Origin of the sequence: Ferrovibrio sp., assembly GCF_964218355.1 — a bacterium.
GTDB lineage: Bacteria > Pseudomonadota > Alphaproteobacteria > Ferrovibrionales > Ferrovibrionaceae > Ferrovibrio.
In genome coordinates, this window is sequence record NZ_CAXPMC010000005.1 from 168,749 (window position 1) to 217,553 (window position 48,805).

55 protein-coding genes (1 of these 55 only partly in view) are annotated in these 48,805 nt (G+C 65.8%); 22 read left to right on the top strand and 33 right to left on the bottom strand.

The genetic code is table 11. From position 1 onward, the window contains the following. A protein-coding gene (locus tag ACEQZY_RS02285; RefSeq protein ID WP_341702738.1) for an N-acetyltransferase crosses the window boundary here: on the top strand, positions 1-192 show its final stretch. It extends 330 nt beyond the left edge of the window; 192 of the gene's 522 nt are visible here — the last part of the coding sequence; its start codon lies off the left edge, out of view; it ends in the stop codon at positions 190-192. A 2-nt stretch (positions 193-194) separates the two neighbouring features. Next, positions 195-584: a hypothetical protein gene (locus ACEQZY_RS02290; protein WP_341702737.1), complete on the top strand. Its 390-nt coding sequence runs from the start codon at positions 195-197 to the stop codon at positions 582-584. On the opposite strand, the gene ACEQZY_RS02295 is transcribed toward ACEQZY_RS02290, so the two are convergent. From ACEQZY_RS02295 to ACEQZY_RS02310, 4 genes are read right to left on the bottom strand one after another with little or no spacing between them, the layout of a single operon-like run. After that, on the bottom strand, positions 581-2,680 hold the full coding sequence (locus ACEQZY_RS02295; RefSeq protein WP_370151968.1) for a hypothetical protein: 2,100 nt from the start codon (positions 2,678-2,680) through the stop codon (positions 581-583). The genes ACEQZY_RS02290 and ACEQZY_RS02295 overlap by 4 nt on opposite strands. A gap of 8 nt (positions 2,681-2,688) precedes the next feature. Beyond that, on the bottom strand, positions 2,689-5,466 hold the full coding sequence (locus tag ACEQZY_RS02300; RefSeq protein ID WP_370151970.1) for a DUF4159 domain-containing protein: 2,778 nt from the start codon (positions 5,464-5,466) through the stop codon (positions 2,689-2,691). A gap of 4 nt (positions 5,467-5,470) precedes the next feature. Continuing rightward, complete coding sequence (locus tag ACEQZY_RS02305; RefSeq protein WP_341702734.1) at positions 5,471-6,388, bottom strand: DUF58 domain-containing protein; 918 nt, start codon at positions 6,386-6,388, stop codon at positions 5,471-5,473. Between the two features lie 51 nt (positions 6,389-6,439). After that, a complete protein-coding gene (locus ACEQZY_RS02310) occupies positions 6,440-7,438 on the bottom strand; it encodes an AAA family ATPase (protein WP_370152027.1) in 999 nt (332 codons plus the stop codon). 38 nt (positions 7,439-7,476) lie between these two features. Between ACEQZY_RS02310 and ACEQZY_RS02315 the strand changes: the two genes are divergently transcribed. From ACEQZY_RS02315 to ACEQZY_RS02330, 4 genes are read left to right on the top strand one after another with little or no spacing between them, the layout of a single operon-like run. Further along, positions 7,477-8,070 (top strand): DUF1285 domain-containing protein, encoded by a 594-nt coding sequence (locus ACEQZY_RS02315; RefSeq protein ID WP_341702732.1) that lies wholly within the window; start codon positions 7,477-7,479, stop codon positions 8,068-8,070. Next, complete coding sequence (locus ACEQZY_RS02320; RefSeq protein ID WP_370151972.1) at positions 8,067-8,774, top strand: CoA pyrophosphatase; 708 nt, start codon at positions 8,067-8,069, stop codon at positions 8,772-8,774. Before ACEQZY_RS02315 ends, ACEQZY_RS02320 begins: the two co-directional genes overlap by 4 nt. Beyond that, complete coding sequence (locus ACEQZY_RS02325; RefSeq protein ID WP_370151974.1) at positions 8,771-9,022, top strand: DUF6111 family protein; 252 nt, start codon at positions 8,771-8,773, stop codon at positions 9,020-9,022. The genes ACEQZY_RS02320 and ACEQZY_RS02325 overlap by 4 nt, the downstream gene beginning before the upstream one ends. Next, positions 9,019-10,344, top strand: a complete 1,326-nt coding sequence (locus ACEQZY_RS02330) for a CCA tRNA nucleotidyltransferase (RefSeq protein WP_370151976.1) — start codon at positions 9,019-9,021, stop codon at positions 10,342-10,344. The genes ACEQZY_RS02325 and ACEQZY_RS02330 overlap by 4 nt, the downstream gene beginning before the upstream one ends. Positions 10,345-10,566: 222 nt before the next feature. Here ACEQZY_RS02330 and ACEQZY_RS02335 read toward each other — a convergent pair whose 3' ends face one another. The 3 genes from ACEQZY_RS02335 to ACEQZY_RS02345 form a co-directional block, all read right to left on the bottom strand. Then, the gene (locus ACEQZY_RS02335; protein WP_341702728.1) at positions 10,567-10,734 is read right to left on the bottom strand and encodes a hypothetical protein; all 168 of its coding nucleotides are present in this window, start codon (positions 10,732-10,734) and stop codon (positions 10,567-10,569) included. Positions 10,735-11,006: 272 nt separating this feature from the next. Further along, a complete protein-coding gene (gene hemF, locus ACEQZY_RS02340) occupies positions 11,007-11,861 on the bottom strand; it encodes an oxygen-dependent coproporphyrinogen oxidase (RefSeq protein ID WP_341702727.1) in 855 nt (284 codons plus the stop codon). 2 nt (positions 11,862-11,863) lie between these two features. Continuing rightward, positions 11,864-12,343: a tRNA (cytidine(34)-2'-O)-methyltransferase gene (locus ACEQZY_RS02345; RefSeq protein WP_370151979.1), complete on the bottom strand. Its 480-nt coding sequence runs from the start codon at positions 12,341-12,343 to the stop codon at positions 11,864-11,866. A gap of 175 nt (positions 12,344-12,518) precedes the next feature. On the opposite strand from ACEQZY_RS02345, the gene petA reads away from it, so the two are divergent. From petA to ACEQZY_RS02375, 6 genes are all read left to right on the top strand, one after another. Continuing rightward, on the top strand, positions 12,519-13,052 hold the full coding sequence (gene petA, locus ACEQZY_RS02350) for a ubiquinol-cytochrome c reductase iron-sulfur subunit (protein WP_341702725.1): 534 nt from the start codon (positions 12,519-12,521) through the stop codon (positions 13,050-13,052). A gap of 12 nt (positions 13,053-13,064) precedes the next feature. Further along, positions 13,065-14,303: a cytochrome b N-terminal domain-containing protein gene (locus tag ACEQZY_RS02355; RefSeq protein ID WP_341702724.1), complete on the top strand. Its 1,239-nt coding sequence runs from the start codon at positions 13,065-13,067 to the stop codon at positions 14,301-14,303. A 15-nt stretch (positions 14,304-14,318) separates the two neighbouring features. Then, positions 14,319-15,098: a cytochrome c1 gene (locus tag ACEQZY_RS02360; protein ID WP_370151981.1), complete on the top strand. Its 780-nt coding sequence runs from the start codon at positions 14,319-14,321 to the stop codon at positions 15,096-15,098. 278 nt (positions 15,099-15,376) lie between these two features. Next, the gene (locus ACEQZY_RS02365) at positions 15,377-16,288 is read left to right on the top strand and encodes an S-methyl-5'-thioadenosine phosphorylase (RefSeq protein WP_341702722.1); all 912 of its coding nucleotides are present in this window, start codon (positions 15,377-15,379) and stop codon (positions 16,286-16,288) included. 34 nt (positions 16,289-16,322) lie between these two features. Further along, complete coding sequence (locus tag ACEQZY_RS02370; protein ID WP_341702721.1) at positions 16,323-16,853, top strand: adenine phosphoribosyltransferase; 531 nt, start codon at positions 16,323-16,325, stop codon at positions 16,851-16,853. A gap of 25 nt (positions 16,854-16,878) precedes the next feature. Then, positions 16,879-17,733, top strand: a complete 855-nt coding sequence (locus ACEQZY_RS02375; protein ID WP_341702720.1) for a VOC family protein — start codon at positions 16,879-16,881, stop codon at positions 17,731-17,733. Positions 17,734-17,752: 19 nt separating this feature from the next. Here ACEQZY_RS02375 and ACEQZY_RS02380 read toward each other — a convergent pair whose 3' ends face one another. The 12 genes from ACEQZY_RS02380 to lysS form a co-directional block, all read right to left on the bottom strand. Beyond that, positions 17,753-18,418, bottom strand: coding sequence for a dienelactone hydrolase family protein (locus tag ACEQZY_RS02380; protein WP_341702719.1), 666 nt, complete (start codon positions 18,416-18,418; stop codon positions 17,753-17,755). A 7-nt stretch (positions 18,419-18,425) separates the two neighbouring features. After that, positions 18,426-18,884: a MaoC family dehydratase gene (locus tag ACEQZY_RS02385; protein ID WP_370151985.1), complete on the bottom strand. Its 459-nt coding sequence runs from the start codon at positions 18,882-18,884 to the stop codon at positions 18,426-18,428. Between the two features lie 2 nt (positions 18,885-18,886). Then, entirely contained in the window at positions 18,887-19,351 is a 465-nt protein-coding gene (locus ACEQZY_RS02390) for a MaoC family dehydratase (RefSeq protein ID WP_341702717.1), read from the bottom strand. An 8-nt stretch (positions 19,352-19,359) separates the two neighbouring features. Continuing rightward, positions 19,360-20,460, bottom strand: a complete 1,101-nt coding sequence (gene ychF / locus ACEQZY_RS02395; RefSeq protein ID WP_341702716.1) for a redox-regulated ATPase YchF — start codon at positions 20,458-20,460, stop codon at positions 19,360-19,362. Between the two features lies 1 nt (position 20,461). Further along, the gene (gene pth, locus ACEQZY_RS02400) at positions 20,462-21,055 is read right to left on the bottom strand and encodes an aminoacyl-tRNA hydrolase (RefSeq protein WP_341702715.1); all 594 of its coding nucleotides are present in this window, start codon (positions 21,053-21,055) and stop codon (positions 20,462-20,464) included. Positions 21,056-21,120: 65 nt separating this feature from the next. Continuing rightward, positions 21,121-21,792, bottom strand: coding sequence for a 50S ribosomal protein L25/general stress protein Ctc (locus tag ACEQZY_RS02405; protein ID WP_341702714.1), 672 nt, complete (start codon positions 21,790-21,792; stop codon positions 21,121-21,123). A gap of 97 nt (positions 21,793-21,889) precedes the next feature. Then, positions 21,890-22,822 carry a ribose-phosphate pyrophosphokinase gene (locus tag ACEQZY_RS02410; protein ID WP_341702713.1) on the bottom strand — a complete coding sequence of 311 codons (933 nt, stop codon included), beginning with the start codon at positions 22,820-22,822 and terminating at the stop codon, positions 21,890-21,892. A gap of 95 nt (positions 22,823-22,917) precedes the next feature. Further along, a complete protein-coding gene (locus tag ACEQZY_RS02415) occupies positions 22,918-23,832 on the bottom strand; it encodes a hypothetical protein (protein WP_370151989.1) in 915 nt (304 codons plus the stop codon). An 82-nt stretch (positions 23,833-23,914) separates the two neighbouring features. After that, on the bottom strand, positions 23,915-24,709 hold the full coding sequence (pgeF, locus tag ACEQZY_RS02420) for a peptidoglycan editing factor PgeF (RefSeq protein ID WP_341702711.1): 795 nt from the start codon (positions 24,707-24,709) through the stop codon (positions 23,915-23,917). Beyond that, complete coding sequence (locus ACEQZY_RS02425) at positions 24,706-25,821, bottom strand: class I SAM-dependent methyltransferase (protein WP_370151992.1); 1,116 nt, start codon at positions 25,819-25,821, stop codon at positions 24,706-24,708. Before ACEQZY_RS02425 ends, pgeF begins: the two co-directional genes overlap by 4 nt. Then, positions 25,794-26,618, bottom strand: a complete 825-nt coding sequence (lgt, locus tag ACEQZY_RS02430) for a prolipoprotein diacylglyceryl transferase (protein ID WP_341702748.1) — start codon at positions 26,616-26,618, stop codon at positions 25,794-25,796. The genes ACEQZY_RS02425 and lgt overlap by 28 nt, the downstream gene beginning before the upstream one ends. Then, entirely contained in the window at positions 26,618-28,144 is a 1,527-nt protein-coding gene (lysS, locus tag ACEQZY_RS02435; protein WP_370151994.1) for a lysine--tRNA ligase, read from the bottom strand. The genes lgt and lysS overlap by 1 nt, the downstream gene beginning before the upstream one ends. Before the next feature lie 139 nt (positions 28,145-28,283). Between lysS and ACEQZY_RS02440 the strand changes: the two genes are divergently transcribed. The 3 genes from ACEQZY_RS02440 to ACEQZY_RS02450 all read left to right on the top strand — a co-directional run bounded on the left by ACEQZY_RS02440 (position 28,284) and on the right by ACEQZY_RS02450 (position 29,443). Beyond that, positions 28,284-28,607: an accessory factor UbiK family protein gene (locus tag ACEQZY_RS02440; protein ID WP_341702708.1), complete on the top strand. Its 324-nt coding sequence runs from the start codon at positions 28,284-28,286 to the stop codon at positions 28,605-28,607. A 190-nt stretch (positions 28,608-28,797) separates the two neighbouring features. After that, positions 28,798-28,935: a hypothetical protein gene (locus ACEQZY_RS02445; RefSeq protein WP_341702707.1), complete on the top strand. Its 138-nt coding sequence runs from the start codon at positions 28,798-28,800 to the stop codon at positions 28,933-28,935. Positions 28,936-28,939: 4 nt separating this feature from the next. Then, positions 28,940-29,443 (top strand): YbjN domain-containing protein, encoded by a 504-nt coding sequence (locus ACEQZY_RS02450; protein WP_341702706.1) that lies wholly within the window; start codon positions 28,940-28,942, stop codon positions 29,441-29,443. Positions 29,444-29,450: 7 nt separating this feature from the next. Here ACEQZY_RS02450 and ACEQZY_RS02455 read toward each other — a convergent pair whose 3' ends face one another. After that, entirely contained in the window at positions 29,451-31,004 is a 1,554-nt protein-coding gene (locus ACEQZY_RS02455) for a glycosyltransferase family 39 protein (protein WP_370151998.1), read from the bottom strand. Between the two features lie 127 nt (positions 31,005-31,131). Between ACEQZY_RS02455 and proC the strand changes: the two genes are divergently transcribed. The 5 genes from proC to ACEQZY_RS02480 all read left to right on the top strand — a co-directional run bounded on the left by proC (position 31,132) and on the right by ACEQZY_RS02480 (position 34,110). After that, complete coding sequence (gene proC, locus ACEQZY_RS02460) at positions 31,132-31,932, top strand: pyrroline-5-carboxylate reductase (protein WP_341702704.1); 801 nt, start codon at positions 31,132-31,134, stop codon at positions 31,930-31,932. 60 nt (positions 31,933-31,992) lie between these two features. Next, positions 31,993-32,649: a TetR family transcriptional regulator gene (locus ACEQZY_RS02465; protein WP_370152001.1), complete on the top strand. Its 657-nt coding sequence runs from the start codon at positions 31,993-31,995 to the stop codon at positions 32,647-32,649. Between the two features lie 129 nt (positions 32,650-32,778). Next, positions 32,779-33,186: a phasin family protein gene (locus tag ACEQZY_RS02470; protein WP_341702702.1), complete on the top strand. Its 408-nt coding sequence runs from the start codon at positions 32,779-32,781 to the stop codon at positions 33,184-33,186. A gap of 112 nt (positions 33,187-33,298) precedes the next feature. After that, a complete protein-coding gene (locus tag ACEQZY_RS02475; RefSeq protein WP_341702701.1) occupies positions 33,299-33,637 on the top strand; it encodes a tRNA-binding protein in 339 nt (112 codons plus the stop codon). A gap of 44 nt (positions 33,638-33,681) precedes the next feature. Then, positions 33,682-34,110, top strand: coding sequence for a DUF2914 domain-containing protein (locus ACEQZY_RS02480; protein ID WP_341702700.1), 429 nt, complete (start codon positions 33,682-33,684; stop codon positions 34,108-34,110). A gap of 6 nt (positions 34,111-34,116) precedes the next feature. On the opposite strand, the gene ACEQZY_RS02485 is transcribed toward ACEQZY_RS02480, so the two are convergent. The 3 genes from ACEQZY_RS02485 to ACEQZY_RS02495 are packed head-to-tail and all read right to left on the bottom strand — an operon-like array spanning position 34,117 to position 36,635. Then, complete coding sequence (locus ACEQZY_RS02485; RefSeq protein ID WP_341702699.1) at positions 34,117-35,430, bottom strand: ATP-binding protein; 1,314 nt, start codon at positions 35,428-35,430, stop codon at positions 34,117-34,119. Positions 35,431-35,436: 6 nt separating this feature from the next. Then, positions 35,437-36,126, bottom strand: coding sequence for a response regulator (locus tag ACEQZY_RS02490; RefSeq protein WP_341702698.1), 690 nt, complete (start codon positions 36,124-36,126; stop codon positions 35,437-35,439). 14 nt (positions 36,127-36,140) lie between these two features. Continuing rightward, positions 36,141-36,635: a MarR family transcriptional regulator gene (locus ACEQZY_RS02495; RefSeq protein WP_341702697.1), complete on the bottom strand. Its 495-nt coding sequence runs from the start codon at positions 36,633-36,635 to the stop codon at positions 36,141-36,143. A 192-nt stretch (positions 36,636-36,827) separates the two neighbouring features. Between ACEQZY_RS02495 and ACEQZY_RS02500 the strand changes: the two genes are divergently transcribed. Beyond that, complete coding sequence (locus ACEQZY_RS02500) at positions 36,828-37,712, top strand: branched-chain amino acid aminotransferase (protein ID WP_341702696.1); 885 nt, start codon at positions 36,828-36,830, stop codon at positions 37,710-37,712. Positions 37,713-37,749: 37 nt separating this feature from the next. On the opposite strand, the gene ACEQZY_RS02505 is transcribed toward ACEQZY_RS02500, so the two are convergent. From ACEQZY_RS02505 to uvrB, 8 genes are all read right to left on the bottom strand, one after another. Further along, positions 37,750-38,268 (bottom strand): PAS domain-containing protein, encoded by a 519-nt coding sequence (locus ACEQZY_RS02505; RefSeq protein WP_341702695.1) that lies wholly within the window; start codon positions 38,266-38,268, stop codon positions 37,750-37,752. Between the two features lie 222 nt (positions 38,269-38,490). Further along, positions 38,491-38,958 carry a molybdenum cofactor biosynthesis protein MoaE gene (locus ACEQZY_RS02510; protein WP_370152008.1) on the bottom strand — a complete coding sequence of 156 codons (468 nt, stop codon included), beginning with the start codon at positions 38,956-38,958 and terminating at the stop codon, positions 38,491-38,493. Positions 38,959-38,960: 2 nt separating this feature from the next. After that, positions 38,961-39,212 carry a molybdopterin converting factor subunit 1 gene (gene moaD, locus ACEQZY_RS02515; RefSeq protein ID WP_341702693.1) on the bottom strand — a complete coding sequence of 84 codons (252 nt, stop codon included), beginning with the start codon at positions 39,210-39,212 and terminating at the stop codon, positions 38,961-38,963. A 1-nt stretch (position 39,213) separates the two neighbouring features. Further along, the gene (pgsA, locus tag ACEQZY_RS02520) at positions 39,214-39,852 is read right to left on the bottom strand and encodes a CDP-diacylglycerol--glycerol-3-phosphate 3-phosphatidyltransferase (RefSeq protein ID WP_341702747.1); all 639 of its coding nucleotides are present in this window, start codon (positions 39,850-39,852) and stop codon (positions 39,214-39,216) included. A 59-nt stretch (positions 39,853-39,911) separates the two neighbouring features. Continuing rightward, entirely contained in the window at positions 39,912-41,804 is a 1,893-nt protein-coding gene (gene uvrC / locus ACEQZY_RS02525; protein WP_370152011.1) for an excinuclease ABC subunit UvrC, read from the bottom strand. Between the two features lie 313 nt (positions 41,805-42,117). Then, the gene (gene folB, locus ACEQZY_RS02530) at positions 42,118-42,561 is read right to left on the bottom strand and encodes a dihydroneopterin aldolase (RefSeq protein ID WP_341702691.1); all 444 of its coding nucleotides are present in this window, start codon (positions 42,559-42,561) and stop codon (positions 42,118-42,120) included. Position 42,562: 1 nt separating this feature from the next. Further along, positions 42,563-43,333 (bottom strand): SDR family oxidoreductase, encoded by a 771-nt coding sequence (locus tag ACEQZY_RS02535; protein ID WP_370152014.1) that lies wholly within the window; start codon positions 43,331-43,333, stop codon positions 42,563-42,565. Then, positions 43,330-45,570: an excinuclease ABC subunit UvrB gene (uvrB, locus tag ACEQZY_RS02540; RefSeq protein WP_370152017.1), complete on the bottom strand. Its 2,241-nt coding sequence runs from the start codon at positions 45,568-45,570 to the stop codon at positions 43,330-43,332. The genes ACEQZY_RS02535 and uvrB overlap by 4 nt, the downstream gene beginning before the upstream one ends. A gap of 195 nt (positions 45,571-45,765) precedes the next feature. On the opposite strand from uvrB, the gene rfbB reads away from it, so the two are divergent. Then, positions 45,766-46,812: a dTDP-glucose 4,6-dehydratase gene (rfbB, locus tag ACEQZY_RS02545; protein WP_370152020.1), complete on the top strand. Its 1,047-nt coding sequence runs from the start codon at positions 45,766-45,768 to the stop codon at positions 46,810-46,812. Between the two features lie 40 nt (positions 46,813-46,852). Here the strand turns inward: rfbB and ACEQZY_RS02550 are convergent, their stop codons facing one another. After that, entirely contained in the window at positions 46,853-47,788 is a 936-nt protein-coding gene (locus ACEQZY_RS02550; RefSeq protein ID WP_341704828.1) for a branched-chain amino acid ABC transporter permease, read from the bottom strand. 10 nt (positions 47,789-47,798) lie between these two features. Then, positions 47,799-48,680 (bottom strand): branched-chain amino acid ABC transporter permease, encoded by an 882-nt coding sequence (locus ACEQZY_RS02555; RefSeq protein ID WP_341704829.1) that lies wholly within the window; start codon positions 48,678-48,680, stop codon positions 47,799-47,801. Positions 48,681-48,805 lie beyond the last annotated feature (125 nt).

The window sequence follows — 48,805 nt, forward strand, 5'->3', positions numbered from 1 at the left end:
ATCTGTGTGCTGGTTGGTGACAAGCCCTATTACGAGCCTTTTGGGTTTACCAGTGCCGCCGATCGCGGCCTCGAGATGCCTGGCTGGGTCGAGCGCGAGCGGTTCCAGGTGATGGAGTTGCTGCCTGGTGCGCTGACCGGTGTGGCCGGTATGGTCGCCCGTCCGCCCCGGGGCCGGCGCAAGGCCGCCTGATCGTGGCGCGCCGGATTCTGGAAACGGATTTCGGTGTCGCGCTGCTGCTGGTCGACAGCATCACGGAGATCAGCGCCGCCGACGCCGGCTGGATCGTGCTTTCCGGCAGTCATGGCGGCCGCAGTGCGGCCAGCTATGCCGCAGCCGTGCCGCTGGCCCTTTGCATCTTCAACGATGCCGGCATCGGCAAGGAAGAGGCGGGGATAGCCGGGCTCCGGCTGCTGGATTACCCGGCCGCGGCCTGCAGCCATCTGACGGCACGAATCGGCGATCCGCAGGATGCCTGGGAGAATGGCGTCATCAGCACCGTGAATGCGGCGGCCAAACGCTGCGGCCTGTCATCCGGAGTTCCGTTGCCGGTCCTGGTGCGGCGGCTTGCCGGCACTGTCTAGCGGCTCTCGCGCCGCCACATCAGCATCAGGGCGGCCAGAACGGTGGCCAGCACAGCCAGCGGCAGGGCCAGCGGCGTCAGATGCAGTCCGGTGACGACGAAATCATGCTGGCGGTACAGTCCGATCCAGTTGCGGCCGGCCGCGTCGCGGGGTGTCGCGCGGGTCGGTTTTTCGATCATGCGGATATCGGGCAGGCCGTCGCGCAGCCAGCGGCTGCTGCCCTGGCTGGCATCGGTCAGTGGTTTCAGCACGGAGGCTGTGGCCCTTGGATCGGCGAATTCCTGCGGATTGACGGCACCGACCGTGGTCACGGTCTCCAGTTCGCCGTCGCGGATCCGGTATATGCCGGGCCGTTCGACCGGCAGGGCATTGCTGGCAATGCCATTGCCGCGTTCGATCAGGGGCAGCTTCTCCTCACGGCCATCGGGTCCCGTCACGCTGACTGGCGCATCGCGCGGCTTCAGGCTGCGGCGTTCGATCTCGATGCGGCCGCCCTGTGCGCTGGCCCGCAGGGATTCCTCCTCGAGATCCGGTTCCTTCATCGACCAGTGGGCCATCCGCCGGAGCAGCTCGGCCTGCGGGCCGCCGCCTTCGAAGCCGCGCGACCACAGCCAGATCTGGTCGGAATAGATCTGCGCGATGCGGCCCTTGTCGACACGGTCGAGAATCATCAGGGGTTCGCCCTGCGGCGTCTGCAGCAGGGTCTCGCCGCGCAAAGCCTCGACGCTGATGGCACGGAACCATTGCCCCCAGTTGGGTGTGCCGTCCGCCGGTCCGGCACCGGGCAGGCCGGCCGTGACCGGGTGGCGCCGGCCGGTTTCGGTCAGGCGTGGCCGGAACGGCTCGGTGCGGACCTGTCCGGTCGGCCGACCGGGAAATATCTCAGCCAGTGGTGTGCGATACAGGCTGAGCGGGGTGGCATAGGCCGGCCCCGAAACCTCAAGAAGCGCGCCGCCGCGCGCGACATAATTGGCGATATTCTCGAAATACGAAGACGGCAGAATGCCGCGCCGCCGGTAGCGGTCAAAGATGATGAGGTCGAATTCGTTCAGCTTCAGCTCGAACAGTTCGCGGATCGGAAAAGCGATCAGCGACAATTCGCGGATCGGCGTACCATCCTGCTTGTCCGGCGGCCTGAGGATCGTGAAATGCACGAGATCGACATTCGGATCGGCCTTCAGCAGATTGCGCCAGACCCGCTCGCCGGTATGGGCCTCGCCGGTGACCAGCAGGACCCGCAGGCGATCGCGGACGCCATTCACCGACAGCGCCACACGGTTGTTCAGTGGCGTCAGCTCGGTACCGATCGGGGCCACTTCGAATTCCAGCAGGCTGCGGCCGGCCCGGCGCAGCTTGAACGGGATCGTCAATTCACGGCCGACCGAAGCGACGATCGTCTGCTCCCCGACATCCTGCTGGCGAAACCGAAGCTCGGCGGTTTCGCCGGGCACGGCACCGGTATCATCGACCCGCAGGGTGACGGTGAGGTCCTGGTTCACCATGCCGAAGGTCGGGGCATTCTGCACCACCAGCCGGCGGTCGCGCTCGCCCGGCTGTCCGGTCAGCAGGACGTGCACCGGCGCCAGGGCAACATCGGCCATCGCTTCGGGTTCAGGCAGATCGTGGACCTGCCCGTCGGTCACCAGGATGCTGCCGGCCAGCCGGTGGCGTGGCAGGTCGCTCAGCGCCAGCGACAGGGCTGAATAGAGCCGGGTGCCTTCGTCGCGTTCGGCCTGACCGGCCTCCGGTTTGCCGGCGCGGATCACGCGGATATCGAGATTGTCGATGGCGGCGAGTTTCTCGCGCAGGGCCGTCTCGGCGGCCTCGGCCTGCTGGCGCCGCTGACCGATTCCCTGGCTGAGGCTGTCATCGACGACCATCACGGCGATATCCGGCAGTTCCGCGCGTTCTTCCCGGCGGGCCACCGGATTGGCCAGTGCCGCCAGCAGCAGCACGGCAACCAGCAGGCGCAGCAGGCTGCCCCGTGCGCGTCGCCACAGGCCCAGTACCATCAGGCCCAGCGCCAGCGCCGCGCAGGCCGCCAGCAGAGGCCATGGCACCAGCGGCGAAAAGGCGAAGCTCAGGCTGTCGGTCATGCGCTTCCTTACTGCCCCAGCCGTTCCAGCAGCGCCGGCACATGCACCTGGTCGGCCTTGTAATTGCCGGTCAGCGTGTACATCAGCAGGTTGATGCCGAAGCGATAGGCATATTCGCGCTGGCGGGGGTTGTTCGGGATCGTTGCGGCCAGCGGCCGCCCGGCCTGGTCCATGGCCCAGGCCGCCGCCCAGTCATGGCTGCCGATCACCATCGAGGTCACACCATCCTTGTCGCCGCCGGGATTGCGCTCGACCCAGAGCGAGCCGCCGGTATAGCGGCCGGGGAAGTCCTGCAGCAGGTAGAAGGCCTTGGTCAGCACATGGTCGGCAGGCACCGGCATCAGCGGCGGAATATCGAGGCGCGACAGCAACTGGCGCAGCTTGCCGGTATTCGGGCTGGCCGCCGTGCCGCTGAGGCCGAAAGCCTGGTCACGGGTATCGAACAGGATCATCCCGCCGGTCTTCATGAACTGGTCGATACGGCGCAGCGCAGCATCCGAGAGATCGCGCTGCTGCGGAGTGATCGGCCAGTACAGGAAAGGCAGTACCGAGATGTCATCGGCTTCCAGGTTCACCCCGATCGGCTCGACCGCCTCGATCGAGGTGCGCCGGTACAGAATCTCGGTCAGGCCATAGAGGCCGCTCCGGCTCATCTGGTCCAGATCGGCCTGGCCGGTCACCACATAAGCCAGCCGCAGGTCAAGCGAGGCGCGCATGGCGAAGTCTTCCGCTGCCGTCGGCCGCGATCCGGCTGGCTGGGCCAGGACGGGGCCGGCCGCCAGCAGCAATATGGCCGCCGCCAGCATGGCGACCGCGGGCCGGCGCAGGCGCGGCAGCAGGCCGCGCAGGGCGAGGCCGATCAGCCAGTCGGCAAGGAAGAGCAGCAGGGCAGCGGTCAGCAGCGGGGGCAGCAGGCGAGTTTCCTCTGCGGTTTCACCGAGATCGAGCAGCCGGGCATCCGCCGGCCAGCGGGATACCGGCTGCAGCACGGTGTCCGCCGTGGCGGCATTGAGGGCGCGGCGGCTGTCGAGCCGGCCGTACCAGCCGGGCGGATGACGCGGGCCGGCCGTCAGCCCGGCGGTATCGCGGGGCGGCAGCGGCTGCACCCCGGGGCCGGGCTGCACTGAGCGGCCGAAGCCATCCAGAACGGTCAGCGGTGGCAGTGGCGCATCGGCATCCTGCCCGCCCGCTGCCACGCCCTGCGACAGGTCGATCACCTTGCGCAGCATCTCGACGTAGAAGCCGCTGAGGGCAAGATCGGACCACAGGCTGTTGGCGGTGGTATGCACCAGGATCAGCCAGCCCTTGCCGCGGCGCTCGGCAGTGACCAGCGGCGTGCCATCCGTCAGTCGCAGCCAGGTCTTCTCGCCGATCCGGGCATCCGGCTCGGCAAGCACCTGGCGGCTGACCGTGATGTCATCTCCACCGCCGAGGCCGAAGAAGGGGCTGGTTTCCGGAATCGGCCCGAGATGCTGCGGCTGTTCCCATGACAGGGCACCACCCAGCTGCCTTGCCCCGCGCCGCAGGCGAACCGGCAGCAGGTCGTCGCCGGCCTCCGCCATCCGCGGGCCTCCGAAGCGCAGCAGCACACCGCCTTTCTCCAGCCAGTCGTTCAGCGGCTGGCGTTCGCTGCCCACGACCTGGGCCACATCGGCCAGCACGATCACGGCGATTTCGCGCTGCAGCAGTTCGGCAATGCTGCCATTGCGCAACTCGGCATAGGGGGTCAGCGCCCGCTGCAGGTAGAACAGGTCGTCCAGCAGCGGCTGCCGGGTCTCGATGGCACCGCCCGCGACCATGCCGACCGGCCTCCGCCGCCAGCGGTCGTCCAGCAGCTGCACGCCGCCGGCGCTGGGCATTTCCTCGATCTCCAGCCGTGACAGCTGGTTGCGCAATTCGCTCGGCAGACTGAGACGGACCGTTACCGTTTCGCTGCCGGCAGTGAAGGAGACCGGCTCGCGCTGCAGGATGCGGCCCTGTTCGGTGGCGGCCCGCAGGGTCAGGCTGCGGGGCGGCAGATCCGCACCGCCCGGCCTGCGCAGCATGACACTGTCGCCCTGGGCATCGGTGACCGGTGGCAGCAGGGTCAGGGCGCGGTCGCTGTCGGCCGGCAGGATGACGCTGACCGGCCCGCGCCGCAGCAGCCATTCCGCCAGCGTGTATGCTGCTTCGCCGCTGTCCCGGCCGGATGCATCCTGCAGGGCATCGCTGATCCAGACGGTTTCAGCCGGATCGGGCAGGCGGGCCTGCTGCAGGGCCTGCAGGACACCAGCCCGGCTGCCACGCCATGCCCTGGGTTCGAGGGCGGCGACGATGGGGCGCAGTTCGTCGGCAGGCATCAGCCGGCCGGGCTGGATGGCGCCGCCATCGGCCGGTGCGGAGGTGGTGAGGAGCAGGGCGGAGCGGCCATCGCGGGCGGCCTGGTCCAGAATTGCATCGGCACGGGCCAGCCTGTCGCGCCAGCGCGGTGCCGCGGTCCAGCCATCATCGATGACGAGGATCAGCGGCGCATTACTGCGACTGTCGGCCTGCGGGTTCAGCACCGGGCCGGCGAGGGCGATGATCGCCAGTGCAGCGATCAGCAGCCGCAGCAGCAGCAGCCAGAGCGGCGTATGGGCGGGGGTTTCCTCATGCGGCCGCAGCAGCAGCAGAAGGCGCAGCGGCGGGAAGGTGACCTCTTTCGGCTGCGGCGGCGTGATGCGCAGCAGCCACCAGATCACCGGCAGCAGCAGCAGCCCGGCCAGCGCCCATGGCGTCACGAAAGCCAGGCTGCCGAGGCTCAGCATGCCATCACCTCGCGGCCCGCGGCCCGCGGTCGCCCTGCAGGCCCATGAACAGTGTCAGCAGGGCTGCCTGCGGCGGGGTATCGGTGCGATGCTTCAGGTGCCGCCAGCCGAGGCGGCGGCAGATATCGGAGAGATCATGCTGGTGGGCGGCAAATATGCTGCGCCATTCGGCCGACAGGCTTTCGGCTCGCGGCGCCAGCAGCGGGCTTTCGCCCTCAAGGCCAAGGAAGCGCGTGCGGCCCGTATAGGGGAAATCTTCCTCGGCCGGGTCGACCAGCCGCAGCACGGTGCCTTTCACGCCCATATCCGCCAAAGCCCGCAGGCGGGTCGCGATGTCGGGCAGGGCATACAGGAAATCGCCGATCAGGACGACCTGGGCATGGCGCGGCAGCAATTGTGCCGGCGGCAGGCTCGCTTCGGCATTATCCTCGCGGGCGCGCAGCAGCCGCTCGGCCATGCGTTCCAGTACCAGCCGCCCATGCGCGGGCCGTTCCGGCGAGCCGAGCAGAGCGATCCGCTCGCCGCCGCGCAGCAGCAGGCTGCCCAGGGCCAGCAGCAGCAGGTCAGCCCGCTCATCCTTGCGCTCCTGGCCCAGCGGCGATTTCCAGCGCATCGATGGCGAGGGATCGCGCCACAGCCAGACGCTTTCGGCGGCTTCCCATTCGTTCTCGCGAATGAAGGTATGCGGACGCTTGGCGGTCTGGCGCCAGTCGATCCGGCTGATCGCATCACCCGGACTGTAGCGGCGGAACTGCCAGAAGGCATCGCCGGGTCCGACGCGGCGGCGGCCATGGACACCCTGTTCGACCGTGGCGGCGACCCGTTCGGCGGCAACCAGCAAAGGCGGCAGGAAAGCGGCAAGGTGTTCGGCGCGCTGGCGTCGGGCATGCAGCGTCGCCCCGGCCGCGGCCGCGCCGTTCATCGCATCCTGCCTGCGCGTCTGGTGTCTGTCCGTCGCGTCGCCGGCATACGGTCACTCCAGCGGTTTCGTCAGGCGGCCGATGACATCGGTGACGGTGATGCCGTCGGCCCGGGCGGCGAAGGTCAGGGCCATGCGGTGGCGCAGCACCGGAGCGGCCAGGGCCAGCACATCCTCCATCGACGGCGCCAGGCGGCCCTGCAGCAGGGCACGGGCCCGTACCGCCAGCATCAGCGCCTGGCTGGCGCGCGGGCCGGGGCCCCAGGCCACCAGGTCGGCCAGCCCCTCGACCGGGCTTTCCTCCGGCCGGCCAGCGCGGACCAGGGTCAGGATCGCTTCGACCACGTTGTCGCCGACCGGCAGGCGCCGGGCCAGCCGCTGGGCAGCCATCAGGTCGGCGGCGCTGAGCACGGCCGGTACCGCATCCTCGGTGGCGCCGGTGGTGGCGAACAGCATGCGGCGTTCGGCCTCGCGGTCCGGATAGCCGACATCGACCTGCAGCAGGAAGCGGTCGAGCTGTGCCTCCGGCAGCGGATAGGTGCCTTCCTGCTCCAGCGGATTCTGCGTGGCCAGAACATGGAACGGAGCCGGCAGTTCGTGGCGCTGGCCGGCCACCGAAACCTGCCGTTCCTGCATCGCCTGCAGCAGGGCAGACTGGGTGCGCGGGCTGGCGCGGTTGATTTCATCGGCCATCAGCAGCTGGCAGAAGATCGGGCCCGGTATGAACCGGAAAGAGCGACGGCCGGCGTCGTTTTCCTCAAGAACTTCGGAGCCGGTGATGTCGGCCGGCATCAGGTCGGGCGTGAACTGCACGCGGCGGGCATCGAGGCCCAGCACCCGGGCCAGGGTTTCCACCAGTTTGGTCTTGGCGAGGCCGGGCACGCCGACCAGCAGGGCGTGGCCGCCGGCCAGCAGGGTGATCAGGGTTTCCTCGACCACGGCTCCCTGGCCGAAGATCACCCGGCCGACAGCCTCGCGTGCGGCGCCGAGTCGACCGCCGATCCGTTCGATTTCGGGGAGGATTTGCTCGGCGGTATCGCTGAAATTGTGCATGCCATCGAGTATATAGTAGAAGCGAAATGAAAGCCCAGATGTCACGTATGACGGTTTCCAAGGCAGGAGCGCCCAGTCTCCAGGATGTGATCGCCCGCTTCGGCGGTGGCGCCGAACCGCGCAAGGCGCCCCCCGTACATCTGTGGAATCCGCCGTTTTGCGGCGAAATCGACATGCGGATCACCCGGGATGGCCGCTGGCATTACATGGGATCGCCGATCCCCCGGCCGGCGATGGTCCGCCTGTTTTCCGGAATCCTGCGGCGGGAGCCGGATGGCCGTTTCGTGCTGGTGACGCCGGTCGAGAAATGCGGCATCCGAGTCGACGACGCCCCCTTTGTGGCTGTCGAGATGACGGTTGCTGGCGATGGCGACAGGCAGTTGATCGCCTTCCGCACCAATGTCGACGACATCGTGCCGCTCGATGCACAGCATCCGCTGCGGGTGGCGGTCGATCCGGAAACCGGCGAGCCGTCGCCGTATGTCCTGGTGCGCGGCGAACTTGAGGCGCTGATCGCCCGATCCGTCTTCTATGACCTGGTGGCGCTGGCGGAAGAATACCGGGAGGGTGGCCGTCGGCGTCTCGGTGTACGCAGCGGCGGACAGTTGTTTCCGCTGGGAGATGCGGAATGAGCGCCCCGGTCATGACGGCGGACACCGCGACCGGTGCGGCGCCCAGCACGCCGCTGATCGAACGGTTGCGCCACCGCCTGCAGCCGGTGCCGGCGCTGGACAGCGTGCCGCGCGATTACACGGCGGCACGCAAAGGTGATTTCCAGCTCAACCCCGGCTTCGCGCCATTGCGCAAGGGGCCGCTGATGCCGGCCGCCGTGCTGGTGCCGGTGGTCGGTTATGGCGAGGGTGAGCGGGTGATCCTGACCAAGCGCACGGCGCATCTGTCCAACCATGCCGGCCAGGTCAGCTTTCCTGGCGGACGGGTCGACCGGGGCGACACCGATGTTGCCGCGACCGCCCTGCGCGAAACCGAGGAAGAGATCGGACTGGACCGCGCCCATGTGGCGGTGCTGGGCACCCTCGACCCCTATGTCACCGGCACCGGATTCGTGGTCGTGCCAGTGGTCGGGCTGGTGCGGCCGGGTTTTGCCCTCCGCCTGCAGCAGCATGAGGTGGCAGAGGTATTCGAGGTGCCGTTCGGCTTCCTGATGGATGGCCGCAATCACCAGCGGCACAAAGGCGTATTCAATGGCATCGAGCGGCAATGGTGGGCGATGCCATACAACGATTATTACATCTGGGGTGCCACTGCCGGCATGCTGCGCAATCTGCATGACCTGCTGGACGATGCCGCGGGCGCCCGGCCAGGGGGCGTGCCATGAGCCGGATCATTTTTCATCTGCTGCCGCTGGTGCTGCCGTTCTTGCTGTATGGTCTCTATGTCTGGCATGTGCGGCGCAGTGGCGGCGAGGGGCCGGCGGTGACGCCCTGGTTCTGGCTGTCCGCCATCGGCCTGACCCTGGTGGTGGCGGGCATGATCATTGGCGGGCTGATCACCGGGCAGGAGCCCGGTCAGTATGTGCCGGCGCGATTCGAGAACGGCAAGATCCTGCCTGGGCGGGTCGAATGACGGCAGGCGGATTGCCGCAGCCGCTGCCGGACTGGATGACTGCGGCGCCGGTCGGCCGGCTGTTTGCGGCGCTGGCAGCCGGCGGAGCCGAGGTGCGGTTTGTCGGCGGCTGCGTGCGGGACGCCCTGCTCGGTCTGGAACCTGCCGATATCGATCTGGCCACGCCGGAGCCGCCGGAAACGGTAATGCGCCGCCTGGCGGCAGCAAAGCTGAAAGCAATCCCCACCGGTATCGAGCATGGCACGGTAACCGCGGTGGTGCCGCCGCTGGTGGCGCAGATCACCACCCTGCGCCGTGATGTCGCCACCGATGGCAGGCATGCGGAGGTGGCTTTTGCCGCCGACGGATCGGAAGCCAGCTGGGCGGCCGATGCCGTGCGGCGCGACTTTACGGTCAACGCCCTGTCCGCAGGACCGGATGGCCGTCTGCATGACTACACGGAGGGGCGGGCCGATCTGGCGGCCGGCCGCATCCGTTTCATCGGCGTCCCGGAACAGCGGGTGGCAGAAGACTACCTGCGGGTGCTGCGGTTTTTCCGGTTTCATGGCCGGTTTGCCCGCGGCACACCGGATCCCGCTTCGCTGGCGGCCTGTCGTGCCGCCACCGGCGAATTGCACCGGCTGTCGGGCGAGCGGATACGTGACGAGCTGCTGAAGATACTCGCCTTGCCGAATGCCTCAGAGGTGCTGGCGCTGATGCAGGACAGCGGTGTCCTGCCTGTGCTGCTGCCTGGTGCCGGTTTCGATGCGGCGCGATTTATGCGGCTGCTGACCCTGCAGGCGCAGATCGCGGCCGCAGGCGGGATCGAGCCCGAGGTCTGGCCGCGCCTGGCGCTGCTGCTGCCGGCCGGACAGGCCGATGCGGTAGCCGACCGGCTGAAGCTGTCGAATGCCCAGCGGCTGCGGCTGCAGGGCCTGCTCGAACCGCTGCCGCTGGACTGGGCTGCGGTCGGGGATGACGAGGCGTTCGGGCTGGCGCTTTACCGCCACGGGGCTGAGCGCTGCCGGGACCATGTGCTGCTGGCGGCGCTGGCCGATCCGGCACGGGATGCCCTTGCCGCACAACGGCTCGCCATGGCCGCCAGCTGGCGCCGGCCGGTCTTTCCGCTGCGGGGGGCCGATGTGCTGGCGCTGGGCCTGTCGCCGAGCCCGACGATCAGTCTGCTGCTGCGGGATATCGAAACCTGGTGGGCAGCGGCAGGCTTCCGGCCCGATCGCGAAGCCTGTCTGCTGCATCTGCGCGGCCTTGTGCGGGACGGCAATGAGGCGGAAGCCGGGGCTCTGGCGGATCCGGCCGCGGAGGGGCGGCAAAAGCGCTCTTAGCAACTGATTCTGTTTGATTTTTTGGGTGTTCTGTCGCCTGGCGACAAGATGGGACCGCAATCGGCTTCGGTCCCCATCGGTGCCTGCGCAACTTGCGAAATCAGTGCAGGCGGGAAGTAATCAGGGCGAATACTGGGGCTGACCCCGGAAAGAACTCGAGCTCCACGTCGGCGCCGTAAATCCGGTCGTCGATGTGGAGCTCGAGGCCAAACTCAAACTGACTTACTTCTTCTTGGCGGCCTTCTTCTTGGCAGCCTTCTTCTTCGCCTTCGGCGCCTTCTTGGCCTTCACGGCCTTCTTGGCAACCTTCTTGACGACCTTCTTCGCGGCCTTCTTGACGGCCTTCTTGGCTACCTTCTTCTTAGCAGCCTTTTTCTTCGCAGCAGCCATGTTCTCCTCCATGGATAAATGCGGTTCACACCGCAACGAAGTTTCGAGAAATGTTTCTCGAACAAGCGTATCTGTAGCACAACGTTGCGGCATTAACCACAAAATCTTGCGCGCACTTAAAATTTTGTTAAAAGCGCGTCCATTTTGCCTCAGTGCGTGGGGGATTCGCACGAACGAAAATGCACCGGCCAAGTAAAACGCTGATGGGGACTTTGCGCAGCGCACGAATTACGTGAGCGCGCGCGAGGCCGCATAAATACTGGCGATTCCGACTATGGCCATTTCACGCTTGGCGGCATCGACATCAGGATCGCGTCGGTGTTGCCGCCGGTCTTCAGGCCGAAAGTCGTGCCGCGATCGTAGAGCAGATTGAACTCGACATACCGACCGCGGCGGACCAGCTGATGCTCCCTTTCTGCCGCCGACCACGACTCATTTTGGTGCCGGCGGACGATTTTTGGGTAGGTCGCGAGGAACGATTCGCCGACGGCCCGGGTGAAGGCGAAATCGTCTGCCCAGTCGCCGCTGGCGAGACGGTCGTAGAAGATTCCGCCGGCCCCGCGCGGCTCGTTCCGGTGTGGCAGGAAGAAGTACTCGTCGCACCATGCCTTGAAGCGGGGGTAATAGGTCGGATCGAAGCGGTCGCAGGCATCCCGCAGGCCGGCATGGAACTGTGCGGCATCCTCGGCATCGGGCAACATCGGCGTGAGATCGGCGCCGCCGCCGAACCAACTCTCGCGGGTGACCAGGAAGCGGGTATTCATGTGCACGGCCGGCACCTTCGGCGACTGCATATGCGCCACCAGCGAAATCCCGGACGCCCAGAACCGGCCGTCTTCGGCGGCTCCGGGGATCTGCTGGCGGAATTCGGGACTGAACTCGCCATGCACGGTGGAGACGTTGACCCCCACCTTCTCGAAGACCCGGCCATGCATGATGCTCATGACGCCACCGCCGCCGCCGGGCCGGTCCCAGCTGCGGCGTTCGAAGCGGCCCGGCGGCCGGTCGGCCAGTGGCCCCGCCTGTTCATCTTCGAGCTGCTCGAAAGCGGCGCAGATGCGATCGCGCAGGGTTTCGAACCAGGCGCGGGCCTGTTGCTGGCGGTCGGAAAGTACGGTGTCGGTCATGATCACGAGAGGTCCTCGGGGCTGGCTTCGCGGCGCGGGAAAGCCTGCAGCTGGCGCAGGGCCTCGCCCAGCACCATGGCGGCAGCAGTGGCGACATTGATGGACCGTAACCCGGCCCGGATCGGGATGACCAGACGCGCATCGGCCGCGGCATGGACATGGGCCGGCGCGCCACGACTTTCGCTGCCCAGCAACAGGATGTCGTCAGGCGCGAAGCGGAAGGCGGTATAGGGCACGGCGGCACGGGTGGTCAGCAGCAGCAGGCGGCCGGCCGGCCGTTCGGCCAGGAAGTGCTCCCAGCTGAGATGCCGGACGATCTCGGCATGTTCGAGGTAATCCATGGCGCTGCGGCGGACCGCCTGGACGGAAAACGGAAAGCCGCAGGGCTCGATCACATGGACGGGGCTCGCCAGGCAGGCCCCCAGCCGCAGGATGGTACCGAGATTGGGGGGGATATCGGGTTCAAAAAGGGCGAGCCGCATGGGGGTCCGGAGGGTTTGGCCGACAGGTTGTTTTTTTCGCGGTTTACCGACGGGATTCCAACCGCAAGACCCCTGCGGCAACCTGTCGCATGCCGCGACCGAAATACTGGACTTCGCCAACATATAGTGAGAAATATCCCCTCTCGTTTCCAGGACCTTATTCTTCGAGGGAGCTATGGCAGGGACAGCGACCCAAAAGGCCGGCACGGCCGAGCCGACCCGCCGCGACTTTATTGTCGTTGCGGCGAGTGCGTTTGGCGCGGTTGGCGCGGCGGCGGCGGTATGGCCGTTTATCGACCAGATGAATCCGTCGGCGGACGTCTTGGCGCTGTCCAGCACAGAGGTCGATCTCAGCCAGATCGCGGCAGGCCAGAGCGTCACCATCCTGTGGCGCGGCAAGCCGGTCTTCGTGCGGCACCGCACCGAGGCCGAGATTGCCACCGCCCGCAAGGACGACACGGCCGACCTGAAGGACCCCGAAAAGGACGAGGCCCGCGTGAAGAAGCCGGAATGGCTGGTCATGATGGGCGTCTGCACCCATCTCGGCTGCGTGCCGCTGGGCCAGCAGGGCGAATACGGCGGGTGGTTCTGCCCCTGCCACGGGTCGCACTACGACACGTCGGGCCGCATCCGCAAAGGCCCTGCGCCCCTGAACCTGCCGGTGCCGGAATACACATTCCTCACCGATACCCGCATCCGCATCGGCTAAGGACCCCGACCGATGGCTGACAACACCGCAAACTCCGGTTTCATGAACAACCCGGTCGTCAAGTGGATCGAGTACCGCCTGCCGGTCTTCTCCACCCTCGATCACATGGTCGGCTCGCAGTATCCGACGCCGAAGAATCTCAGTTACTGGTGGAACTTCGGTTCGCTCGCCGGCCTCTGCCTGGTGATCCAGATCCTCACCGGTATCGTGCTGGTGATGCATTACACCCCGCATACCACGCTGGCTTTCGACTCCGTCGAGCACATCATGCGCGACGTGAATTACGGCTGGCTGCTGCGTTACATGCATGCCAATGGCGCCTCGATGTTCTTCATCGTGGTCTACATCCATATCTTCCGCGGCCTCTACTACGGATCCTACAAGTCGCCGCGCGAGATCCTGTGGTTCCTGGGCCTGATCATCTTCCTGCTGATGATGGCAACCGCCTTCATGGGCTATGTGCTGCCGTGGGGCCAGATGAGCTTCTGGGGCGCCACCGTCATCACCAACCTGTTCTCGGCCTTCCCGATCGTCGGCGAACCGATCGTGACCTGGCTGTGGGGGGGCTTTGCGGTCGACAACCCGACCCTGAACCGCTTCTTCTCGCTGCATTACCTGCTGCCGTTCGTGATCGTCGGCATCGTGATCCTGCATGTCCTGGCGCTGCACCAGCATGGCTCGAACAATCCGATGGGTATCGACACCAAGGGGCCGCAGGACCGCATCCCGTTCCATCCCTACTACACGATCAAGGATGCGTTCGGCGTTGGCGTCTTCCTGATCTTCTTCGCGCTGGTGCTGTTCTACTTCCCGAACGTGCTGGGGCACCCGGACAACTACGTGCCGGCCAACCCGCTGGTCACGCCGGCCCATATCGTGCCGGAATGGTACTTCCTGCCGTTCTACGCGATCCTGCGTTCGGTTCCCGACAAACTGGGCGGCGTGCTGCTGATGTTCGGTGCGATCCTGATCCTGTTCCTGCTGCCATGGCTGGATACCAGCAAGGTGCGCTCGGCCAAGTTCCGGCCGATCTACAAGCAGCTGTTCTGGGTCTTCGTGCTCGTCTGTGCCCTCCTGACCTGGGCGGGCGGCAAGCCGGCCGAGGGCTATTACCTGATCGTCGCCCGGTTCTGCACGGCTTACTACTTCCTGCATCTTCTGGTGCTGATGCCGCTGGTCGGCTGGTTCGAGAAGCCGCTGAAGCTGCCGTCATCGATCAGCGAGCCGGTTCTGGCTTCGGACAAAGCGTAAGGCGGGGGAACCAACATGATCAGCAAATCGATGCGCGCCATCGTTGCCGCCCTCGTCATCGGTGCCACCGCCCCGGCCCTGGCTGCTGGCGACGCGCCGAAGCCACCGGCCCAGAACTGGAGCTTCAAGGGGCCGTTCGGCACCTTTGACCGCGCCGAACTGCAGCGCGGCTATCAGGTCTACAAGGAAGTCTGCGCCGCCTGCCATAGCATGAAGTATGTGGCATTCCGCAACCTGCGCGACATTGGCTTCTCGGAAGCCGAAGTGAAGGCGCTGGCAGCCACCTTCGAGGTCACCGATGGCCCGAACGATGCCGGCGACATGTTCCAGCGGCCCGGTCTGCCGCAGGACAAGTTCCCGTCGCCCTTCCCGAACGAGAAGGCGGCGCGGGCATCCAATGGCGGCGCCTATCCGCTGGACCTGTCGCTGATCGCCAAGGCGCGCGGTCATGGCTATGACGGCGATGGCGCGGACTACCTCCGGGCGCTGCTGACCGGCTATCAGGATGCCCCGGCCGGCTTCGCGCTGGGCGAGGGTCTGAGTTACAACGCATATTTCCCTGGCCATCAGATCGCGATGCCGAAGCCGCTGAATGAAGATCAGGTAACCTATGCCGATGGCACCAAGGCGACGGTCGAGCAGATGGCGCATGACGTGTCGGCCTTCCTGACATGGGCGGCCGAGCCGAAACTGGAAGAGCGCAAGCGGATGGGCTTCAAAGTCATCATTTTCCTGCTTGTGCTGACCGGCCTGTTCTTCGCGGCCAAGAAGCGCATCTGGGCCAAGCTGCACTAACCGGCCCATATCCGGGCAAAAGGCCGCCGGAAACGGCGGCCTTTTTTGTTGCGCTGCGGCAGGGGGTTTGCTTAAGTCGCGCGCGGGATTCCGGCCGGTTCGTGGTAACCGGAACAACAGGACAGCGAATCATGGCTGCAAAAGCGAAGAAAAAAGTATCCGCGAAAGGTCTGACCGGAAAGCGGGGGAAGAAGAGCGCTGCCGCCAAGGCCGCCACGGGGAAGACGGCGCGGACGGCAGCGAAAAAGCCTGTCGCGGGGAAAGCAGCGCGTCGGAAAATGGCAACGGTTCCGCGCCCCCATGTGGCAAAGTCCGGCGATCCGGTGCGTATCGGCGTGCTGGGCGGCAGTGGCCTCTACGGCATGCCCGGCCTGAAGAATACCGTCTGGCGCAAGGTGGCGACTCCCTGGGGCGACCCGTCGGATGAACTGCTGTTCGGCCGGCTGGGCGATGTCGAACTGGTCTTTCTGCCGCGTCACGGCCGCGGCCATGTGCATTCGCCGTCCGAGGTCAATTACCGCGCCAATATCGATGCGCTGAAACGGGTCGGCTGCCACGATGTGATCTCGGTCTCGGCCTGCGGCTCGTTCAAGGAGGCCCTGGCGCCGGGCAGTTTCGTGATCGTCGACCAGTTCATCGACCGGACCTTCATGCGGCAGAAAAGCTTCTTCGGCACCGGTCTGGTGGCACATGTCTCGGCGGCGCATCCGGTCTGCGGCCGCCTCGGCGATGCGCTGGAGGTGGCGGCAAAGGAAGCCGGCATTCCTGTCCAGCGCGGTGGCACCTATCTGTGCATGGAGGGCCCGCAATTCTCCACCCAGGCGGAAAGCTTCCTGTACAAGAGCTGGGGCTGCGATGTGATCGGCATGACCAACGCGCCGGAGGCCAAGCTCGCCCGCGAGGCTGAGCTCTGCTATGCCTCGGTCGCCATGGTGACGGATTACGATTGCTGGCATCCCGACCATGACCATGTCGACGTTGCTGCGGTGATCCGCGTGCTGCTCGACAATGCCGAAAAGGGGCAGGACCTGGTGGCGAAGGTGGCGCCGCACCTGCGCAACCGGCCGCAGCACTGTCCGCAGGGCTGCGATACGGTGCTCGATACCGCACTCATCACCGCTCCGGAAAAACGCGACCCGGCGCTCCTCAAGAAACTCGACGCGGTCGCAGGCCGCATTCTCCGCGCCTGACAGGCGCGACCGACACAGAAGGATTGGCCGCAGCATGCAGGGAATCAGGGACAAGATCCGGTCCATTCCGGATTATCCGAAGCCGGGCATCATCTTCCGTGATATCACCACCTTGCTGCAGGACGCCCGCGGCTTCCGCAAGACGGTCGACGAAATGGTGCAGCCGTTCGCCGGCACCCGCATCGACAAGGTGGTCGGCATTGAGGCGCGGGGGTTCATTCTCGGCGGGGCCCTTGCCCATCAGCTGTCGATCGGTTTCGTGCCGGTGCGCAAGCGCGGCAAGCTGCCCTACAAGACGCTGGCGCAGGAATACCAGCTGGAATACGGCACCGACTCGATGGAGATCCATGTCGACGCAATCCAGCCGGGCGAACAGATCCTGATCGTCGACGACCTGATTGCCACCGGCGGCACTGCTGAGGCGGCGATCAAGCTGATCCGTGCTCACCAGGGCGTGGTGATCGGCTGTTCGTTCATCGTCGATCTGCCGGAACTGGGCGGCCGCAAGCGCCTGGAGGCGCTGGACGTGAAGGTGCTGACCCTGTGCGAATTCGACGGGCATTGAGCGCGAGGCGGATGGGAGCCGCGTCATGGCGCATCATCTGACCGGCATCGACCATACCCTGCTTGCCGCCGCCGATCTCGAGGCGGCCCGCGAGACATACCGGCGGCTCGGCTTCACGCTGACACCGCGCGGCCGGCATGTCGGCTGGGCGACCGGCAATTACTGCATCATGTTCCCGCAGAACTATGTCGAACTGCTGGGCATCGCCGAACCGGGCGGCTATACCGCCGGTCTGGAGGAGATGCTGGCCGCCCGCGGCGAGGGGGTGCACAAGATCATCCTGGGTACCGGCGACGCAATGGCGGCCCGGGCCTCGCTTGCCGCTGCCGGTTTCGATCCGTCGGAGCCACAGAGCCTGTCGCGTGCGCTGGAACTGCCCGAGGGCGAAGTGATGCCGTCTTTCACGCTGGTACATCTGCCGGCTGCGGCAACGCCGGGCCTGTCGATGTTCCTGGTCCAGCATCTGACCCCGGACCTGCTGCGCCGGCCGGACTGGCTGGTGCATCCGAATGGTGCCGAGACCCTTGCCGGCGTGGTGGTGGTGGTCGACGAGCCGGTGGCACTGGAAGGCCCCTACGAGCGCCTGCTGGGGGCCGGCAACGCAGTGCGGACCGACCGCATGGTGGCGGCACGGGTCGGCCGCGAGAGCATCCTGTTCGTCACCCAGGACGACCTTTCGACCCTGTTTCCGGATCTCGACCACGCCGAGCGGGCGACACCCTATGTGGCCGGCATGCGTTTCCGGGTGCATAATCCCGACGCGGCTGCGGTGTGGCTGAAGACGGCGGGCGTGGACCACGTGCGCAGCCTGGACGGCACCGTGCTGGTGCCGGCCGAAGCAGCCCATGGCTGCTTCCTGGAATTCAGCAGCCGGCAGTAGACCGGCTGCAAGGCATCCCTCAGAGACAGGCCTCAAAAAAGGCCAGCGTGCGGCGCCGGGCGGTGGTGGCCGCAGTGGCATCGTAGGTTGCGCGCTGGTCGCAGTTGAAGCCGTGATCCGCCGCATATACGTGGGTAACGATGCCGGGGTGTTTCGCCCGCAGCTCATCGGCGAGGCCGACCGGAATCATCGAATCCCGGGCGCCGAAATGCAGCATGGCCGGGCAGCGCGGGGCACGGTCGGCCAGTTCCGCCCAGGGGCCACCGTAATAGCCAACCGATGCATCGAGGCCCGGCAGTTCCGCTGCGGCCAGCCAGGTCACTCCGCCGCCATAGCAGTAGCCGACCGTGCCGACCCGTCCGGCGCTGCCGGCGGCAGCCACGGCAATGGCGACATCGGCCATGCAGGGGGCCCATTGCATCTGGCCGCGCAGGGCACGGCCTTTCGCCACGTCGTCGCCGGCATAACCGAGATCCACGCCGCGCTCGATGCGGTCGAACAGGGCCGGGGCAACGCAGTAATAGCCATCGGCGGCAAAACCGTCGGCAACGGCGCGGATATGGCCGTTGACGCCGAAAATCTCCTGTATCACGACAATGCCGCCCTTCGGCGTGCCCTTCGGTTCGGCGATATAGGCCTGAAAGCGGTGGCCGTCGGCGGCGGTCAGGTCGGTCATGCTGCCCATGATTGGATCACTCCTGCTGGCTGGCCGGATTACGCAAGCGCATCAGGCCGATGCTGGTGAAGGCCATGACCAGCTCGCCTTTCTGGTTGAAGACTTCGACACGAAACCGGGCCGAGCCGATGCCCGGCCGGCTTTTCGACGGTGACTTCTCAAGGCAGGTCATGCGTGCCCGTATGGTATCGCCCGGGCGCACCGGTTTCAGCCAGGACAGGTCGTCAAAGCCGGGCGAGCCGAGGCTGGCTTCGAGATCGATGGCGGAATCGACCAGCAGGCGCATCACCGTGGCCGCCGTGTGCCAGCCAGACGCCACCAGGCCGCCGAAGCTGCTCTGCTGTGCGGCCTCTGGGTCGATATGGAAAGGCTGGGGATCGAACTGCCGGGCAAAGGCGATGATGGCAGCTGCGTCGAATGTGTGGCTGCCGGTTTCGCGCGCGGCACCGACGGCGATATCCTCGAAATACTGCATGGTCAGGCCCCTGCCGCTGCGGAAGCCGCAGGACGGCGGCGATACATGCCCTTGCCGATCATCGTCAGTACCGGCTCGCCCTTCTGGTTGCGCATCTCGTAGCGGGTCAGGATGACGCCGCGGTCCGGCTTCGACCGCGAAGGCTTCACCTCCAGAACCTCGCCGCGCAGATGCAGGGTATCGCCCGGGAAAACCGGCTTCAGCCAGCGCAGCTGGTCGACGCCCGGTGAGCCCATGCTGGCATATTCGCCAATCATATGGTCGACCATCAGGCGCATCATGATGCCGATGGTGTGCCAGCCGGAAGCACAAAGGCCGCCAAACAGCGACTGCCTGGCGGCCTCCTTGTCGAGATGGAAGGGCTGCGGATCGTAGGCGCGGGCAAAAGCGATAATTTCTTCCTCGCTGACCTGACGCGGCGGAAACTCGGTGACCTGCCCGACGGCGAAATCCTCCAGATATTTCATCTTTTCTCTTATGTATTGAAGCGGAAGTGCATGACGTCGCCATCCTGCACGATGTAGTCCTTTCCTTCCAGCCGCAATTTTCCGGCATCGCGGGCGCCGGCCTCGCCCTTGCCGGCCACGTAGTCGGCATAGGCAATGGTTTCGGCGCGGATGAAGCCCTTCTCGAAATCGGTGTGGATCACGCCGGCGGATTCGGGGGCTTTCGCGCCTTTGCGCACGGTCCAGGCGCGCGCCTCCTTGGGGCCGACGGTGAAGAAGGTGAGCAGGCCGAGCAGGCCGTAGCCGGCACGGATCACGCGGGCGAGGCCAGTTTCCTTCAGGCCGAGATCGGCAAGGAAGGCGCTTTTCTCCTCGTCGCTGTCCAGCTGTGCGACTTCGGCCTCGATCGCGGCCGAGATCACCACCATCGCGGCACCCTCGGCATCGGCTTTGGCCTTCACCCGGGCCGAGAAGGCATTGCCCTCGGCGGCCGAGGCCTCTTCGACATTGCAGACATACAGCACCGGCTTGGCCGTGATCAGCATCAGTTCCTTGTACAGGCGCTGTTCATCTTCGGTCGGCTTGACGCTGCGGGCCGGTTTGCCGTCACGCAGGGCCACCAGCACCTTTTCCATCACGGCGAGGCGGGCTTTTTCTTCCTCGTTCCCCTGCTTGGCGCGTTTGGTGGTCTGCTCGACGCGGCGCTCCAGGCTTTCAAGGTCAGACAGCATCAGCTCGGTTTCCACCGTCTCGGCATCGGCAACCGGATCGACCTTGCCCTCGACATGGGTGATGTCGCCATCCTCGAAGCAGCGCAGCACATGGCAGATCGCGTCCACTTCGCGGATATGTGCCAGGAACTGGTTGCCAAGGCCTTCGCCTTTCGAGGCCCCGCGCACCAGGCCGGCAATGTCGACGAAAGTCAGCTGGGTCGGAATGATCTTCTGCGATCCGGCAATCTGCGCCAGCACATCGAGGCGCTCGTCGGGGACGCCGACCAGGCCGGTATTCGGCTCGATGGTGCAGAAGGGATAGTTCGCTGCCTGCGCTGCTGCCGTCTGCGTCAGGGCATTGAACAGGGTCGACTTGCCGACATTGGGCAGGCCTACGATGCCGCACTTGAAACCCATCTTACTCTTCCTTCGGTTTTGTCGGTTTGGGTGGCTGCAGGCGCAGCGCGACCCTGGTCATGAAGCCGGCATCGTCTCCGCGTGCCAGATAGCCTGCTTCGACAGCCATCGCTTCCAGCAGCGGGTCGAGCCATGCATGCTCGTCAGTATGGAAATTCTGCAGCACGTACCCCAGCACGCGGTCCTTGCCGGGATGGCCGATACCGATCCGCAGGCGGCGGTAATCCGGGCCGATCGCCGCATCCACCGAGCGCAGGCCGTTATGGCCGGCGTGGCCGCCGCCGGTCTTCATGCGGATCTTGCCGGCCGCCAGGTCCAGTTCGTCATGCAGGACGACGACTTGCTGCGGCGGAATCTTGAAGAAATGCGCAGCTTCGCCGACCGCCTTGCCCGACAGGTTCATGTAGGTCTGTGGCTTCAGGATGAGCGTCTTGGTTCCGGCGAGTACGCCTTCTGCCAGATCGCCCTGGAAGCGTTTGCGGAAGGGCTGGAAATTGTGCTGTTCGGCAATGGCGTCAACCGCCATGAAGCCGACATTGTGGCGCTGCCGCTTATGCTCGGGGCCAGGATTGCCCAGTCCGACGAGAAGCAGCATGGCCGATCATCAGGTTCAGTGGGAGAGGGCAGGGCTGGCGCACCGGGATGCGCCAGCCCCGTTCGTCACTTCTTGGCGGCCGGCTTGGCTTCGGCAGCCTTGGCAGCCGGAGCAGCGGCGCCCGCAGCCGGGGCTGCAGCAGCCTCGGCCGCAACGGCCTTCTCGTCTTCCTTGGTCGGCGCGGCGATGGTCGCAACGGTGAAGTCGCGATCCTGGATCACCGGCTTGATGCCGTCGGGAAGAGCGAAGGCCGAGATGTGGATCGAATGGCCGATCTCCATACCGGCCAGGCTGATCGAGATGCTCTCCGGAATGGTGTCCGGCTGGCAGAAGAACTCGACCTCGTGGCGCACGATGTTCAGCACGCCGCCCTTCTTGATGCCCGGGCTCTGGTCCTGATCGAGGAAGTGCACAGGGATGAAGATACGGACCCGCGAACCCTTGCCGATGCGCTGGAAGTCGACATGGATCGGCCGGTCGGAAACCGGATCGAGCTGCACGTCGCGGGCCAGCACACGCTCGGCCTTGCCCCCGAACTCGACATTGAACAGGCGCGAGAAGAAGTTGCCCTTGTTGAGCTCCTTCAGCAGATCGCGGCCGTCGATGGAAATCAGTTCCGGGGTCTGCTTCTCGCCATAGATGACCCCCGGCACGCGGCCCTTCAGCCGCGTTGCACGGGCGGTCCCCTTGCCGGCCCTCGACCTCGCCTCGGCGGCGATGGTGGTTACGTCACGCATGATTGCGCTCCTTCGCTAGATACGGATCCGGCACCATGCCGGCCCCGTTTCCGGCGCCGGCCTCCAGGGGTGCCGCGCGCCGAAACTCTGAAACTCGTCAGTCGAACAGGCTGGAAACCGAAGTCTCCTCGCTGATCCGGCGCATCGCTTCGCCGATCAGCGGTGCGATCGACACCTGGCGGATGTTGCGCGCCAGGCGGACCGCTTCGGTCGCCAGGATCGAGTCGGTGATGACCAGGCCTTCCAGCTGGCTGGCGGTGACGCGGGCGACCGCGCCGCCCGACAGCACGCCATGGGTCACATAGGCATAGACGGACTTTGCGCCATGTTTCTTCAGCGCCTCGGCGGCGTTGCACAGGGTGCCGGCGGAGTCGACGATGTCGTCGACCAGGATGCAGCGGCGGCCTTCAACATCGCCGATGATGTTCATCACCTCCGACACGCCGGCCTTTTCGCGGCGCTTGTCGACGATGGCAAGGTCGGCATCCAGCCGCTTGGCGATGTTGCGCGCACGGACCACACCACCGACATCCGGCGAAACCACCATCAGGTCATCGCCCTGCAGGTGCTGCTTGATGTCGGCGGTCAGTACCGGGCCGGCCATCAGGTTATCCGTGGGAATGTCGAAGAAGCCCTGGATCTGTCCGGCATGCAGGTCGAGGGTCAGTACGCGGTTGGCGCCTGCCGCCGTCACCAGGTTGGCGACCAGCTTGGCCGAGATCGGGGTGCGCGGCCCGGGTTTGCGATCCTGGCGGGCATAGCCGAAATAGGGCAGCACGGCGGTGATGCGGCGGGCCGACGAGCGCTTCAGCGCGTCGATGCAGACCAGCAGCTCCATCAGATGGTCATTGGCGGGATAGGAGGTCGACTGGATGACGAACACATCCTCGCCACGGACGTTTTCGTGAATCTCGACGAAAACCTCCATATCCGAGAACCGGCGCACGCTGGCTTTGGCAAGCGGGACGGACAGATACGCCGCAATGGCTTCCGCCAGCGGACGATTGGAATTACCCGCCAAAACTTTCATGACTGAGCTCTGTGGATGCCGGACCGGGGGGAGAAAACCGGCGCGGACTATAACTGCCGGGGGCGCCCCTGTAAACCGTGAATAATCAATAGATTTCAGGGTCTTGTGGGGTTGTTCGACCGTTCTGCCGCAGGGCCGGCCGGGGCGGCTGCGGCCGGCCGGGATTCGAGGATCTCGCGCAGCCCCTGCCAGCCGCCCTGGGCGATGATATGGGCGGTCTGCCCCCAGGCACCGGCCAGCTGGCCTTTCGGGATGCGGTTGGCCTGTTTCACCTCACCCAGCCGGGTTCCGTCAGCGGCCAGAAGGGCCCATTCGATGGTCACCCGCTCCGAGTCCGGACCGTCTGCCCAGACCCGGATGTTGCAGGAAACCAGGTAATCGGCACTGGCCGGATCGGCGACCGGGGGGCGGTTGGACAGGATCAGCAGTTCCCGCATGGCCTGGCGCAGAGCGCGGTTGCCGTCGCCCGGCGCCCCGTCGCAATCCAGCACCCCGAGGCGCTGGCTGGCCGGGTCGACCATGGCGGCCGGCAGATCCGGCAGCAGGGCCGGTACAATGGTTGCCGCCATGGCCTCGGCCAGCTGCCTGCGGTCGGCCGGATTTCCGGCGGCGGCCAGCGGCAGGGCGCGGCGCAGCGGCAGGGGCGGGCCGCTTTTGTCGGTCCGCCCATCCCTGTCGAGCCGCCAGCGCCAGACCGGACCGGCGGCGGAAGGCTCGATGGTGACGATCAGGTCGGCCGACAGCAGGTTGCGGGCGCCGGCAGTGGCGGGAATTTCGCGGTTGCCGAGGACAGTGGCGAGCTCGGCGGCCATCATTGCCCCCTGATCGGCCGGCAGGCCGGTCACCGGAGGAATGAAGACACTGGCTTCGCCGATCGGCTGGATCAGCACATTGGCGGCCGGCCCTTTCGAAGCCGGCCGGAAGGGTTGGGGCAGGGGCTGGCAGGCGGCGAATGCCAGCACAACCAGCAGAATACCGGCGCGGACCGGAAATGCCTTAACCGATGACACAGCTCACCATCATGCCCAGAAGGAAGATCGCCAGAAAGAAAAACAGATGTGGCATTGTCCGGAAACCGGCAGCACGGGTCTGTTACGACGGTAACAGTATGGCCGAAATCTGCCGGCCGTAATCGGATTCGCCGGCCAGCGTGGTCCGCCGGTAGCTGAAGAACCGCTGCGGGTCGGCGCAGGTATCGAGGCCAAGATCCTCGGCAGCGATGCCAGCCCGCTGCAATCGCATCATTACATAGCCCGGCAGGTCGAACTGCCAGTGTCCGGGCCGGCGGCCGGCCGCGAAGAAGCGGCCGTTGTCCGCGGCGGCCTGGAGAAAGCTGTCGCGGAAAGGGTCGCTGATTTCATAGGAGGTCTGCCGGATCGTCGGGCCGACCGCGGCGCGGATACGGGGGCGGGCGGCGCCCAGCGCTTCCATCGCGGCGATCGTGGCATCGGTGACGCCGGCCAGTGCGCCACGCCAGCCGGCATGGCAGGCGCCGATCACGCCGGCGGTCGCGTCGGCGAACAGTACGGGCGTGCAGTCAGCCGCCAGGACACCGAGGGCCAGGCCGGGTGTGGCGGTAACGATGCCATCGGCCTTCGGCCGCTGGCCGGGATCATAGCCGGGTCCCGCCGTCACCACCTCGGTGCCATGCACCTGGTAGAGAGTGGCGAGGCCGGACGTGGCGCCAAGATACGCGGCCACGCGGGCGCGGTTCTCCGCCACGGCGGCCGGATCATCCTGCGATCCCGGGCCGCAATTCAGCGACGCATAGATGCCGCCCGAGACGCCGCCGCGCCGGGTGAAAAAACCATGCGGCAGTCCGGCAAGCGACGCGGCAGCCAGCGGGGCAGGGCCGTCGTGGTCGGATTTGCGCAGCGGGGCGGTCATGAGAATCCTGCCGGTTGCGGGGCCTCGGGCGCCGTCAGCGCCATCACCTTGAACAGGGTGCCCATCTCCTCGGGAGCGGTCAACCGCTGCAGGTCGCGGTCGATATCCGCCGCCTTGCCGGGCGCAGCCTGCTGTTTCAGCTTTGCGGCGCGCATGCTGATGCCGAGCGAGGCGAGGAAAGCACCCTGGCCGACCGGACCCCAGACGCCAGCGCCCCCACGCTGGGCGGCGCGGGCAAAGGAGATGAAGTCGACATGGGCCGTCAAATCGGCAAGGCCCGGCTGGGCCAGCGGGTCGGCATAGGCATGGCGGAATACCGCCTGCAGGGTTTCGCCGAAGCCGGGCCTGTCATAGCCGTAGTCGATGAACAGGGCCGCGCCGCCCTGCTTGCGCAGCCGGGCGGCGATCTCGCTTGCCACCGCCCGCACCGCGGGACTCGATTCGACAATCACGCCGTGTGGCGCATCGCGCAGTTCCGGCGGCAGCAGCTCCTCGAAGGGCAGGCTGCGCGGATCGAGCATGAAACACAGGCTGCTGCCGTCCCCGGCCAGTGCGATGCGACGCTCGTGCCAGCCGCCGTCGTCGCCACGCTGGAACTGCCGTACCGGCAGCGCATCGAGGAATTCATTGGCCAGCACGATCACCGGTGCATCGGTCGGCAGGGCGGCAATATCGTCATGCCATTGCGCCATCTCGCCGGCCAGCAGCCGGTGCTGCATCTCGCGCAGACGTTCCGATGCTTCCACCAGCAGCGGCTGCGCTGCCCTGCGGAAGGCGGGCAGGGCGCGGGCAGCACGCAGGGCATCCCGCATCAGCGTTCCGCGGCCGGGGCCGAGTTCGACCAGATAGCAGCGGTCGGGGCAACCGAGCTTCTGCCAGTAATCGGCAGCCCACAGGCCAAGCAGCTCGCCGAACATCTGGCTGATTTCCGGTGCGGTGACAAAGTCGCCGCCGAGGCCGATGGCCTCGCGGGTGCGGTAATAGCCATGCTCCGGATGCAGCAGGCAATCCGCCATGAAGGCGGCCACGGTGATCGGTCCTTCGGCGGCGATCCGCCGCTGCAGGACCGGCAGCAGCGGTGCCGTTACGCCGCCGGCCTGCGCGCCGTCCACCAGACCACTCCCAGGCCCAGCAATACCATCGGCAGCGACAGCCACTGGCCCATGGTGGTGCCGCCGATCAGATAGCCGATCTGCGCATCGGGCTGGCGGAACAGTTCGCCGATGATGCGTGCCACGCCGTAGCCGGCCACGAAAACACCCGACAGCATGCCGGGCCGGTCGATCATGCGGGTGTTCCAGCGCAGCAGGTTGAGCAGCAGGAACAGCGCCAGGCCTTCCATGCCGGCCTGGTAGAGCTGGCTGGGATGGCGGGGCAGGGGGCCGGCCGCATCGCCGGGGAACACCATGGCCCAGGGCACATCATGGGCGACGCGGCCCCACAATTCGCCGTTGATGAAATTGGCGATGCGGCCGAAGAACAGGCCGACCGGGGCGACGCAGGCAATGATGTCGGTGAAGGCGAGGAAGGGGATGGCCTGCAGCCGGCAATAGGCCAGCATCGCCAGCGTCACACCGAGAATGCCGCCATGGAAAGACATGCCGCCATGCCAGACGGCGAATATCTGCAGGGGGTTCTCGATGTAATATCCGAGATTGTAGAACAGCACATAGCCGATGCGGCCGCCGAGCACGACCCCGAGCGTGGCCCAGAGCAGGAAGCCGTCGACCTGCGCCGGCAGCACGGAACTTTCCGGGCGGCCGGCGATGCGCATGGCCATGCGCCAGCCGGCCACCAGCCCGACGATATAGGCCAGTGCATACCAGCGCACGGCAAACGGCCCGATGGCGAAAATGACCGGGTCGATCACCGGGAAGGTCATGACGGGCAGGGTGGTGGAGAACAGCATCACTCTTCGGTGCCGTCCTCGGCGAGATTGCGGGGGCGCAGGGTCGGGAAGGCAATGACTTCGCGGATGGTCGGCGAGTTGGTCAGCAGCATCGCCAGCCGGTCGATGCCGATGCCAAGGCCGCCCATCGGCATCATGCCGGCAGCCTGTGCCTTCAGGAAATCCTCGTCGATGCGATGCGCCTCGTCGTCGCCGCCGTCTCGCTGGCTCTGCTGGTCCTCGAAGCGGGCACGCTGCTCCAGCGGGTCCGCCAGCTCGGAGAAGGCGTTGGCGATTTCCCAGGTGTTGCAGAAGGTCTCGAACCGCTCGGCAATGTCCGGGTTGGCGTGGTTGGCCTTGGCCAGGGGCGAGATCGCCTTGGGCAGGGCCACCACATGGGTCGGCTGGATCAGGTTCGGTTCGACGAAATGCTCGAAACAGGCCTCCACCACCTTGCCCCAGCTTGCTTTTGGGTCGACCGGCACGCCGGCGGCCTTGGCTGCCGCGCGGGCCTGCGCATCGTCGAGGCCGTCCAGCTTCACCTTGCCGTGTTCCTCGATCAGGCCGAGCATGGTGGCGCGACGGAAGGGTGGGGTGAAGTCGATCTCGTGTTCGCCGAAGGTGACTTTCGTGCCGCCGGTGGCGGCAATGGCGGCGGCGGCGATGGTGCGCTCGGCGATGTCCATCATGTCCTCGTAATCGGCATAGGCCTGATAGAGTTCCATGGTGGTGAATTCGGGATTGTGGCGCGGCGAGATGCCCTCGTTGCGGAAGCAGCGGTTGATCTCGAACACCTTTTCGCTCAGGCCCCCGATCACCAGCCGCTTCAGGTGCAGCTCCGGCGCGATGCGCATGTAAAGCGGGATGTCCAGCGCGTTGTGATGGGTCTGGAACGGACGGGCAATGGCCCCCCCCGGAATGCTGTGCAGCATCGGCGTCTCGACCTCGAGAAAGCCCTTGCCGGTCAGGAACTGGCGCACCGTCTGGATCACGCGGAAGCGGGTGCGCAGGGTCTGGCGGCTTTCTTCGTTGCCGATCAGGTCGTATTCGCGGTGGCGGTAGCGCTGCTCGACATTCTTCAGGCCGTGCCATTTCTCGGGCGGCGGCTCCAGCGCCTTGGCCAGCACCACGATTTCCTGGCTGTCGACCGTGATCTCGCCGCGCTTGGTGCGCCGCACGGTGCCGCGCACGCCGATGATGTCGCCGAGATCGAGCGCCTTCATCACGTCGGCCAGCCGGCCCTGCACGTCTTCCTTCGCCGAGTAGACCTGCAGCTTCACGGTATCATCGACCAGGTCGATGAACATGCCGCTGTTGCGGATCGCCATGACACGTCCGGCCACGGCCACGGTGTCTTCCGTGCGCTCGTCCGGCTGCAGATGGGCATATGCCTCGTGCACGGCGGCATTCTTGTGCGATTTGGGGAATTTCGGCGCGTTGTACGGATCGAGGCCGAGGCTGCGCAGCTGCTGCAGCTTGGCTTCGCGGTTGGCACGCTCGCCGGCGGCCTCGGCCGGGGCGGAAGTCTTGGGGGTCTGCTCGGTCACGATGGATCTGGTCTGGCGCTGGACGGTCTGCACAATTGCGGGCGGACCCTAGCATCGCCCCCCCCGCTTTCCAACAGGCCGGGGCGATTTACACGGCCCGCCATGCTGCAGAAAACGCGGCGAATCCTGTGGATAGCAGGTGCCGGCGCTTGCAGTGGCGGGGCTGGGCGGCCATATCGGTGAGACCACGCCGTTCCGGAGTCGCGCCATGCAGACTGACAACCGCCTTCTCGACGATCTGGCCCGCATCGCCGCCGGTGCCATGGGCACGCTGCAGGGGGCCAAAGGCGAGGTCGAACAGGTGATCCGGCAGCGGCTGGAGCGGGTTCTGGCCGATATGGACCTGGTCGGCCGCGAGGAATTCGAGACCGTGAAGGCCATGGCTGCCGCGGCCCGCGAAGAGAATATCCGCCTGGCCGAGCGTCTGGCCGCTTTGGAGGCGAAGCTGGCCGATCGCGGCTAAGGCCGGGTCTATCCACAGCTTTTCATGAATTTTTCGTAAATCCGGGCTTGCACCGCCAGATACTGCCGCATACTCTAAATCTATGGTGCGTTTCGTATCACGACACCTACATCTATGGTCCGCCGAGGGGATGGGGGCATACTCGGCGCGGGAGGCTGCCGCCTCCGCCAGGGGCCGGATTTCCATCCAGATGACCGAGCAGACCAGCCCGCATTCCAGCCACCAGACCAGCCTGCCGGCTGTTCCGCACAACCAGGATTTCCCGCCGGGAATGATCGCAACCGGGCCACTCGCCGAGAACCGGCCTGCCGCACAGGGGGAGCGTTAAGCGCATGCGGACTCTGACCGAAATCGAGACCACTGGACGTCTGAACCCGCTGGATCTGGTCGAGCAGATCGTTGGCGAGCATGAATGGCCGTTTGACCGTCAGGGCACGGACGAACTGACGGTCGGTGTGTCCGGCCGGTATTGCGAACACCAGATGTGGTTTTCCTGGCGCGAGGAGCTGGGCGCGCTCAGCTTCACCTGCGCTTTCGACATGAAGGTGCCGGCCAACCGGCGCCGCGACCTGCATTCCCTGCTGGCCTACGTGAACGAGAAGGCCCTGATCGGCCATTTCGACTACTGGGTCGAGGAGGGCATGGTGGTGTTCCGCCAGGCCCTGCTGCTGCGCGGCGGCCTGGGCGCCACCACCGAGCAGATCGAGGACCTGATGGAAATCGGCCTGTCGGAATGCGAGCGCTTCTTCCCGGCCTTCCAGTTCCTGGTCTGGGGTGGCCGCACACCCGAGGATGCTGTGGCTGCCGCCATGTTCGAATGCGTCGGCGAGGCCTGATCGCCGGTTACTCCTCCGGCGTGCGTTCCGGTATGAGCGGGCAGTCACGGTCGCTCCCGCTGATCTGACCGCTTTTTGGCGTGACGATCGCCCAGTCGATCTGGAAGCGTGTATCCGGCACGGCACGGGGCGGCGGTGTCAGTGCGAAAGCCGGCTGCTGGATAAGCTGGGGGAACAGGGCCTGGTAGGATGCCGGCATGCTGCCGCCCGTGAGTGCCGGCTGCCAGACAACGACGGCCCCGCAATGGCGCAGCTGGACAAGATCGATCCATGGCGCCCTCTGCACGTCACCCTCGGTAAAGGCCTGCGGCTGGTCAGGTGAATAGAATGTGATATTGCCGGCCAGCCACAAATCCCCGACGACATAGCGCAGCGGCAGGCCCGTTTGCTGCCGGAACCGCCCGGTGATCTCCTGTGCCAGGGCCTCGCCGGGAAAGGTGACCCGCTTGTTGCGGTGCAGAATCTGCGGCCCCCAGGTGACGGCAACGGCAAAAACAAGAAGCGGCGTGGCGTAAAGTACGGGCCAGATGCCCAATGCCCGGCGGGCGCCGTGATTGCTGATGCGGTGGCGTATCAGCAGGACTGCCAGCAGGGGCGCGGCAAGCCACAGCGGCGCGCCCCACATGTCGCGCAATTCGCGACCCGACAGAATGGCGCTGGCGGCAACAAAGGGAACCGGGGCCGCTGCCACCAGCAACAGGTAGCGCCTGGCAAGGACCGCGATGCGCCCGGCCGGCGGCTGGTCGGCGCAGGGGGTCCGGGGGCGCAGGAAGATCGTCAGTCCAAGCAGCAGGATCGCCGGCAGGGCGGCGAAGAGCTGGGAGATCATGAAGCGCACCGGTTCAATGATGCGGGGCAGGCCGTCAAGATGTCCGGAACGCTGGTCGATATATTTAACCGAAATGAAATCGGTCGAGACCAGCCAGACCAGATGCGGCAGCAGAATTCCGGTGCCAATGGCGACAGCCAGATAGGGGCCGGGACTCCGCCACTGGCGGCGGATCTCCGGTGTCCACAGGGCGAAGATGCCGATGGCAAGCAGGTGGATTGCCACGGAGTACCGCGACAGCATGCCCAGGCCGGCAACGAGGCCGAAAACCGCCCAGTCCGTCATGCGCTCTTCGGTCGCGGCCGTAAAGAAGAAGGAGATGGCCAGTGCCGAGAAGGCTATCTGAAGGATGATGGGGTTGAATTCGGGCGTGGGGTAGCCGAAATGGTAGACGACAGCCGTGGCCAGCAGCGCGATAGCCGCATCGCGGGGCGGCAGAAACCGGCCAGCCAGGCGGCCGATGGCCCAATAGGCAATGACGATCGACAGCTGGCTACACAGCAGTGCCGGCAGCAGGCTGCCGGGGAAAAGCTCGGTACCGATACCGACCATCCAGGCGAAGAGCGGCGGCCCCTTGTGATAGCCCCACTGGAACTGGTGGCCCCAGATAGCTCCCTCGATCACATCAAGCGGCGCATTGGGCAGGGCGAAGTATGGCACCAGTGTCCAGCCCGCAAGCTGCAACACCATCAGGCCTGGCAGTACTGCCTGCCAGCCACTCATCCTGTTCATGTTATTAGGTACCGATCCCCCGATGTCCCCGCCCCTTATTGAACGACATGCAGGTCCCTGTACAGGGCAAAGTTTGTGCACTATCGGTTGTTCGGTATGGGGCTAAATCTCCGGAGGAATATCGCCGATGACGAAAATACTTCTGGTCGGTTGCGGCAAGATGGGTGGCGCTTTGCTGGCCGGCTGGGTGCGAAGCGGAACTCCGGCAGCTGACATCGTGGTGGTCGAGCCGAATCCGGTGTCCGGCCTGCCCGCCGGCCTGTTGCAGGTGGCGGCAGCGGAGGCTGTTCCCGGTGCTTTCGTGCCCGACATCGTGATGCTGGCGGTCAAGCCGCAGGCCATGGACGCCGCCGCGCCGGCCTATGCCGGCTACGCCGCCCAGGGCGCCTGCTTCCTGTCGATCGCGGCCGGCAAGACGCTGGCCGGCCTCAATGCCCTGCTGGGCGGCAATGCCGCCATTGTGCGCTCGATGCCGAACACGCCGGCTGCTGTGGGCCGCGGCATCACCGTCTGCTGTGCCGGACCGGGTGTGACAGCTGCGCAGCGGGATGCCTGTCAGACCCTGCTGGAAGCCGTCGGCGAGGTTGGCTGGGTCGGGGATGAGGCTCTGATCGACGCGGTGACGGCCGTTTCCGGTTCCGGACCGGCCTATGTCTTCTGGCTCACCGAATGCCTCGCCGCGGCCGGTGAAAAAGCCGGCCTCGATTCCGCTCTCAGCGCGCGGCTGGCCCGTGCCACCGTGTTCGGGGCCGGCGAACTGATGCGTCAGAGTCCCGACAGTCCGGCACAACTGCGCAAGAATGTAACCAGCCCGAATGGCACCACCCAGGCAGCCTTGGATGTGCTGATGGCGGCGGACGGCCTCGGGCCCCTGATCGGGCGGGCAGTGGCCGCCGCCGCCCGGCGTTCGCGCGAGCTGGCCGGCTGACAGGGTTGCTCTTGGCCGCGGCGCTCCCCAGATTAGAGGGCAGACCGATGGAGGCTCGCCATGGCGAAAACGGCGCAGCGCAGGACCCGGCGTAACGCGGATCAGGATAAGACAGGACAGACCGGCGCGGATCCGGTCGACGCAATGCTCGATCTGGTGGCAGCGGAAGGCTGGCGGCCGGTGACCCTGGCGCGGATTGCCGAAGCCAGTGGATTATCGCTCGCCGATCTCTACCGGCAATATGGGTCAAAGAACGACCTGCTGACAGCTTATGCCCGGCGCATCGATGCCGCGATGCTGGCGGCGCTGGGCGGCGGCGCGGTCGCGGATACTGCCGAGGCTGCCAAGGACCGTCTGTTCGAGGCGGTCATGGCGCGGCTCGACGCACTGGCGCCGCGTAAGCCGGCGATCCGGGCGCTGGTCCGCGAACTGCCTGCCGATCCGGCCGCACTGCTCTGTTTCCTGCAGGGCGGTCTGCGCCGCGGCATCGACTGGACGCTGGCCGCGGCCGGGCTGGAAGATCCGGGGCTGCAGGGCATCCTGCGCCGCAAGCTGCTGGGCCTGGTCTATCTTGACACGCTGCGGGTCTGGCTGCGCGATGACAGTGCTGATCTGGCGGCGACGATGGCTCATCTCGACAGGCGGCTGAGCCGCAGCATCGGGCTTCTCCGCCGGCGGGGATTTTTCTCGCAATTGCGGGATAGATTTGCGCAATAAATGACAAATATGTTTATTTGCAAATAGTTATAAAATTGTGCAGTGCAGCAATTTCAATTGACGGCCTGCATTTACACAGCTAATAAAGGTGCTTCTGTCTCACCCCCAACGGACATCATGGAGCCGGATATGACGAAAACCCCTGAGAATCCCTTTGCCGCTTTTGACCTGAACAAGATGCTGGGCGACCTGAAACTGCCCGGATTCGATCCGTCGGCGGTGGCCGCCGCGCAGCAGAAGAATCTCGAGGCGATCGCTGCTGCCAACAAGAAGGCACTGGATGGCTATCAGGCCGTTGCCAAGCGGCAGGCCGAGATCATCCAGGAGAACATGTCCCAGCTGGCCGCGATGATGAAGGCCACGCCGGAGGTCAATGCCGCCAAGCAGGCCGAAGTCCTGCGTCAGGCGGTCGAGAAGGCGGTCGCGCAGATGCGCGAACTGGCCGAGATGGCCGCCAAGACCAACAGCGAGACCTTCGAGACCATCAACAAGCGCATGAACGAAACGATGGAAGAATTCCGCAAGGGCTTCAAGTAACGCCGGAATGACGGTCGTGCCGGCCGGCCGGCCGGTTTGCTGATAACGGGCGGGTGCGCTACAACACCCGCCCGTTCTGCATTCGGCAGGCTGCACGGCAGGGAGGTGCCGCGTGACCACCATCAGCATAGATGACTTCCACAAGGTCGATATCCGTGTCGGCACTATCCGGCAGGCCGAGCCCTATCCCGAAGCCCGGCGCCCGGCGATCAAGCTGTGGGTCGACTTCGGCGGAGAAGTCGGTATCAGGAAATCTTCCGCACAGATCACGCGCCATTACCGTCCCGAACAGCTGATCGGTCGCCAGGTTCTGGCGGTGGTGAATTTCCCGCCGCGGCAGATCGGCAAATTCCTGTCCGAGGTTCTGGTACTCGGTCTGCCTGATTCGGACGGGGAGGTCGTTCTCATCGCACCCGATCAGCCCGTGCCTGATGGCGGCCGAATGTATTGACCGCGCCGGTGTGGCAGCCGACAATCCTCGGACGGGTTCTGCTGATGCATACCATATATAAACTGATCATGCTGGCCGCACTGGCCTGCGTCGCGACGCCGGTTCTGGCGCAGGATCACGATTGCGTGGTGCGGCAGTTCGCCATGGCGCGCAATGTCGTCAATCTCGAGCCGCAGGGTATCATCGACGGCAGCTATCCGAAGGATGCGCAGCGGGCCTATGCCTTCGCCCGTCTCGACTGCACCCAGGTCCAGCAGGGCGGCGAGACCTTCTGGTTCTACTGGGTCTTCGAGGGCCGCGAAGTGGCCAAGTCAAAGGCCCGTGTCGATGTCAGCCGTAACTGGCGCATCTGGTCGCATTCGCGAATCTATCCTGGTGACTGGGCGGTGCTGCTGAAGGACAGCGATGGCCGGCTGCAGGCCGAGCAGAAATTTATAATCCTTCCGACCGAGGATGCCGCCGGCGCCGACTAGGCGGGTTCAGGCAGGCAGACGGATACTGACCCGCAGGCCGCCCAGCGGCGAACGGTCGAGCCTGATTTCCCCACCATGTGCCAGCACCGCATCGCGGGCGATGGTCAGTCCCAGTCCGACATTGCCGCTGCCATGACGGGCCTGGTCGAGGCGATAGAAGGGGCGGAACACCTTGTGGCGTTCCTTTTCCGGGATTCCCGGTCCGTCGTCATCGATATGCAGGTCGATATGGCCGGGATGGCGCTCCACGATCAGGCGCGCAGTCCGCCCGAACCGCAGGGCATTTTCGATCAGGTTCGACAGGGCGCGCTTGAAGCTGAGCCGGCGCAGCATCAGGGTCGGCGGCCGGGTCATATCAAGCTGCAGTTCGCGACCGCGCCGCCGCACATCATCTGCCAGTTCATGCAGCAGGTTGCCAAGATCGGTGGGCTCGGCCGGCTGTTCGCTCTGGCCCCGCGCGAAGGCAAGATAAGCCGCCACCATCTTGTCCATCTCGTCGATGTCGCGTTTCAGTTCCTCGATTTCGCCGCTGCTGCCCATCATGGAAACCTGCAACTTCATCCGCGTCAGCGGCGTGCGCAGGTCATGACTGACGCCGGCCAGCATTTCGGTGCGCTCCCGGATGTGGCGGCGGATGCGGTCACGCATGGCCAGGAAGGCCCGGGCCGCGGCGCGAACCTCCTCGGCACCTGCGGGACGGTAGTCGCGGATTTCACGGCCCTTGCCGAAAGCATCGGCGGCCTCGGCAAGGCGCCGGATCGGCTTGATCTGGTTGCGCAGGAACAGCACCGCGATTCCGAGCAGGATGGTCGAGGCTGCGGCCATCCAGATGATGAAAATGTACGTCGTGCTGGAGAAGACCCGGTTTTCCGGTGCCACGACCCGCATCAGTGCGTCGGGCAGCTGCACATAGATGGCAACGGTTTCGTCGCCGCGCTGCGTATCGATCAGGTAGGGCTGGCTCAGGCGCTCGCCCAGTGCCTGCACCAGCATGCGGTCGAGAATCGAATAGAGGCGCGGCGGAGGCAGGTCGGCGGGGAATTTTCCGTCCGGCATAAAGGAGACCTGCAGCTGCAGGCGGTTCTGCATGGCGATCAGCAGGTTGCCGAAGACAATCGGGTCCGGATGGCGGTCGCGCATTTCGATAATGGTGGCAATCTCGCCGGCCAGACCGAGTGCCAGCCGCCGGGTGACCGTGTCCCAGTGGCGTTCATAGAAGATGTAGGTCAGCAGCGCCTGCAGCAGCACAATGGGCGCGAGCAGCAGCAGCAGCCAGCGGCCAAATAGGGTGCGCGGCAGCAGGCGCTTGATCAGGCGCATGGCGGCCTATTCCAGCCAGAGTACATAACCCTCGCCCCAGACGGTCTGCAGATAGCGAGGGTTGCGCGGGTCGCTTTCGATCTTGCGGCGCAGGCGGGTGATCTGCACGTCGACAGCACGGCTTTCGGCAGTGGTGCCAGGTTCGGACAGGGCCGCCCGCGGCACCGTGGCACCGGGCGTGCGACCCAGGATGCGCAGCAGCTGGGCCTCTCCGGTGGTCAGCGGCACGATATGGCCGTCGCGCTTCAGTTCGCCGCGCACCAGATCGAAGGCGAAATCCCCGAACCGTATGATCTGGGTCGGCGGAGCCGGAGCCGGCTGGGCCGCGCGTTTGAGGATCGCGTTGATCCGCAGGGTCAGCTCACGCGGTTCAAAGGGTTTGGGCAGGTAATCATCGGCGCCGGTTTCAAGGCCCCGGATGCGGTCTTCGGCCTCGCCGCGTGCCGTCAGCAGAATGACCGGCACATGGTTCTGGCGCTGTCGCAGCCCGGCAACGAATTCGAAGCCGTCCTGGCCGGGCATCATCACGTCGACCACCAGCAGGTCGAAACTGATGGCGGCCATCTTGGCAGCGGCGTCGCCCGCATCCTCGGCCGTCGTTACCCGGCAGGACTGGCCGGTCAGGAAACGGGCCAGCAGGGTGCGGATGCGCTCGTCGTCATCGACGACAAGGATATGCGGCTCGGCCTGGTCCATGGCGGGCCGCTGGCTCAGCGTCGCTGGATGGCGCGCAGGATGGCCGGCCGGTCCGGTTCGTCGATCAGCCCGGCCAGCACCTTGCGATAGCCGGCCACCGCCTCGGCGCCCGCCTCGCGATAGGCCATGGCAACCTTGGCCTGCTGAACGGCGCTGATCTGGTGCTCGAGGGCCTTGCCGGATTCGGTCAGGAACAGCTGGCGCTGGCGCCGGTCGCGGGTGCCCTGCTGCTGGCGGACGAAGTCGCCCTCGACCAGGGCCGAAAGGACCCGTGACAGGCTCTGCTTGGTGATGCGCAGGATGCCGAGCAGCTCGGCCACGGTGATACCGGGATTGCCGCCGATGAAATGCAGGGCCCGGTGGTGGGCCCGCCCGAAGCCGTAGCGTTCGAGAATCTCGTCCGGCCCCCGGGTGAAATCGCGATAGGCATAGAACAGCAGTTCGATCCCCTGGCGGAGCTCGTCCTCGCGCAGGAACAGGGGGTTAGCCAGCGATTTCAGATCAGTCATGTTCTCTTATATCGCCCAAAGAGATAGCTGCTATCAAGTCGGTCGGCGCGATAGACTGCCGGCAGGGGCAATCGGGCCGTCACGAAAAATATGGCAGTAGTGTTGACATATTTCGATCAGAATGTTACCTGTTGCACCAAGCTTTGGTAATAATAATACCAAACCGTCCGTTTTCGCCAATGGAGCAGACCCATGTCCCTGATCCCGTATGATGACCGCGATGGCTTTATCTGGTTCGACGGTCAGCTGATTCCGTTCCGTGATGCCAAGTTGCATGTGCTGACGCATGCCCTGCATTACGCCTCCTGCGTCTTCGAGGGCGAACGCGCCTATGACGGCGAGGTGTTCCACCTGACCGAACACAGCCAGCGCCTCTGGGATTCGGCCAAGCTGATGGATTTCACGCTGCCTTACTCGGTGGCTGAGATCGACGCGGCAACCCGGGCCGTCGTGGCGGCCAACAAGATGCCGAGCTGCTATGTGCGCCCGGTCGCCTGGCGCGGCTCGGAGATGATGGGCGTGTCGGCCCAGAACAACAAGATCCACGTTGCCATCGCGGTATGGGAATGGCCGAGCTATTTCTCGCCGGAAGCCAAGATGAAGGGCCTGCGTCTGCAGATCAGCGACTGGCGCCGGCCGGCACCGAACACCGCCCCGACCAGGGCGAAGGCCGCGGGACTGTACATGATCTGCACGCTGTCCAAGCACAAGGCCGAGCGCGAGGGCTATCAGGATGCGCTGATGCTCGACTGGCGCGGCCAGATTGCCGAAGCAACCGGCGCCAACATATTTTTCGCCAAGGACGGCAAGCTGCATACGCCGACCCCGGACTGCTTCCTGGACGGCATCACCCGCCGCGCCGTGATTGCCATGGCAAAGGCGCGCGGCATCGAGGTGATCGAGCGGGCGATCCAGCCGGAAGAGATGGCTGGCTTCCAGGAATGTTTCCTGACCGGAACGGCGGCAGAGGTAACCCCGGTTTCCGAAATCGGCCCCTACAAGTTCACGCCGGCGGCGATCTGCAAGCAGCTGCTGGCCGATTTCGACACGGCAACCCGGCAGAAGGCGGCTGCCTGATCCGGAATTCCGCAGGAAACGGATGCGCGGCCGCCGGCTATCCGGCGGCCGTTTGCATGACCGGGCAGTAGAATTCGTACTGGAAACCGCTGACCCGTTCATCGGGCTGCAGCCGCTGGCCGACCAGCCCGCCCAGCAGCATGTCGATCGACTGGCCGTCCGCCGAAAGCGGCAGCAGCAGCGATTCAAAGCCCAGCGAGCGGCCGCTGGGTGCGACGGCGTATTCCCCGACGGCGTAGGCCGGACCATGGGTCTGCAGGGGGATCGAAAAGAACCGTTCGACCTCTTCCGCATTGGTGCCGAACAGGTCCTCGTCGACCAGGCGGCGGGTGGTTTCCTGGCCGAAAGCGCCGACGATGCCGGTGCCGACCAGACGGAACTGGAAGCGCAGCGGCTGGTGCTGGATGTCGATCAGGGAAACGAACTGCAGAAACGGCACCATCTCGTCCGGCTGCAGGTCGTGGCGGGCCGGCAGCCGGCCAAGAAGGCGTTCCTTGGCCTCCCAATAGGCCAGCAGGCCACGCAGCGACTTGCTTCGGATGCGGCTGGACGTCACGGACCGGACCACCTCTACACGCGGGATATGCGGATCAGACGGACTGCTCATTGGAATGCCGACTCGAAGCTATTACGACAAACCTTGGCGGGAGTCAGCTATTGCAGCCCCTACTATGTGTACTCAGGCTGTGCGGTCCCGCATCCCGGCCATGACAACACACGCCAGCACCGTAGTAAACGGATATAAAATTAACCGAAGGTGGTGGATGTGCCGGGCGCCTCAGCGATCCCAGCGAGCCGCCGCGTCATCGTCACTGGTTTTGGCTTCGACCCACCGCCGCGTGGTCCCGTCCTCTTCCAGCTTCCAGAATGGTGCCCTGGTCTTCAGCCAGTCGACCAGGAAGGCCGCCGCTTCAAAGGCCGCCTGCCGGTGGGGCGAGGCGGTGACGACGAGGACGATACGGTCGCCCGGGGCCAGCGGGCCGTGCCGGTGGATGACGAGGCAGGCTTCCAGCGGCCAGCGCTGCCGCGCCTCGGCAACGATGGCCTCAAGCTGGCGTTCGGTCATGCCGGGATAATGCTCCAGCGTCATCCGTGCCGTGCCGGCCTCGCTGCCAGCGGCCGGCGGGGCAAAGTCGCGCACCAGTCCGGTGAAGCTGACCACGGCGCCGATCTGAGTGTTGCCGGCGGCGATCCGGTCGATTTCCGCGCCGGGCTCGAAATCCTCGCGCTGCACCCGGACAGTCATGGTCAGCCCCCGGTGACAGGCGGAAACAGCGCCACTTCGTCGCCCGGCGCGACCGGCTGGTCGGGGGTGGCATAGTCCTGGTTGACGGCGACCCGCACCATTGCCGGATCTGCCAGGGCGGCAGCATGCAGATCGCTGCGCCCGCGCAGCCAGGTGACGAGATCGGCCACCGTGCGAATCTCCGATGGCGGCGTCAGTGTTTCCTCGGCGACACCGACCCGTTCGCGCAGGGCGGCGAAATACAGGATGCGCATGTCAGTCGGCGCCTTTTTCCGCAGGCTGGCCGACCGGCGGCGGGGCGCCGGCCGGTGCCTCCTGCGCCGGCGATGCCGGGTGCGGCTCGGCAGCCATATGGCGCAGGCCGGCCTGCAGATAATCCCATCCGGTATAGAGGGTCAGCACGGCTGCGACCCAGATGCCGATCTCGCCCAGCAGGCGGATCGGAAAGCCTTCCGGGCCGTAATCACCGACGATCAGAATGCCCAGTGCGACCAGCTGTACCGCGGTCTTCCATTTGGCCAGGCGCGAGACCGGCACCTTGACCCGCAGTTCGGCAAGAAACTCGCGCAGGCCGGTAACGGTGATCTCGCGGCACATGATGACGACGGCGGCCAGGCTGGTGATCGTGTCGATGCGCTCGAAGGCGATCAGCATCAGGATGACGGCGGCGACCAGCAGCTTGTCGGCGACCGGGTCAAGGAAGCGGCCGAGATCGGACATCTGGCCCCATTTGCGGGCGAGATAGCCATCGAACCAGTCCGTGATGCCGGCGGCCGCGAACAGGGCCAGCGGCACCCAGGCGCTCCAGGCGCCGGGCAGGAAAAATGCCGCGCAGATTGCCGGAATTGCCAGGATGCGCGAGACGGTCAGGATGTTCGGAAGGCCATTCAGCATCGCCGGCAAGTATCGCATGGCCGGCCAGCCGGTGCCAGAGCCGGACCGGAGGACGGCCGTCACCCGCCGTTAAAGTGATCGTAAATCCGCTGCGCCATTGCATGGCTGACACCGGGTACGGCCTCGAGATCCACGAGGCCCGCCTGCGCCACCGCCTTGGCCGAGCCGAAATGCAGCAGCAGGGCTTTCTTGCGGGCGGCACCGATGCCGGAAATTTCGTCGAGCGGGGAGCGGATCTGGTCCTTCGCCCGTTTTGCCCGGTGCGTGCCGATGGCGAAGCGGTGGGCCTCGTCGCGCAGCCGCTGCAGGAAGAACAGCACCGGATGGCGCGGTTCCAGCATGAAGGGCTCGCGGCCCGGCAGGAAAAACTGCTCGCGGCCGGCATTGCGGTCGGGCCCCTTGGCGATGCCGACCACCGGCACGTCGTCGACCCCCAGTTCGCGCATCACTTCCAGCACGGCGCCCAGCTGGCCTTTGCCGCCATCGATCAGCAGCAGGTCCGGCCAGTCGCCTTCCTCGCGATCGGCGTCTTCCTTCAGCAGGCGCTGGAAGCGGCGGGTCAGCACCTGCTTCATCATGCCGTAATCGTCGCCGGGTTCGACCTCGTCGCCCTTGATATTGAATTTGCGATAGGCGTTCTTGCGCAGGCCTTCCGGTCCGGCGACGATCATCGCGCCGATCGCATGCCGGCCCATGATGTGGCTGTTGTCATAGACCTCGATCCGTTCGGGCGGCGCTTCCAGGCCGAACAGGTCGGCGACGCCCTCCAGCAGCTTGAGCTGGGTACTGGTTTCGGCCAGGCGGCGGCGCAGGGCATCGCGGGCATTGGTGACGGCATACTCGATCAGGTCGCGTTTGGCGCCGCGTTGCGGCTGGTGCAGTTCGATCTTGCGGCCGGCATGCCTGGTCAGGGCCTCCTCGATCAGGGCGGCATTCTCCACCGGGTGGCTGATCAGCACCAGCCGGGCCGGTTCGCGGGCGGCATAGAACTGGCCGATGAAGGCATCCAGCACCTCGCTGGTCTCCGCCTCGCGGGCATGGGCGGGAAAATAGGCGCGGTTGCCGAAATTCTGCCCGGCCCGGAAAAAGAACACCTGCACGCAGACCAGTCCGCCTTCGGCATGCAGGCCGATCACATCGGCATCGCCGATCTCGGCGAGGTTGATGTCCTGTTTCTGGGTAATGTGGGCCAGGGCCCGGATACGGTCGCGCAGATCGGCGGCGGTCTCGAAATCGAGGACTTCGCTGGCGGCCTGCATCCGTTGCTGCCAGCCATCGAGGATGCCGCGGTCGCGCCCCTGCAGGAAATCGCGGGCCTCGTCGACCAGCCGGCCATAATCCGCGGCCGAGATGCGCTGCACGCAGGGGGCCCGGCAGCGTTTGATCTGGTATTGCAGGCAGGGGCGGGTGCGTGCGGCGAATTCGCTGTCGCTGCAGTTGCGCAACGGAAAGGCCCGGGCCAGCGCGTTCAGCATGGTATTGACGGCGCCGGTGGAGGCGAAGGGCCCGAAATAATCCCCGGGGATGTTGCGGGCGCCGCGGTGTTTGGTGATGCGCGGGAAGTCGTGGTCGCGGGCAACCAGGATATAGGGGAAGGATTTGTCGTCCTTCAGCAGCACGTTGAAGGGCGGCTGCAGCTTCTTGATGAGGTTGGCCTCGAGCAGCAGGGCCTCGGCCTCGGTATGGGTGGTGATGACCTCGACGCTCACCACCTGGCGGACCATGCGCAGGATACGGATGCTCAGGCCGGCCGGCTTGGTATAGGCGGCGACCCGCTTGCGCAGGCTGCGGGCCTTGCCGACATACAGGACCGCGCCGGCAGCATCGATCATGCGGTAGACGCCGGGGCCCATCGGCAGGGTCCGCAGATGCCGGGCAATGGCGGTGGCCCCGATCTGACCCGGATGCGGGCTGCCCGGACCGTCCGGCGACTCGTCCTCGATCTCAGTCATGCGCAGAACCATACTCAGAAAAGGTCAATGATTACACGGCGTTGACAAAAGCGTCCCAAGCCTGTGGATAACTTTGTGGGGAAACACCGCATCCAGGGCCGGATTGTATCGTTTCAGAAGCCGCCGCTCGCGGGCACAGTACCCCGTATGGTTTGCAAGCTATTGATTTATAATTTGATTGTACGGTTATGCACAGGCTGCAGCCAATGGTCGGGGCGAATCGGGGCAGGGCGGACGATCCGGGCGCTCCTGTGCACAACCTGTGCCCGCCGGCCGTGCAAAATGGCAGAGTCAAGCGGCAGGCATGGGACGTTCACACAATTCCAGATTGCTTCCTGTTCCGGTCGATCTCAACCCCGACTCCTGCCGCTTCGGCAATTGCCACCGGCTTTTCCACCCGCACGCGGCAGCGTTCCACCCGGGAATCCTCGAGGCAGATGGCGGCAAGGCGTTCCGCGAGGGTTTCCACCAGCTCGACATGGCCGTCGGCCAGCAGGGCCTTTGCCCTGGTCACCAGCTGCTCGTAGCAGACCACCTCGGCATAGCTCTGGGGCGGCCGGCCCGGGGTCTCGGTTACCCAGAGTTCCATATTGATCAGGATTTTCTGGGATTTCTGGCGTTCCTGGGGGTAGATCCCGATCAGGCCATCGAGCAGCAGATCGCGCACAAAAACGCGCCGCAGGGGGCGGCCGGGTTCGGCAATGGCCGGGACCGGGATTTCGGCCCAGGCTGCACGGGCGCGGTCATGGATCGTCATCTCATTCCTCCAGATCCGCAGGATCGGATGACAGCGGGCCGCCGGCCTGCTGCCAGGGCAGGTGCTGGCCGCCATCAAGGGCGATCATCTGGCCCGTGACGGCCGGGGCGTCAAGCAGGAATCCGACCGCTGCGGCAATCTCGCCCGGCTCGGCGCCCCGCTGCAGCGGCGTGGATTTCCACTGGCGGGCGAACTGTTCCGGCGACTGGTGCGGGCTGGGCAGCACCGGGCCGGGCCCGATGGCATTGACCCGGATGCGCGGCGCCAGCGCCATGGCCAGCGTCTGGGTCAGGGTCCACAGCCCGGCCTTGGACACGGTGTAGGAGGCGAAATGCGGGGTCAGGCGCCAGACCCGCATGTCGATAATGTTGACGATGCTGCCCGCCACCCCTTCGGGCAGCTGCGCGGCAAAGGCCTGCGACAGGAAGAAGGGCGCCTTCAGGTTGGTGTCGAGATGGCGGTCCCAGCTGTCTTCAGTCGCCGTCTCGACATGATCGTAATCGAACAGCGAGGCATTGTTGACCAGCACCGACAGCGGGCCCAGCGCGGCCGTGGCCTGCGGCACCAGATTCGCGACCGCATGGTGGTCGGCAAGGTCGGCCTGAACCACGGCGGCGCGACCGCCGCGGGCAACGATGCCGGATACCACCGCTTCGGCTTCGTCGCGCGACCGGTTGCAGTGCACGGCAACGGCCAGTCCGCGGGCCGCCAGCGTTTCGGCGATGGCGCGTCCGATCCGCACGGCGCCGCCGGTGACAAGGGCCGCGGTCATTTCTTGCGACCGCCGCGATAGGTGCGGCGCGAACCGGCCTTGCCGGCGGTCGAGCGTCCCACCGGCCGGATTGCGGCAGCGCCATCCTCGGCAAAGCCGAGCGGTTTCAGTGCCATGCTGCCACCCGGGACTTCCAGTTCGTTCATTTCCAGCCGCTTGATCTCGTCGCGCAGGCGGGCCGCTTCCTCGAATTCGAGATTGCCGGCGGCCTCGCGCATGCGGTTTTCCAGCTCGGCAAGATAGGCCTTCAGATTGTGGCCGACCAGATGACCATCGCGGGCGGCGCCGGCATCCACCGTGTAATGATCCTGCTCGTAGACCGATTGCAGGATGTCGCCGATCTGCTTCTTCACGCTTTCCGGCGTGATGCCGTGCTCGGCATTGTAGGCCATCTGCTTGTTGCGGCGGCGGTCGGTCTCGTCCAGAGCCCGCCGCATGCTGTCGGTGATCTTGTCGGCATAGAGGATGACACGGCCGTCGACATTGCGGGCGGCGCGGCCGATGGTCTGGATCAGCGATGTCTCCGAGCGCAGGAACCCTTCCTTGTCGGCATCGAGGATGGCAACAAGACCGCATTCCGGGATATCGAGGCCTTCGCGCAGCAGGTTGATGCCGATCAGGACATCGAACACGCCCAGCCGCAGATCGCGGATGATCTCGATGCGCTCCAGCGTGTCGATATCGGAATGCAGGTAGCGCACCTTGAGGCCGACCTCGGTCATGTACTCGGTCAGATCCTCGGCCATGCGCTTGGTCAGGGTGGTGACCAGCACGCGGTAACCACGGCGGATCACCTCGCGGCACTCGGCCAGCAGGTCGTCGACCTGGTGCTCGACCGGCCGGATATCGACCGGCGGATCGATCAGGCCGGTCGGGCGGATCACCTGTTCGATGAAGACGCCGCCGGTCCGTTCCAGTTCCCACTTGCCCGGCGTGGCCGAGACGAAGATGGTCTGCGGCCGCAGGCGATCCCATTCCTGGAAGCGCAGCGGCCGGTTGTCGATGCAGGAAGGCAGGCGGAAGCCGTATTCCGCCAGCGTCGCCTTGCGCCTGAAGTCGCCGCGGAACATGCCGCCGATCTGCGGTACCGAGACATGGCTCTCGTCGACGAACAGCAGGGAGTCTTCGGGCAGGTATTCGAACAGGGTCGGCGGCGGCTCGCCTGGCTGGCGCCCGGTCAGGTAACGCGAATAGTTCTCGATGCCGGCACAGGCGCCGGTTGCCGCCATCATCTCGAGGTCGAAGCTGGTGCGCTGTTCCAGACGCTGCGCTTCCACCAGGCGTCCCATCCTGGTCAGCTGATCGAGGCGCAGATGCAGGTCCTTCTTGATGATCTCCATCGCCTGCTGCAGCGTCGGCTTCGGGATCACATAGTGGCTGTTGGCATACAGCCTGACCGTCTTCAGGTCGCCGGTGCGGTGCCCGGTGAGCGGATCGAACTCGGCAATGCTTTCCAGCTCGTCGCCGAACAGCGACAGCCGCCAGGCGCGGTCTTCCATATGGGACGGGAAAATCTCGATGCTGTCGCCCCGCACCCGGAAGGTGCCGCGGGCGAAGGCTGCATCGTTGCGCTTGTACTGCAGGTCGACCAGCCGGCGCAGCAGCTCGTCGCGGGCAATGGCCTGGCCGGCATCCAGCTGCAGGGTCATCGCCGTGTAGGTCTCGACCGAGCCGATACCGTAGATGCAGGACACCGAGGCGACGATGATCACGTCATCACGCTCGAACAGGGCGCGCGTTGCCGAATGCCGCATGCGGTCGATCTGCTCGTTGATCGAGGAATCTTTCTCGATGTATGTGTCGCTGCGCGGCACATAGGCTTCCGGCTGGTAATAGTCGTAATACGAGACGAAGTATTCCACCGCATTGTTGGGGAAAAAGGCCTTCATCTCGCCGTAGAGCTGGGCGGCCAGGGTTTTGTTATGGGCGAGGATCAGGGCCGGCCGGCCGGTGCGGGCGATCACCTGGGCCATGGTAAAGGTCTTGCCGGAGCCGGTGACGCCGAGCAGCACCTGGTCGCGCTCGGCCGCCGTCAGCCCCTCGACCAGCTCGCCGATCGCCTGCGGCTGGTCGCCCCGCGGCTCATAAGGGGCCTGCAGGTCATAGGCGATGCCACCTTCACCCTTGGGCGGGCGATCCGGCCGGTGTGGCGTGAATGCGGGAAAGTTCGCATCCGCGAAACGGTCCGGGTCCTCGATCTCGCGGGCAACGCTGTCTGTTTTCGGGGCCTGACTCATGGCTGCCAATATGGGGTGGCCGGCGCCCCGCGCCAAGCGCCGGAACAGCCCGGCGTCGGGCTTTTGACCGGGGGCCACCGGCTGCTGCCAGCACGCTGTCAGCAGCCGGCCGGGGCTTCCGGGCCGCCGGCGCCTCCGTTATACAGGGCTTCTGGACGGACCCCGCCAGATCCCGCCATAACCGCGTGAAGGGCCATGACCGTAATCGTAACCGGCGGTGCCGGATTTATCGGATCGGCGCTGGTGCGCCGGCTGAATGCCCGGGGGCAGCGGGTGGTGACCATCGACAAGCTGACCTATGCCGGCAATCCGGACAATCTGGCCGGGCTGCCACAGCCGGAGCTGCACCGGTTCGAGCAGGTGGACATCTGCGACCGGGGGGCGATCCGGCGCATCTATGCCGAGACGAAGCCGCAGGCGGTTTACCATCTGGCGGCCGAGAGCCATGTCGACCGTTCGATCGACAGCCCGGCGCCCTTCATCGAGACCAATGTGACCGGTTCGCTCGTCCTGCTGGAAGCGGCGCTCGACCACTGGCGCGGACTGGACGCCACGGCGCAGCGGCAGTTCCGGCATCTGCAGGTTTCAACGGATGAGGTCTATGGCGAACTGGGTGAGACCGGCCTGTTCGGCGAGGACAGCCCCTACAGGCCCAACTCGCCCTATGCGGCCAGCAAGGCGGCGGCCGACCATCTGGCCCGCGCCTTCGGGCGGACCTATGGCCTGCCGGTGCTGGTCACCAACTGCGGCAACAATTACGGGCCGCACCAGTTTCCGGAAAAGCTGGTCCCGCTGACCATCCTGAATGCGCTGGAGGGCAAGGATCTGCCGGTCTATGGCAAGGGCCTGCAGGTGCGCGACTGGATCCATGTCGACGACCATGCCGCGGCCCTGCAGCTGGCGGTCGAGAAGGGCCGCCCGGGCGAGACCTATCTGGTCGGCGCCCGTGGCGAGCAGCGCAATATCGACCTGGTGCACAGGCTCTGCGCCATCCTCGACGCATTGCGGCCGCGCAATGATGGCGTGGGGTATGCGACGCAGATCCGCTTCGTTACAGACCGTCCGGGCCACGATGCCCGCTATGCCATCGAGCCGGCGAAATGCGAGCGCGAACTCGGCTGGCGGCCGGTTTACGACGTCGATGCCGGCATGCGTGCCACCGTGCAGTGGTATCTCGACAACGGCGACTGGTGCCGGCGGGCGACCGAAACCTACGGCCGCCAGCGCATCGGCCTGGGCTAGGCCAGGCTAGGCGGCCGATCTTACCCGGCAGGCAGCCCGCTCAGGCCTGGCCGCGGCGGCTCTGCCACCAGGCCTGGATTTCGCCGACGATGCCACGGCGGAACACCATGACCACCACCACGAAGATGCCGCCCTGGATCACCAGCACCCATTCGCCGATTCCGGCGAGGTAATTCTGCATGGTGATGATCACGCCGGCGCCGACGATCGGCCCGAATACCGTGCCCATGCCGCCGACCAGGGTCATCAGCACCACCTCGCCGGACATCTGCCAGGCGACATCGGTCAGCGAGGCGAGCTGGAACACCACCGCCTTGGTGGCGCCTGCCATGCCGGCCAGTGCCGCCGACAGCACGAAGGCGACCAGCTTGTACTGGTCGACCCGGTAGCCCAGCGAAACGGCGCGCGGCTCGTTCTCGCGGATCGCCTTCAGAATCTGGCCGAACGGCGAATGGATGGTGCGCCAGATCACCAGGAAGCCGAAAGCGAAGATCGCCAGCACGACATAGTAGAGGTTGATGTCGTCGCTGGTATCGATGATGCCGAAAGCGGCGCGGCGCGGAATCGCCTGGATGCCGTCTTCGCCGCCCGTGAACGGCGCCTGTACGCAGAAGAAATAGAACATCTGCGCCAGCGCCAGCGTTACCATCGCGAAATAGATGCCCTGCCGGCGGATCGCCAGGGCGCCGGCCGCCACGCCCAGCAGCGCGGCGCAGGCCGTGCCGGCAAGGATCCCGAATTCCGGCGTCCAGCCCCAGACCTTGACGACATGGCCGCTGATATAGGCGGCGCCGCCGAAGAACATGGCGTGGCCGAAAGACAGCAGGCCGACATAACCGATCAGCAGGTTGAAGGCCAGCGCGAACAGTGCGAAGCACAGCACCTTCATCAGGAAGACGGGGTAGATCAGCATCGGGGCAACGAGGCCGATGGCGATCAGCGCGGCGAAGATCAGCAGGTCGCGGTTCTTGGTCATGGCGCGGATCTCACTTGGGCGTGCCGAACAGGCCGGCCGGCTTCAGCATCAGCACGATGGCCATGATGATGAAAATGACGGTGTTGGAGGCTTCCGGATAGAAGACCTTGGTCAGGCCCTCGATGATGCCGAGCCCGAAGCCGGTGACGATGGCGCCGAGGATCGAGCCCATGCCACCGATCACCACCACGGCGAAAACGATGATGATCAGGTTCGAGCCCATCAGCGGGCTGACATTGTAAGCCGGTGCCGCCAGCACGCCGGCCAGCGCCGCCAGGCCGACGCCGAAGCCATAGGTCAGCGTGATCATGCGCGGCACATTGATGCCGAAAGCCTGCACCAGGTCGGGGCGCTCGGTGGCGGCGCGCAGATACGAGCCGAGCTTGGTGCGTTCGATCATGAACCAGGTGGCGAAGCAGATGATCAGCGAGGCGACGACGATCCAGGCCCGGTAGTTCGGCAGGAACATGAACCCGAGATTGTTGCCACCCGGCAGCGGGTTGGCATAGGGCTGGCCTGACGAGCCGAATTGCTGGCGGAACAGGCCCTCGAAAATCAGGGCGAGGCCGAAGGTCAGCAGCAGGCCGTAGAGATGGTCGAGATGGTATAGGCGTTTCAGGAACAGCCGTTCGACGACGATGCCGGTGGCGCCGACGATGATCGGCGCCAGGATCAGGGCCCCCCAGTAGGGAATGCCGGCCCAGTTGAGCAGCATCCAGGCGCAGAAGGCGCCCATCATGTACTGCGCGCCGTGGGCGAAGTTGATGACATTGAGCAGGCCGAAGATCACCGCCAGCCCGAGACTGAGCATGGCGTAAAACGCCCCGTTGATCAGGCCGAGCAGCAGCTGGCCGAATAGGGCCTGCGGCGGTATGCCGAGCAGTTCGAACATTGCCGGAATGTCCCCTCTTGACGCTTTGTCCCTGTTATCCGCCGGATCGGCAGTCTTTGAGATTGCGGCCGCCGGGCCGCAATCTGCAAGGCTGCGGACCGCCTGCCGGAGCCGCCACGCGGCTC

Excerpts from the sequence above, each read along its gene's own strand:
- ACEQZY_RS02295 (WP_370151968.1), bottom strand. The coding sequence starts at position 2,680 with ATGACCGACAGCCTGAGCTTCGCCTTTTCGCCGCTGGTGCCATGGCCT.
- ACEQZY_RS02300 (WP_370151970.1), bottom strand. The coding sequence starts at position 5,466 with ATGCTGAGCCTCGGCAGCCTGGCTTTCGTGACGCCATGGGCGCTGGCC.
- ACEQZY_RS02305 (WP_341702734.1), bottom strand. The coding sequence starts at position 6,388 with ATGAACGGCGCGGCCGCGGCCGGGGCGACGCTGCATGCCCGACGCCAG.
- ACEQZY_RS02310 (WP_370152027.1), bottom strand. The coding sequence starts at position 7,438 with ATGCACAATTTCAGCGATACCGCCGAGCAAATCCTCCCCGAAATCGAA.
- ACEQZY_RS02315 (WP_341702732.1), top strand. The coding sequence starts at position 7,477 with ATGTCACGTATGACGGTTTCCAAGGCAGGAGCGCCCAGTCTCCAGGAT.
- ACEQZY_RS02320 (WP_370151972.1), top strand. The coding sequence starts at position 8,067 with ATGAGCGCCCCGGTCATGACGGCGGACACCGCGACCGGTGCGGCGCCC.
- ACEQZY_RS02325 (WP_370151974.1), top strand. The coding sequence starts at position 8,771 with ATGAGCCGGATCATTTTTCATCTGCTGCCGCTGGTGCTGCCGTTCTTG.
- ACEQZY_RS02330 (WP_370151976.1), top strand. The coding sequence starts at position 9,019 with ATGACGGCAGGCGGATTGCCGCAGCCGCTGCCGGACTGGATGACTGCG.
- ACEQZY_RS02335 (WP_341702728.1), bottom strand. The coding sequence starts at position 10,734 with ATGGCTGCTGCGAAGAAAAAGGCTGCTAAGAAGAAGGTAGCCAAGAAG.
- hemF (WP_341702727.1), bottom strand. The coding sequence starts at position 11,861 with ATGACCGACACCGTACTTTCCGACCGCCAGCAACAGGCCCGCGCCTGG.
- ACEQZY_RS02345 (WP_370151979.1), bottom strand. The coding sequence starts at position 12,343 with ATGCGGCTCGCCCTTTTTGAACCCGATATCCCCCCCAATCTCGGTACC.
- petA (WP_341702725.1), top strand. The coding sequence starts at position 12,519 with ATGGCAGGGACAGCGACCCAAAAGGCCGGCACGGCCGAGCCGACCCGC.
- ACEQZY_RS02355 (WP_341702724.1), top strand. The coding sequence starts at position 13,065 with ATGGCTGACAACACCGCAAACTCCGGTTTCATGAACAACCCGGTCGTC.
- ACEQZY_RS02360 (WP_370151981.1), top strand. The coding sequence starts at position 14,319 with ATGATCAGCAAATCGATGCGCGCCATCGTTGCCGCCCTCGTCATCGGT.
- ACEQZY_RS02365 (WP_341702722.1), top strand. The coding sequence starts at position 15,377 with ATGGCAACGGTTCCGCGCCCCCATGTGGCAAAGTCCGGCGATCCGGTG.
- ACEQZY_RS02370 (WP_341702721.1), top strand. The coding sequence starts at position 16,323 with ATGCAGGGAATCAGGGACAAGATCCGGTCCATTCCGGATTATCCGAAG.
- ACEQZY_RS02375 (WP_341702720.1), top strand. The coding sequence starts at position 16,879 with ATGGCGCATCATCTGACCGGCATCGACCATACCCTGCTTGCCGCCGCC.
- ACEQZY_RS02380 (WP_341702719.1), bottom strand. The coding sequence starts at position 18,418 with ATGGGCAGCATGACCGACCTGACCGCCGCCGACGGCCACCGCTTTCAG.
- ACEQZY_RS02385 (WP_370151985.1), bottom strand. The coding sequence starts at position 18,884 with ATGCAGTATTTCGAGGATATCGCCGTCGGTGCCGCGCGCGAAACCGGC.
- ACEQZY_RS02390 (WP_341702717.1), bottom strand. The coding sequence starts at position 19,351 with ATGAAATATCTGGAGGATTTCGCCGTCGGGCAGGTCACCGAGTTTCCG.
- ychF (WP_341702716.1), bottom strand. The coding sequence starts at position 20,460 with ATGGGTTTCAAGTGCGGCATCGTAGGCCTGCCCAATGTCGGCAAGTCG.
- pth (WP_341702715.1), bottom strand. The coding sequence starts at position 21,055 with ATGCTGCTTCTCGTCGGACTGGGCAATCCTGGCCCCGAGCATAAGCGG.
- ACEQZY_RS02405 (WP_341702714.1), bottom strand. The coding sequence starts at position 21,792 with ATGCGTGACGTAACCACCATCGCCGCCGAGGCGAGGTCGAGGGCCGGC.
- ACEQZY_RS02410 (WP_341702713.1), bottom strand. The coding sequence starts at position 22,822 with ATGAAAGTTTTGGCGGGTAATTCCAATCGTCCGCTGGCGGAAGCCATT.
- pgeF (WP_341702711.1), bottom strand. The coding sequence starts at position 24,709 with ATGACCGCCCCGCTGCGCAAATCCGACCACGACGGCCCTGCCCCGCTG.
- lgt (WP_341702748.1), bottom strand. The coding sequence starts at position 26,618 with ATGCTGTTCTCCACCACCCTGCCCGTCATGACCTTCCCGGTGATCGAC.
- ACEQZY_RS02445 (WP_341702707.1), top strand. The coding sequence starts at position 28,798 with ATGACCGAGCAGACCAGCCCGCATTCCAGCCACCAGACCAGCCTGCCG.
- ACEQZY_RS02450 (WP_341702706.1), top strand. The coding sequence starts at position 28,940 with ATGCGGACTCTGACCGAAATCGAGACCACTGGACGTCTGAACCCGCTG.
- ACEQZY_RS02455 (WP_370151998.1), bottom strand. The coding sequence starts at position 31,004 with ATGAACAGGATGAGTGGCTGGCAGGCAGTACTGCCAGGCCTGATGGTG.
- proC (WP_341702704.1), top strand. The coding sequence starts at position 31,132 with ATGACGAAAATACTTCTGGTCGGTTGCGGCAAGATGGGTGGCGCTTTG.
- ACEQZY_RS02465 (WP_370152001.1), top strand. The coding sequence starts at position 31,993 with ATGGCGAAAACGGCGCAGCGCAGGACCCGGCGTAACGCGGATCAGGAT.
- ACEQZY_RS02470 (WP_341702702.1), top strand. The coding sequence starts at position 32,779 with ATGACGAAAACCCCTGAGAATCCCTTTGCCGCTTTTGACCTGAACAAG.
- ACEQZY_RS02480 (WP_341702700.1), top strand. The coding sequence starts at position 33,682 with ATGCATACCATATATAAACTGATCATGCTGGCCGCACTGGCCTGCGTC.
- ACEQZY_RS02485 (WP_341702699.1), bottom strand. The coding sequence starts at position 35,430 with ATGCGCCTGATCAAGCGCCTGCTGCCGCGCACCCTATTTGGCCGCTGG.
- ACEQZY_RS02490 (WP_341702698.1), bottom strand. The coding sequence starts at position 36,126 with ATGGACCAGGCCGAGCCGCATATCCTTGTCGTCGATGACGACGAGCGC.
- ACEQZY_RS02495 (WP_341702697.1), bottom strand. The coding sequence starts at position 36,635 with ATGACTGATCTGAAATCGCTGGCTAACCCCCTGTTCCTGCGCGAGGAC.
- ACEQZY_RS02500 (WP_341702696.1), top strand. The coding sequence starts at position 36,828 with ATGTCCCTGATCCCGTATGATGACCGCGATGGCTTTATCTGGTTCGAC.
- ACEQZY_RS02510 (WP_370152008.1), bottom strand. The coding sequence starts at position 38,958 with ATGACTGTCCGGGTGCAGCGCGAGGATTTCGAGCCCGGCGCGGAAATC.
- moaD (WP_341702693.1), bottom strand. The coding sequence starts at position 39,212 with ATGCGCATCCTGTATTTCGCCGCCCTGCGCGAACGGGTCGGTGTCGCC.
- pgsA (WP_341702747.1), bottom strand. The coding sequence starts at position 39,852 with ATGCTGAATGGCCTTCCGAACATCCTGACCGTCTCGCGCATCCTGGCA.
- uvrC (WP_370152011.1), bottom strand. The coding sequence starts at position 41,804 with ATGACTGAGATCGAGGACGAGTCGCCGGACGGTCCGGGCAGCCCGCAT.
- folB (WP_341702691.1), bottom strand. The coding sequence starts at position 42,561 with ATGACGATCCATGACCGCGCCCGTGCAGCCTGGGCCGAAATCCCGGTC.
- ACEQZY_RS02535 (WP_370152014.1), bottom strand. The coding sequence starts at position 43,333 with ATGACCGCGGCCCTTGTCACCGGCGGCGCCGTGCGGATCGGACGCGCC.
- uvrB (WP_370152017.1), bottom strand. The coding sequence starts at position 45,570 with ATGAGTCAGGCCCCGAAAACAGACAGCGTTGCCCGCGAGATCGAGGAC.
- rfbB (WP_370152020.1), top strand. The coding sequence starts at position 45,766 with ATGACCGTAATCGTAACCGGCGGTGCCGGATTTATCGGATCGGCGCTG.
- ACEQZY_RS02550 (WP_341704828.1), bottom strand. The coding sequence starts at position 47,788 with ATGACCAAGAACCGCGACCTGCTGATCTTCGCCGCGCTGATCGCCATC.
- ACEQZY_RS02555 (WP_341704829.1), bottom strand. The coding sequence starts at position 48,680 with ATGTTCGAACTGCTCGGCATACCGCCGCAGGCCCTATTCGGCCAGCTG.